This window comes from Cognatishimia sp. F0-27 (assembly GCF_020667845.1).
Classification (GTDB): domain Bacteria; phylum Pseudomonadota; class Alphaproteobacteria; order Rhodobacterales; family Rhodobacteraceae; genus JAFMPQ01.
The window spans coordinates 1-53,152 of sequence record NZ_JAFMPQ010000037.1 but is presented as its reverse complement, the minus strand read 5'-3'; the positions used below and the strand labels follow the sequence as shown (position 1 = coordinate 53,152).

Here is a 53,152-nt window from a genome sequence, read left to right as displayed (position 1 = left end):
GCCGAGCCTGCCGAGCCTGCCGAGCCTGCCGAGCCTGCCGAGCCTGCCGAGCCTGCCGAGCCTGCCGAGCCTGCCGAGCCTGCCGAGCCTGCCGAAAATGGCGCCTGACCCAGCCTCGTCAAGCCCGCATACTGGTTTCCGGTCGCGCTGTGCGTTTCAAGCCGTCCACCAAGGCCCGGAACCCCGGCTCCAAAGCCCCGCAAAGCCCCGGGACTGGTCGGATCCCCCTTCCACTCCCGGGGCTTTGCCGGGCCGGATCAGCGCCCCCCGCAAGCACGCCGTGGCGCAGTGCCGCCTCTCCGGGACCGGTCCCGGGCGGCCCACTCAGGCGGCGAGGCCCAGCCGTTCGGGCAAGCGGTCCCGTGTGGCCGCTGTCAGGTGAAACCCCTGCCAGCCGCGCGCCGTGCAGGCGGCGATGTTGCCCGCCGTGTCGTCGATCAGCAGGATCCGTTGCGGCGGCAATGCCGACCAGCGCTCGATCTGGGCAAAAAAGCCCGGGTCCGGCTTGGCCACCCCCATGCGTCCGGAGGCAAACACCGCCTCGAACCGCTCAGCGAGGCCCATCTCTTCCTCGATGAACCGCGCCCTGTGGGCCTCGTTGTTGGTGCCGATCACCCGGCGCCCCGCATGCCGCACCGCCCAGTCCAGCATCTGCGGATCAAGGTGGCGATCCTTCTCGAACCAGTAGCGCAGAACCTCCCCTGCATCCCTGTCATGGCCGTTGCGCACCAGCCACGCCTGCACATACTCGGCAAGGTCACGCTGACCGCGCATGATCTGGCGGGCGATCCCGGATCCGAAGAGATCGCGGGCAAACGCATCTGGATCAATGCCAAGATCCTCCTTCAGCCGGTCGGCCCAGACAAACCGTCCGTCGCGGGTATTGGCGTTCAGCACACCGTCGAAATCCCACACAACCAATGCAGGTTCCACGCTGTCGCGCGCGGGCGCAGGCACAGGGCCACTCATGCCGGCTCACCAATGCGGGTGATCTGATCCAGCAGGGCGCGCGCATCCTCCAGAGCGGCTCCCGTGGCCTCGGTCATGGCGGGCAGGATCATCCATTCTAGCGCCCATGCCGCGCCCGAACGTTCCTGTTCGTGGAGCAGCGCCTGCGCCAGCCCGCCTTGCTGGGCGGCCACAAACCGCGCCACCGTCACCAGCGCCTCTGCCCGCACCGGGTTTTGCTTGTGCGGCATCGCAGAGGAGCCGCCGCCACCCGAAAGCGTGACCGCATCAACGCCCTGTTGCGCCATCAGCGCGATGTCCTGGCCCAGCTTGCCAAGCGCGCCGCAGAGCAGCACGAGCCAATGTCCGAAGGCCAGCATCGGCGCCCGATCCGCATGCCATGACGTGTCCGGCGTCAACCCGAGCCTTTCGGCCATGAGCCTTGCGGCCTCCGGGCCCTGCCCCTGCGGCGCGTCCTGAAGCCCGACCGGCCCGGCGCATTGCAGCACACCGATCTGCGCCCGCAGCGCCGGCAGCGCGCCCTGCGCCGCCGCAAGCGGCCTGCGCCACGTGGCGATCCGCGCGGCAACCGGGATCGGCAGCGCCGCCTGCATCCGTGTCCACCCCATCATCCTGCGGTCCGCCGCCGCCGCCGCATGGCGGTCGAGCAGCGTCAGGACCTCCGCCAGCCTTGCGTCGAACGCGTCCAGGGCATCGCGCAGGATCAGCACCATGGCGGTGTCGATCACATCCTGGCTTGTGAGCCCGTGATGGATCGCCGCGGCCACCGGCTTGGCCAGCCCCTGCCGCAACGCGTGGACCAGCGCAGGGACCGGCAATCCGTCGCGCTCCGCCCCGGTCCGCAACACCGCGTGATCCGGCCGGAATGCCGCCATGGCCGCCAGCGCCGCCTCTGCGTCGGACAGGTCAACCGCGCCGATCCGCGCCAGAACCTCGGTCCAGGCGCCTTCCACGGCAACCATGCGCGCAACAACCGCGTCGGCGGAGAACAGCGCCGCGATCTCCGGGTCATGAAAATGGGTGCCAAAAAGGCCGGAAGATGTGAGCGCGTTGACCATGCGCCCAGTCATACAAGGCCCGCCGCGCGGCACAAGTCCCCGCACGCCGGGTTGCGCCCGCTGCCATGTCGCGCGCAACGGGCGCACCGGGCGTTTCGCCGCCGGGCCTTTGCCTGCATCACCCTACGCGTCTGGTCATGCCGCAGAATTCCCGCAATATCGGCCGGGGCGGACCCGTGATCCTCTCATGCGCCGGGTGCATGATGAGGATGCCTTCGATACGCGCCGCCATCGCCGCCCCATCTCCGGATCAACCCATGGTGCGACGGTGAGGTGGGATTTCGACCCGTGCGCAGAAGGATCAGGCAACGCGAAAAACCATCATGCCACGCGATCATAACGGGGTTCTGCGCCTGACTGACCTGCGATGTGCCGATGAGGCGTTCTGCGATGGCTGGATCCCGCAGGGCTGCCAAGGGTCCGCCCACTCTGTCGTTCAGGATACCAAAACACGCGGCTTTTGCGTGGCCTGATACGCGTCGAGCGCCCGCTTTGTGCCGCCGGCCGAGCTGTTGAGGTTTCCCGAGCCTATGTCGTGTGATCAGACCCGATGATGACCATATCTTCGCGCGCCCGGCCCCATACACGCGCGATGCCGCCGGTCCTGCCGAGAGCGAATGGCGCGGGTTTTCAAGTCACGCAGCCTGTCCTCCCATGACCGCTACCAATGCGGCGTTCGACTGGTCCCGCGCTGCGCCCGTCACTCAGACGCCTGCGGGCTGACGCACATGATCCATCACCAGCACCCGCGTGTCGGTGGGAAGGTCGGCCTTGCTCAATGTCACCGTATGTTCACAGGCGAAATCCACGGCATCATCACGAAAATGCTCAAGGAAACTGCTGATCCATTTCGTGTTGCGCGGTTTGTACGTGAGCGTCCGGAAATGCATCGGAATCACAAGCTTGGGGCGCACCCGGTGGATCATCCGCATCAGGTCCGGCAACTCGATGGTCAGGTATCCGCCCGCGAGCGCGAAAAGCACATCCACATCCTCGAAAAACGCGATTTGCCGGTCCGTGAGCGCATTGCCCACATCCCCCATATGAGCAATCTGCATCCCGTCGAGGCCGAAGCGATACATGCCATTGTCTCCCGGCACATCATGCTCCGGATGATGCTCCCACTCCCTGGCCTGCACCGCCTGAACCGCGAGCCCTGCCGCTTCGCCCTGTCCGCCGGCCCTGGCGACGGTCAACGCATTGAGCACCTGCGGCGACCCGGGGATCAGATCGGCGCGGCAATGGGCGCTGTCATCATCGGACGAGATGATGACAAGATCCGCGCTTTGCGTGATCGGGTCATAGCCGACCCCTTCGGGCGTGTAGGGATCGGTTATCACCGACGGGCCATGGTCTGGCGTCAGTTTGAACGCTGCGTGTCCGAACCACGTCACTTGCATGCGGTGTCCTCCCCAGACCACAGCGCATGCGTCCTTGTGCTGTCGTCCCGTAAAATATTGTTTTCCAACGATCTATGCTCCATCACTTATGTCCCAAGGCATGACGGTCGGCGATCCGCGCCATGGCGTCGCTTGGCGGTCGGGGATGCCGGTTGGTCGACATCATGTTGCGCGTCGAGACCGCGCGACATCCTGCGTAACGATCCAGCGCAATCCTGACGCGGGCGCGACGTCGGTGCTCCGCCGGCCGGGGCCGATCAGACAGCCGCCCGGCGCAGGCTGTCAAATCCCATCGCTCCCCCCGGTGCCGCGACCGCCGCGGCCCCACAGTGATTGCCGAGCCGCAACGCCGCTTCTAACGGAGCCCCCGCGAGCCAGGCCGACAGAAACCCGCCATTGAAGGCATCGCCCGCCCCGGTGGCATCAACCACGCAGGCCGGCTCCGCCGCCACGCTGACGGCGCGTCCATCCTCCATCGCGCGAGCACCGGCAGCGCCATCCTTAACGACCACCAGCGGCGCCGCGCTTTCCGGCAGGCCCGACGCGCAGAGGGCCACATATTCCTGCGCATTGGGCAAAAAGACGTCCACGGACCCGATCAGCCCCACCAAGGCCGCGCCATCGCACAGCAACGCGTCGTCATGGCCACAATCGAGCGACACGCTCATCGCCGCATCATGGGCGCGTCCGACAAGGCCGGGATGCTCCACCAGCGTGCGCAGCTCGCCGATATGAAGATGCCGCCACGGGCCCTCAAGGCCGCGCGGCGGGATTTGCAGCGCCGGGCCGCTTTTGTGGCTGAGAAACGCGCGGTCGCCCCCGTGGGCCATGGCAACGGTGATTTGCGGCGCGCCCGCGCAGGCCGCTGTCAGCCATTGGGTCGCCACGTTCATGGCTTCGATCTCGTTGCGCACCAGATCCCCGAACGGAGCCGCCGGCAGCGTCGCGAGCAATCCCGCCTGATGCCCCAACGCGGCCAAGCAGGCGGCGGTGATATAGGCGCCGCCGCCTGCATGCAGGGACAGCCCGCCGGCAAAGGTCTCGCGCCCCATGCGTGGCATCGAAGGAAGGTCGGTGAACACCAGATCGCAGTACAGCCGCCCCGCGCAGAGCACGGCCGCGCCGCCGGAATTGCCTCCGACCGGCGCCATCACCGCAGGGCGACGCCGGTGGCGGCGTCAAACACGTGAAGGTTCTGAGGCTCTGCATGCAACACCACATCAGCTCCCACCTCTGGCGGGTGTCGGCCATCGGCCTTGGCGATCACCTCGCGCAGGCCCGTGTCAACGTAGATCAGCGTTTCCGGACCAAGCGGCTCCCGCACGCTGACACGCCCGGACACGATCGGCACGCCCCCCGAAAGGGTAAGATCGTCCGGACGCACCCCGATGCGGACCGCTCCGCCCCCGGCGGCCCCGGCCAACCCCTCGAGCCGGGTCCCGGAGGGCAGCACAAGCGCGCCATTATCCGAGCGGGCATCGAGCAGGTTCATCGAGGGCGCGCCGATGAACTGTGCCACGAATTCGTTCGCGGGCTGGTGATAGACCTCCGCCGGCGTGCCAACCTGCTGGATGTGGCCATCCTTCATGATGACGATCCGGTCGGCCATGGTCATCGCCTCGACCTGATCATGGGTGACAAAGATGATCGTATTGCCCACGCGCTGATGCAGCTTCTTGATCTCAAGCCGCATCTGCGTGCGCAACTGCGCATCGAGGTTTGAAAGCGGCTCGTCGAACAGGAAGACCGCCGGGTCACGCACCATGGCCCGCCCGATGGCGACGCGCTGACGCTGGCCGCCGGAGAGCTGCGCGGGCTTGCGGTTGAGCAGTTCCGACATGCCGAGAATCGCCGCCACCTCGTCGATGCGGCGTTCCTTGTCGGATTTTGGCATCCTGGAGCTTCGCAGACCAAAGGCGATATTCTTGCGCACCGACATATGCGGGTAGATCGCGTAGTTCTGGAACACCATCGCGATGTCGCGTTCCTTGGGTTCGAGATTGTTCACCACCCGGTCGCCGATGATGACCTCGCCGCCGCTCACCTCCTCCAGCCCGGCGATCATCCGCAGCGTCGTGGATTTGCCGCAACCCGACGGGCCCACAAAGACCACGAATTCGCCATCCGCCACGTCGAGGTCGATGCCGTGCAGCACCTCGACATCGCCAAACCGTTTGGTCAGAGCCTTCAAGGCGAGATTGGCCATGGCCTCAGTCCTCTCTCAATGCCGCGAAAGCCGCGGACAGCGCGTCAGATGCGCGGGTGCGCCGCGCGACCCGGGCGATGGTCCGCGCAGATTGCGTGGCGTGGCTTTCCTTGTATTGCGTCAGGGCGGCGCGCAGCGGGTCCGGCGCAGGCCCGCCCAGACGGGTGCGGCGGCGCACAAATGTCTCTGCCGAAACGGCATCGCGAAAGGCGCGCTCGTCCATCGCCGGTGGCCTTTCGGTCGCCTGTGCAAACGCCGCCCGGAACGCCGCGTAACCCTCGCCAAGCGGGCGCCGGTCGGCGATGACCGCACGCGCGGTGGCCGCCGCGATCTCATGCGCGCGGCGAAAGCTCAGCTCTTCGTCGCGGACCAGTGTATCCGCCAGTTCGGTGATCGTGATACACGCCGAGTCCGTCGTGGCCCGCACCCGATCCGCATTGATCGTGCTGGCAGAGACGAAGGCGGCCAGCAGGTCGAGCATCGCGCCACCGCTTTCAAACGCGGCATAGCCCGCTGACTGCACCGCCCCCTCGCTGTCATTCATGTCGGTGAAGGGCGTGTTGCGCATCACGTCCACGATCGCGTCACAACGCCCCGCGGTGAGGCTCGCCATGTGGCGCATATGCTCGATCGGCACCGGGTTGCGCTTTTGCGGCATGATGGAGCTGATCTGCACAAGCGCATCGGGCACATGAAGTTGCCCGACTTCAAACGCGGCCCAATATTGATAGTCCTGACACAGACGGCCGAGATGGACAAAGATCAGCTTCATCGCGGAGTAGAGCCCGGTGACGTAATCGACCGACGCGATGCAGCCATAGCTGTTGGTGAGCGGCGCCCGGAAGCCCAGCAACGCGGCCATGCGCGCCCGGTCGATGGGAAAACCGCTGGTCGTGATGGCCGCGGCCCCCATGGGGCAAAGCTCCACCGTATCGAGCGCGGCGTTGAGCCGGTCGAGATCGCGCAGCACCACCTCGGTCATCGCGCTGAGATAGTGACCATAGGTCGTGGGTTGCGCCGGTTGGCCATGGGTATAGGCCACGATCAGCGTCTCCGCTTCGCGCTCGGCGGTGGCGATCAGGGTCTCCGCCAGCGCTTCGAGCCGGAGCGCAAGATCCGTTCCAAGCGCCATCAGCGACAGCTTGAAGATCGTGTGGTCCATGTCGTTGCGCGAACGCGCGGTGTGCAGCGCTCCTCCCAGATCACCGAGCCGGTCTTTCAGCGCAGCTTCAACGACAAAGAAATAATCCTCATGCTCGCCGGTATAGTCGAGCGCCGCGATATCGACCTCCGCCTCGATGGCGGCCAGCGCACGCGCGATGGCGCGCGCCTCGTCGCCGGAAAGGATGCCGGTCTCAGCCAGCATCACGAGATGCGCGCGGTTGATCCGCGCCATGTGCTGGGCGTGATGCTGTTTCACCCCTTCGAAAAGCGGCGCAAGAACGGTATCGCGATAGACCGGGTGGGGGAATTTGCTGAGGTCGATCATGGCGTTTGGTCCGTTTTGCGGCGAGAGACAGCCGATGTCGCACCGGCTTGTGTCAGAATAGCCGGAGACGGGGTCTGCACGGCCTGTCCCGCATGATCCCGAAACCGTCCCGCAGGTCCGGCTTGGACCCGCGACGCCCATCCTGTGACAGACTTGCTCATCGCCGCTCCGCCCGTGATTGGCTCAGACGCGCCCCCGGAGGGTTTGTCGGCTGCGCCGAACCGCTGCGCCGGGGCTCCGCCCGTGATCGGCTCAAACCGTCCCCCGAACGGTTTGTCGGCTGCGCCGAACCGCCATGCCGGGGCTCCACCCGTGATCGGCTCAAACCGTCCCCCGGACGGTTTGTCGGCTGCGCCGAACCGCTGTGCCGGGGCTCCGCCCGTGATTGGCTCAAACCCTCCCCCGGACGGTTTGTCGGCTGCGCCGAACCGCTGCGCCGGGGCTCCGCCCGTGATCGGCGCAAACGCGCCCCCGGAGGGTTTGTCGGCTGCGCCGAACCGCCATGCCGGGGCTCCGCCCGTGATTGGCTCAAACCGTCCCCCGGACGGTTTGTCGGCTGCGCCGAACCGCCAATCACCCCTTCAGCCCCGCCATGACGACGCCGCGGATGATGAAGCGCTGGAAGATCAGGAACACCACAAGCGTCGGGATCGTCGAAATCGCCGCCCCCGTCATGATCAGCTCCCAGGCCACATCCGCCTCGTCTCCGAAGCCCGACAAACCCACAGGGATCGTATACATGTCGACCGAATTGGTCACGATCAGCGGCCAGAGGAACGCGGTCCAGTTGCCGAGAAACACGAAGATCGCCAGCGCCGCCAGCGCCGGTTTCACCAGTGGCATCGCCACGGTCCACCAGATCTGCAACTCGTTCAGACCGTCGATGCGCGCGGCTTCGATGAAATCATCCGGCACGCTTTCAAAGAATTGCTTCATCAGGAAGGTGCCAAACGCCGTCATGAGACCGGGAAACATGATGCCCCAATAGCTGTCGAGCCAGCCAAAACTCTGGCTCATCAGGTACCATGGGATCACCAGCATCTCGGTCGGGATCATCAGCGTCGAGAGGATCGCGATGAAGACGATCATCCGCCCCGGAAACCGGAACTTGCAGAGCGTATAGCCCACCAGGCTGTCAAACAGCAGGTTCGAGATCGTCGTGATCGTGGCGATGATCATCGAATTGACGAACCACATGTAGAACCGGCCATCCTCCAGCACGAAGGTGTAGTTCTCGATGGTCGGCTCTTCGGGGATCAGGTTGACGTTGTAGACCTCATGCGGCCACTTGAGCGAGGTCGAGATCATGTAGGCGATGGGCATCACCATCGCCACACCGCCCAGAAACAACAGGAGCCAACGGATGATCTGACCCATGTTGCGGTTCCGGACAATCGCCCGACGGTCGAGCGCGGCGGCGGAGGGGCGGATATCGGTGGCCGTCATGCGCGCGCGCCCCCGCGGCCCAGCAGGCCTGCCCCGGCGCCCGTGATGCGCGACGCCTGCCACGGGTCTGTCCCACGCCGATCAACGCTGCACCAGCCCGCCTTCGCAGGGCGCAGCCCGGTCCGACCCATCGGTATCAGCCGCATGCGCATCAGTCGCTCCTCAGGATCCAGAGCTGCAACAGCGACACGATCAGCAGGATGGTGAACAACACCACCGTCTGCGCCGCGGCATAGCCCATGTTGAAGCCGTTGAAGGCCGTGTCATAAATCATCAGCACCAGCGGTTTGGTCGAATTCAGCGGCCCGCCCGGGTTGTTCGTCGTCATGTTGAACACATGATCGAAAATCCGCAGGAACCCGATGGAGGAAAACACGACGATAAACACCAGTGTCGGGCGCAACAGCGGCAGGGTGATCTGCGTGAGCTGTGTCCACCAGCCGACCCCGTCGATCCGCGCCGCCTCGTAATAGCTGACCGGAATGGCCCGCAGCCCGGCCATGAAGATGATCACCTGGAACCCGAGCCCCGCCCAGACAGCGGGCGCGAGAACCGATGGCAGCGCGTTGGTCGTCGAATTGAGGAAGGCCACCTGAGAGAGCCCGACGGAGGCCAGGAGATTGTTGAACAGCCCGATCGGCACCGGCTGGTAGAACCAGCGCCAGACCCAGGCCATCGCCACCGCCGAGGTCATGAATGGCAGGAAATACAACATGCGCAGAAACCCGTGCATGAACCGCGTCTTGTCGAGGTGATAGGCGATCACGAAGCTGATCACGAGGCTCACCGGCGTGCCGATCAGAAGATAGGCAAAGGTGTTCCGGAACACCTGCCAGAACACCGGATCGTTCCACAATTCACGATAGTTTTCGAGACCGGCCCATGTGCGATCACCCAGCAGATTCCAGTTCTGGAACGAGATCAAAAAGGCGTTGCCGGTGGGATAGAACCGGATCACGCCGTAAAACAGGACCGGGATTGCGAGAAAAGCCCACGCCCAGACGATCTGTTTTTGCTTGATGGTCAGGTTGCGATACATGCGGTGCTGCTTGCTGTGGAGGCGAATTCGGCGCGGACCAATGCCGCGGGTCTGGCGGCGTGCCGTGGCGGGGCCGATGCGCGGGGATCCAGGGCCGCGATGCCAGGCGTCCGGGAAAAGCTCGGGGCGCGGCCTGCACGTATCAGACCAGAACGCCCCGAGAGTCGGTCGGGAAACCCGGCGCCCCGGGAATAGGCGGGCGCCGGCAGGGAGGTTCGGTTATTCCTTGTAAGCCGCGTCGAGGATCTTCTGCTCCGCTTCGGCGGCAATGGCGAGGCTCTCCTCAAGCGGCATATCCTGAAGCGTCATCCGCTCGATCATTTCCACCATGAGCTGACGCTGAGCGCTTTCGTTCACGAATTTCGTGGTATGGGCGTATTCCAGACCACGGATGAACGGCCCGAAAACCTCGTTCTGTGCGTTCTCCTCGGTGAGGCCCACCGACGGCTTTGCCGGCAACTCGCCCACCACGTCGAGCCAGATCTGCATGGCTTCGTCAGAGGTGATATACTGCATGAACTTCACGGCCGCGTCGTATTTCTCGCCTTCGGCCTTGGTGGTGATCGCATTCACCCAGTAGGACGAATAATTTGACTGCGCCCCGTCGGCCGTGGCCGGAAGCTCCGTGACGCCCCATTTGAGCCCGCGCGTGTTGTTGAGCGATCCGATGCGGAAGGACCCGTCGATATGCATGCCCGCGCGGCCCGCCTTGAAGGCGGCCTGCGGCTCGTCCATGAACCCGACCGCCGAAACCGCGTCGTCCCCCATGAACAGATCGGTGTAGAAACCGAGCGCCGCCTTGCCCGCGTCGCTGTTGTAATTCACCGTCTGGTAATCATCCACATAGGGTTCGCCACCGAATTGGCGGATCAGGCCTTCGCGCCACCAGTGGTGATCCTGTGCGGTCATGCCTGCGGTGATGCCCACTTGCGTGATATTGCCCGCGCCGTCGCGCTTGGTCAGTGCCGCCGCGGTCTCAACCAGCTCGTCGAGCGTTTCCGGCGGCCCGTCGATGCCCGCCTCCTCGAACAGACGCTCGTTGTAAAACAGCGCCAATGAGCGCACGGCGGTCGGGAGCGCCCAATACCGGTCACCCTCCTTCATCGCCTGCACCATCGGGAAGAACGCCTCGTCAATTTCCGCCGCCGGGAACGTGTCCGCCGGGAGCGGCTGGATCAACTGAGCTTCCTTGTAGTCGTTCAACCATCCGTAAAACAGCTGCACCACGTCCGGCCCTTCGCCCGCAGGCACCGCGGCCGCCACCTTGGTGCGGTAATCCGCATAGGGGAAATGCGTCATCGTCACCGTGATATCGGGATTGGCCGCCTGGAAATTCTCGATCAGCTGCTCCATCGCCGTGACCCGGGCGTCAAAGAAATACTGCCAGTATTCGATCTCGACCGCGTCAGCGGCACTTGCGGCGAACAGCGCCGCGCTGGTGGCACTGGCGAGGGCGACGCCCCGGACGGACTTTCCCGTGATGGTCTTGAACATGCGCAATCTCCCGTTGGCGGTGGCGGGCGCGTCTCTCATGCTGCGCAACCCTGCCTTGCGCCGATATTAACTCAAACCACTTGAGCTATCAACCCGCTTGAGTTAATCCCAGAGGCATGATCTCCGCGCCGTTTCCGCAAGGCTCGAACGCCGAACGCTCGCGCATGACGAACCGTCAGGCGGTGCTTGGGCATATCAAATCGCAAGGGGCCATGGGCCGTGCGCAGCTCGCCCGGGCGCTTGGCCTCTCGACCCAGGCCATCAGCAACATCATCGCCGAACTGACCGCAGAGGGGCTGCTGGTCGAAACCGGCACGCAGGTCTCCGGGCGCGGGCTTCCGGCGGTGCAATATGGCGTCAACCCCAAGGGCGGCTACGCGCTTGGCGTAGAGGTGCGTCCGGCCGCCGTGTTCACGGCGCTGCTCGATCTGAGCGGCGAGCCGGTGATCACCCGGCGCCGCGCACTGGACGATCCGACCCCGTCGGCGGTTCTTGGCATCGTCGGCACCATGCGCGACGCGATGCTCGCCAAAACCGGCGTTGATCCCGGCCTGCTGATGGGGGCCGGTGTGGTGATGCCCGGCCCTTTCGGACAAACCGGGCTTGCCGGGCACAGCGCGGACCTGCCGGGATGGCAGACAGTCGCTCCGGAGGTGCTCTTCGAGACCGCGCTGGGGCTGCCCATCGAACTCAGCAACGACGCCAACGCCGCCGCCATGGCCGAGCGGATCGGCGGTGTTGCGCGCGCGGTGCACAGCTACGCCTATCTCTATTTCGGAACCGGCCTCGGGCTTGGCCTCGTCTCCGCCGGACAGCTTGTCACCGGGGCCTTCGGGAATGCCGGTGAGATCGGGCACATCCCGGTGACCACCAAGACCGGCCCTGCCCCGCTCGAAAGCTGTCTCAGCCGGGTGTCGGTGCAGGCCCATCTCGCCGCCTCGGGGCGGCACGCGCCGGACGTCGCCGCGCTGGATGCGCTGCACCGGGCCGGGGATGCCGCGCTGCGCGACTGGATCGCCGAAGCCGCAGCCGCCCTCGGGCAAGCCCTGCACATCATCGAGAACCTGTTTGATCCGCAAACCGTGATCCTTGGAGGGGCCATGCCCGCCGCACTGCTCGACGATCTGATCGCCGCCACCACGCCGCCGGCTGGCTCGGTCTCGGCGCGCGACGACAATCCCCTTCCGCGCCTGATGCGTGGCGCATCGGGCCGCATGACCGCAACGATCGGGGCGGCCTCGCTTATTCTCAACCGCGCCTACTCGCCGCGCGCGGCTGCGTTGTGAGGACCGGAAGGCCCCCCGGCGCGCCAAGAGCCACCGCAGACGGCCAGCCCCGTCAAGACCCGGAAAGGACACTCCGCCATGCCCCTCTCTGACCCGGACCGGATCCGCCGGGACGCAAGCCGACCGCGCATCGTGGCCCTATGGGAAGCGCTTGCCGGATTGCGCTCGACCCTGTCCTTCATGCAATCCGGCGCCCATCCGGATGACGAAACCTCTTCGATGCTGGCGGCGCTCTGGCTGCTCGACGGCATCGCGCTGAGCTATGCCTGTTCCACCCGTGGCGAGGGGGGCCAGAACGATATCGGCACGGAGGCCAGCGAAGCCCTGGGCGTGTTGCGCACCGCCGAAATGGAACGCGCCGCCGACCGGCTGAACATGCGGCTCTACTGGCATTCTCAAACCGCCGACGACACGCTCTTTGACTTCGGTTTCTCCAAGTCCGGCGTGGAGACCATATCCCGATGGGGCGAAGCGCGCACATTGGCGCGGTTCGTCGAGATCGTGCGCACCGAACGGCCCGACATCCTCTGCCCGACCTTCCTCGACATTCCCGGCCAGCACGGCCATCACCGGGCAATGACGCAGGCCGCGCATCAGGTGATGGGTCTGGCGGCCGATCCCGGTTTTGCCGGATGCACCCTGCCCGTCTGGCAGGTGTCAAAGCTCTATCTCCCCGCGTGGTCCGGCGCGGGTCAGGCCTATGATGACGACCTTCCCCCACCGCCCGAAACGCTGCGGATCGTGGCGGCTGGGGAGGACCCGGTCACCGGGTTCTCCTTTGCCCGGATCGGTCAGCAATCGCGGGTCTTTCACGCGACGCAAGGCATGGGTCGCTGGACGCCGCCGGGCACCGGACAGGACTGGCCGCTGCACCTTGCCGAAAGCCACGTGCCCGGACCCGATGACCGCCTCGCGGCGGGTCTGCCGGCCACGCTTGGCGCGCTTGGCCACGCGGCCTGCGACCGCGCGCAAACCCATATCGATGCGGCCCTTGCCGCCTTTCCGGACCGGGCGGAGGTCCTGACCGAGGCGGCCGCCGCGCTGTCCTGCCTTCAGGGGTTTGACCCTGCTCCAGAACACGCGCACCGGGTTGCCCGCAAGATCACACAACTGTCGCGCGTGATCCTCCATGCCTCCGGCGTCGAGGCCCGCGGCCGTCTGGACCGCGACTGGCTGCGCCAATCGGACAGCACCCGCGTCGCCATCGAAAGCGCACCGGGCATGGCGGACCGGCTGCACACCGGCCTCACGCTCCCGGCGGGCTGGCACCACACACCCGCCGGGGACAGTGTGACGCTGAGCGGCGCGCCTGTCAGCGATCCCTATCCCGCATTCCACGACCCCGAACGGCCCGCGGCCCCGGCGCTGCGGCTTGCCATCGAGGCGCGCGGCGTGATGGCCGCCATCGACCTGCCTCTCGAAGTGCCACCCGTGGTGCTGCCCGATCATGCGGTCACACCGGGCCGCCCCACCGATGTGGTGAACCGCGCTGCAACACGCCGCACGGTGGATGTGCCGATGACGGACATTGCCCCCGCAGATGCCGAGACGCAACTCGCCCTGCCCGATGGCTGGACCCAGGAGACGATCCAGGGCGGCCTGCGCATCAGCTTGCCCGGAGAGGTGGCCGATGGGCTCTATACCCTGCCGATCACCGTGGCCGGGCGCCCTGCCAGCACGGTGCGTCGGATCGTCCATGACCATGTCGACCATCGCGCCCTGACAACCCCGGCGCAGGTGCAGGTGCGCGTGCTCGACGCGGCCCTGCCCGATGCGCGCATCGGCTATATCGGCGCGGAGCGGGACCGCGTCGGCCACTGGCTCGACAGGATGGGCTGCACGGTGGACGCGGTCTCCGACACGGCGCTTGGCTCCGATATCGGGCTGGAGGCCTACGACACGCTGGTTGTCGGGATCTTCGCGCTGAAATTCCGCGCCGGGCTGGCCGACGCATGGCCGCGCATCCGCGACTGGGTGGCCCGCGGCGGCACCCTTGTCACGCTCTATCACCGCCCCTGGGACAATTGGGCGCCGGACGCCATGCCCGCGCGGCTCGAAATCGGCCAGCCCTCGCTGCGCTGGCGCGTCACCGACCAGAACGCCGTCGTGACGCCGCTCGGCGCGCATCCCTGTCTTGAACACCCCAACACGATCACGCCCGAGGACTGGACCGGATGGCACAAGGAACGCGGCCTCTATTTTGCCAAATCCTGGGACGATGCCTACACGCCGCTGCTGTCCATGGCCGACCCCGACGAAGACCCCCATCAAGGCGCGCTGCTCTGCGGAGATTTCGGCAAGGGGCGCCACATTCACTGCGCGCTGATCCTGCATCACCAAATGGAAAAACTCGTGCCCGGCGCCTTCCGCCTGATGGCCAATCTTTGCGCCCGGCGCGGCTGAGGCCCGCATGACGGCGGCGCGCGACCCGCGCAACCTCGCCGGGGGCGCGTGGATCCTCGCGGACATGGCGCTCAACATCTGGGCGCTGAGCATCGTGAAGGCGATGGGCCTCGACTATGGCCCGGCACAGCTCGTGTTTCTGCGCGCCTGCGTCGGGCTGGCGCTGATTGCCCCTTGGATCTGGCGCGACAGGCGCGCGTTCCGCGGCGTCGACAAGCCGGTGTTGCACCTAGCGCGGGTTGCGGCGTCGATGCTGGCGCTTTCGGCCAGCTTCTTTGCACTGGCGCGCATGCCGTTCGCGTTGTTCTCGGCGATCGGGTTCACGCGACCCTTCGTCATGATGGCGCTCGCGGCGCTGTTGCTGCACGAACGGATTCCGGCCCGGCGCTGGCTCGCGGCTCTCGTGGCCTTTGTGGGCGTGCTCGTCGCGGTGAACCCCGCGCAGATGGCCGCCCCGTCTGCGGCCCTTCTGGCCGCTCTGGCAACGGTGGTCTTCGGCTCTCTCGCGGTGATCCTGACGCGGGCTCTGGCGGGCACGCCGACCGTCGTGATGATGGCTTTCTACACCGGGGGGCTGACCCTGTTCAGCGCGCCCCTGGCCTTCTTGAGCTGGGTGCCTGTGACCGCGGCAGACTGGGTGCCACTTCTCGCAATCGGGTTTTTTGCCCAAAGCGCGCAGCTCTGTTTTCTCCGGGCCCATGCGCTGGCGGAAGCCGGGTTCCTCGCGCCGCTGGGTTATCTCAGCCTCGTGATGACAACCGCCGTGGGCTGGGCGGTGTTTGCCGAACGGCCCAATGCCGCGTTTGTGATCGGCGCGACGCTGATCCTTGCCGCCGCCCTGTGGACCACCCGCACCGCCGGCACCGCACGCCGCAGCTGACACCGGCACGCCACCGGCCGAAAGAACCGCGCGCACGGCTTGCGGATCGGCGCGGCGCGGTGCACCGTCGCCAAAACCCAACCGAGCGGACAGACCATGCGCCCAGATCACCTTCCCTTGCCTGCCGCCCTGACCGGACTGCGCCTGCCGATGATCGGCGCGCCGCTTTTCCTCATTTCCGGGCCGGAGCTTGTCATCGCCCAGTGCAAGGCCGGTATCATCGGCAGCTTTCCGGCCCTCAATGCCCGCGAGGCGGAGGGCGAGCCTGCGATGCTGGAAACCTGGCTGCGCCGCATCACCGAAGCGCTCGACGCGCATAATCAGGCCAACCCCGACACGCCCGCCGCGCCGTTTGCGGTCAACCAGATCGTGCATCGGTCCAATGCCCGGCTGATGCGCGATGTGGAGATCTGCGCCCGCTGGAAAGTGCCGGTCTGGATCACCTCGCTGGGCGCGCGCGAAGAGGTCAACGCGGCCGCGCATGACGCGGGCGGCGTTGTCCTGCACGATGTGATCAACAACACCTTTGCGCGCAAAGCCATTGCCAAGGGTGCCGACGGGCTGGTTGCGGTGGCCGCCGGGGCCGGTGGCCATGCGGGCCAGCAATCGCCCTTTGCCCTGATCGCCGAGATCCGCACGTGGTTTGACGGGCCGCTGGCCCTTTCGGGAGCGATTGCCACCGGGCGGGCGCTTCTTGCCGCGCGGGTGCTGGGCGCGGATTTCGGCTATGTTGGCTCGCCATTCATCGCCACCGAAGAGGCGCAAGCCGACGCCGCCTACAAGGCGATGATCTGTGAAAGCGGCGCAGAAGACATCGTGACCTCCGCGCTCTTTACCGGTGTATCGGGCAATTACCTCGCCCCTTCGATCGCCAAGGCCGGGCTCGACCCGCACAATCTCGACTCCGCGCAAACGCGCATGGATTTTTCAAAAGGCTCCTCGAAACCGCGCAATTGGAAGGATATCTGGGGCGCAGGTCAGGGGATCGGGGCAGTGCGTGACGTGGTGCCCGCCGCAACACTGGTGGCGCGGATCGCAGAAGACTATGCCCGGGCCAAGCAGGAAAGCGCGGCGCTGTGATCACGCTGATCCGCCACGGTCAGGCGCGCTTTGGAACCGAGGATTACGACCGGCTGTCCGATCTCGGTTTCGAACAGGCCCGCGCTCTGGGGCGCGCCCTCAAACGGCGCGGCATGGCGGCCCCGACAACGTTTGCCCGTGGCACCCTGCGGCGCCAGCGCGAAACGCTGGAGGCGCTCTGCGACGGGTTCGAGGTCGCCCCGGAGACGGTGCAGGTCCTGCCCGGTCTGGACGAATTCGATTTTGGCGCGCTGCTGGCGGCGCGCTTTGCGTCTGAACCCGCCCCCGAGGGGCTGAACTCCGACCGCAAGCTGCATTTCCGCGTTTTGCGCGACACCGTTCTCGGATGGCAGCGCGATGAAATCGCTCAGCCGCCAGAGCCCTTCTCGGGCTTTGCTGCCCGCGTGCGCGCCGCCGCCGAGACGCTGCGCGGCGCGCGCGACGCCATCGCGGTCAGCTCGGCCGGACCGATTGCGCTCATGGTGGCTCAGGCGCTCGACGCCCCCGACAGCCAGATGATCCGTCTCCAGCTTCAGATGCGCAACACCGCCGTCACGCGGTTGCGCGCTGGCCGCGCGGCGCTGTTTCTGGACGGGTTCAACGAAACGCCGCATATTGCCGGCGAAACCGATCCGCTTCTGACCTACAGCTAGAACAGGACCTCATGGACTTGCACCCTCTCGACACCGATGCGGTGAGCCGCTGGGCCACGGCCCATATCCCGGGTTTCTCCGGGCCGGTGACGGCCACCAAATTCGAGACCGGCCAATCGAACCCGACCTATCGGCTCTCGACGCCGGGGCGGGACTACGTTCTGCGCCGCAAGCCGCCCGGCGTCCTGTTGAAATCCGCGCATGCGGTCGACCGCGAATTCCGCGTTCAATCGGCCTTGTCCGGCACCGATGTGCCAGTGGCGAAGATGCACGCGCTTTGCGAGGACGAAGACGTGATCGGCTCGGCGTTCTACATCATGGATTTCGTGCGTGGCCGCAATTTCGACGACCCGCGTCTGCCGGAATTGATGCGGGCGGAGCGCCCGGTCGCGCTCGGCGAGATGAACCGGGTGCTGGCCGCGATCCACGATGTCGATCTCGACGCCACGGGGCTGGCCGATTTTGGACCACGCGGCAATTACTACCGCCGCCAGATCGACCGCTGGACCAAGCAATACCGCGCCTCCGAGACGGAGACCATCGCGGATATGGATGCGCTGATCACGTGGCTCGATGCCAATCTGCCGGAAGATGACGGCCAGGTCTGTCTCGTTCATGGCGATTATCGGATCGACAACATGCTGTTTTCGCATGACGGCAGCGCCTGCCTTGCGGTTCTGGATTGGGAATTGTCCACGCTTGGGCATCCCTATGCGGATCTCGCCGCCGTTCTGATGCAATGGTCGCGCGCGCCCGGCCCCACCGGACGTGGCCTCGCCGGAGTCGACCGGGGCGCACAGGGCCTGCCGTCCGATCAGGCCTTCATCGATGCCTATTGCGTGCGGCGCGGGCTCACCGGGATCGACCGGTTTGGCTTCTATCTCGCCTTCGCGTTTTTTCGGATGGCAGCCATCCTGCAGGGTGTGAAACGCCGCGCGCTGGATGGCAACGCCTCGAATCCGCAGCGGGGCCTCGAACTCGGTGCCTTGGTGCCGGAATTTGCCCGCGACGGGTTGCAGGCCGCCCGCGACGGCTGAGCGGCTGCACCTGCGCCTTTGCGGGTGCGCCATGCGCCGAAGACAGGCCCCGGCACCCCACCATCGGTTTGGCGCTCTCGCTGCGCGCACCGCCCAAGGCAAAACGACCCGCGCGCGTGCCGGATGCGTCAGGAAGAAGCCTGCGCCGCCGCACGCATCTCGCTGAGCGTCATACGCGGGGTCAGCGCCTCGGCAGAGATCACAAGATCAAGCACGGCGCCGGTCTTTGACGCCAGCGCGCGGTCAAACGCCTCCGCGAAATCCTCGGTTCGCTCGACCCGTTCACCGTGAAAGCCGTAAGCTCTTGCCAAAGCGGCGAAATCCGGGCTGACCATATCCGTTCCGGACACCCGCGCGGGGTAATGACGCTCTTGGTGGGCGCGGATGGTGCCGTAGATTCCGTTGTTGAGAATCAGCACGATGGGCTGCGCGCCGGCTTGCGCAGCGGTGGCAAGCTCCTGACAGTTCATCTGAAAATCGCCGTCCCCGGCAAAACACACCACGCAGCGCGCAGGGTCTGCAACTTTCGCGGCAATGGCCGCGGGCAGGCCATACCCCATGGCCCCCGATTGCGGCGCCAGAAGCCGCGCCTTCGGACCGAAGGGAAAGAACTTGTTGGGCCAGACGGTGAAATTTCCCGCACCGTTGGTCAGGATCACGTCGTCGGGCAACACCGCGCGCAAGTGCCGCGTCACTGCCGTCATGTCCACCGGCGAGGGCTGCTCGGGCGCGTCGAGGCTGGCCTCGAAGGCCGTCCGCCCGGCGGCACGCCACGCCGCCCAGTCGCCCCGGACCGGCGCAAGCGCCTGCGCACAGGCGTTTGGCCCGGCTTGTATCGCCAGATCCGGCGCGTAGATCTTGCCGATCTCGTCGGTGTCGTTGTGCACGTGGATCAAGGTTTGCGCCGGTTCCGGCACCGCCAGAAGGCTGTAGCCATCGGTGGTCATCTCGCCGAACCGCACATTCAGCGCGAGGATGGTATCCGCGTCGCGGATGAGCGCCTTGACATGCGGCGGCATGCCGACACCCGCCTCGCCGCAATAGACCGGTGCCGTGTTGTTGAAGCGGTCCTGATAGCGGAAGGCCGCAACCACCGGGATATCCGATGCCTCGGCAAAGCCTTCCAGCGCGGTCTTGCCCGCATCGGTCCAGTTGCACCCGCCCAAAAGGATCAACGGCCGCCGCGCCGCCGCAAGCATTGCCATCGCGCGATCCAGCGCCCCGGCCTCCGGCGCAGCCTCGGCGATGGTGACCGGGCGGCTGATGGGCGCGGCATCGGTCATGGCGCTGAGCACGTCCTCCGGCAGAGCGATCACCACCGGCCCCGGCCGCCCGGAAGAGGCCGTGATCCACGCGCGTGAGACGATTTCCGGCAGGCGCTCGACCCGTTCGACCTCCGTCGCCCATTTGGCGAGCGGGCCAAACGTGGCGCGGTAGTCCACCTCCTGAAACGCCTCGCGACCCTTCATGTCGCCGCCCACCTGGCCCACAAAAAGCAGCATGGGCGCGCTGTCCTGTCGCGCGGTATGCACACCGATAGAGGCGTTCGTGGCCCCGGGGCCGCGCGTGACGAACGCGATGCCCGGTTGCCCGGTCAGCTTGCCCCAGGCCGCCGCCATGAAGCCCGCCCCGCCTTCGTTGCGGCAGAGCACGAAGTCGAACGCGCCTTGCGTGTCATGCAGCGCATCCAGCACCGGAAGATAGCTTTCGCCCGGGACCCCGAAACACTTCGTCGCCCCAAGGGCTTGCAAGGACGCCACCAAAAGTTCGCCACCGCTGCGCATCACATGATCCCTTCCGTCAAACCTGTCGCACCCAAGCCCTGCCAGAGGGCCGCGCGGCGCGCAAGACGCCGTTTTATCTGTCTGCCCGGGACAGGCATGCGCCCTGGCCGGATGGGCACCGCACCCGCCATAAACCTGCCAAAGGCGCCAAAGGCGGGAAGCGCCGCCAAGAAGCACGGCGCCGGGACGCGACACAGGCACCACAAAAAAAACCCTGCCCCGGGCAAATCCGGGACAGGGCAAATGACGCAAATGCCGTTCTCCGCGACGTCAGCCAGCCACGGTCACAACAACACGGCCCTTGACCTGGCCCTTGAGAATATCCTTGCCCAGCTTCGGCAAATCGCCCAGCGTCGCAGGCTCGATCATCGCCTCCAGCTTGTCCATCGGAAGATCCGACGCGATCCGCTGCCACGCGCGCACCCGGTTTTCATAGGGCTGCATCACGCTGTCGATCCCCAGAAGGTTGACCCCCCGTAGGATGAAGGGCGTGATCAGCGCGCCTTCGATGGCGGCACCGCCCGCAAGGCCAATCGCCGCGACCGACCCGCCGTATTTCATCTGCTTGAGCACGCGGCCCAGCATTGCACCGGCCACCGCGTCCACGCAGCCCGCCCAGCGCTCGCTTTCCAGCGGCTTGCGGGTCACTTCGCTCAACTCCTCCCGGGCCACGATCTCCGTCGCACCGAGGCTGCGCAGGTAATCGGCCTGCTCCGCCCGGCCCGTGACGGCGGCAACCTCATAACCGAGATTGGCCAGAATGGCCGTGGCCACGGAGCCGACGCCCCCTGCGGCGCCGGTCACAAGCACGGGACCGTCACCGGGCTTGACGCCCTGATCCTCAAGCGCCATCACCGCCAGCATCGCGGTCAGACCCGCGGTCCCAACCGCCATGGCCGCGCGCGCATCTAGCCCGTCGGGCAGCGGCACAAGCCAATCGGCTTTCACGCGGGCTTTCTCCGCGTAACCGCCCCAATGCGCCTCCCCCACGCGCCAGCCGGTCAACACGACCTTGTCGCCCGGCTTGTAACGGTCATCATCGGACGCCTCGACCGTGCCGGCAAAATCGATACCCGGCACATGGGGATACGTGCGCACAAGCCCCGCGCCCGGCCCGATGCAGAGCCCGTCCTTGTAGTTCACCGTCGAATATTCGACCGCAACCGTCACATCCCCGTCCGGCAGATCGCTCTCGGCAATCTCCTCCACCGCGGCCGATGTCTTGCCTTCATCATCCTTGCGAACCAACAGCGCTTTCATGGCGTGCTCCTTCTCTCAATGTCTGCGATGTGGCGGCACGGCCCCGCCGGGCCTTGCCACATCCCGATCCTTCTTTGCCCGGCCCGCCTGTCTTGGGCCGGGGTCGTCACCGGCGCGGGATACCGCGTCGCGGCACCGGTTGCACCCCCTCGACACCCGGCGTCCCCGGCGGCCCCGTTCCGGGCAGGACCGCGCCGCGCAGCTCTGTTCTGGCGCCCGCGATCAGGCCCAGAACGCCGCTTTCACGATCGCCTCACGCGCGCCTTCCGGCGTCTCCACCGTCAGCCGAGTGCCCGGTTTCCAATGTGTCATCCGCACCATGCCAATCCCGACATTCGTTTTGAAATCAGGCGAATAGGCCGCAGAGCTCACCCGGCCGACCTTTTCGCCATCCGCCATCAGGGGCCAGTGATGCGCACAGCGTCCAACCGGATCTCCGGGTATTTCAATCGGGCGGATCTGGCGCGTTGGCCCGTCCCGCTCGACCCGAAGCAAGGCATCCCGTCCGATACAGGTGATGGCCGCGTTCATGTGGCAGAACTTGCCGAGGCCACATTCGAACGGGGTGTTCTCCGCGGTCATGTCGCTGCCGAAGGACAAAAGCCCTCCTTCCGTCCGCTCGATGTAATTCGGACAGCCCGCGCGCACCTGAAGATCCGTTCCCGCCTCCATCAACGCGTTCCAAAGCGGCATGCCAAGCGCCGTGTCCGGCACGTAGATCTCGAAGCCACCCTGCTTGGAATAGCCCGAGCGGGCGATGATCATCCACGTGTCCTGAAACTCGAACCAGCCAAACCGGAAGAAGCGCACGGCGCTGATGCCATCGCCAAAGACCCGCGCCATCAAGGCATCGGCCTTTGGCCCCTGCACCGCCAGCGGCGAGACATCCGGCTCGCTTACCAGCACATCGAGTCGCATGGCCCAGGCGATCCCCTTGACCCACAGCAACAGGTCGCTGTCGGCGATGGAGATCCACCAATGGTCTTCCGCGATCTTCAAGGCGACCGGATCGTTGAGCATCCCGCCCGTTTCGTCCACCACCGGGACATAGTAGCACTGCCCCGGCAGCATCCCGCGCAGATCGCGCGGCGTCAGAAGCTGCATCAGCCGCCCCGCGTCGGGACCCCGCAGTTCCACCTGCCGTTCGCAGGACACGTCCCAGACCTGAACATGGGTCTTGAGGTGGCGATAATCCGCTTCCGGGCTTTCGAACGCCGCAGGCAGCAGCATACGGTTGTAAACCGTGTAGGCCGACACACCCGCCCCTTCGACCCCGTCTGTAAAGGGCGTCCGGCGCGTCCGGTGCGTCGGTGACATGGCTGCAAGGTTCATTCCACCGCCCTCCCCGTTCCGGTGTCGAAGCGACGGCAAAACGGCCCCTTCGTCCGGGTTTTCATGATCATACGCATCGCCATCCCTCCCAAAACGACGATGGCGGGGCTTAGCGCCCCGGCCCTTTCCAGTCGATCTGACAGATTTCGGCGGACCGCCCGTCGAAATCCCAGACACGACCAAAGGCGCGCACGCGCCCTTGCGTGGCGGTGGCCACCGTGATGTCCGCACCCATCCAGTATTTGGTGTTGGTGGCGACGATATCCTTGTCCGGATCATGCCCCTCGACCGGCACAACCGATCCCTTGATCTTCTTGCCCACGGTCAGACGGCGCTCCTTGCCCTCGGTCTCGAAGGTGATCGGGGCGCGCTCGGCACCGAGATAGGTCGACACCAGCATCCCGAAGAGCCCCGTGGTGCCCTTGGCCTGACCGGAAAAGATCATCTCCAGCGCCTCGAAGGCTTCGTCGGAGGCGCGCTCGTCGATAAACGCCGCCGCGGTCCAGTTGCCCCGTGCCATCCGCTCCGGAATCTCGAGGAACAACCCCACATTCAGGCCGGACAGGTCCACGTCGCCATACTGGCCCTCATCGATGCGAATGCCCGACCACGCCTGACAGTGCCCTTCCGTCGGCGGGTGCGCCCCCAGCGAGACGACGCAAGGGCAGAACACCGTGCAATTGCAATTGAGGATCAGCTCCCCCTTGATCGTCCACGGCACGGTGCCCGGCGCCATATCCTTTGGCATGGTTTTGTCCCTCCTTCGTTTGGATCGCCTCCACGATCCGTGGTTTTCCATCCGTGACCGCGCGGTCGCGACACGCGGCTCAGAGCAGGCCCAGCGCCGCGAGCCCCGCGGCTCCAAGCAGTCCATATCCCAATGGCTGGGTCAGCGGCGCGCCCAGCCGGGGCAGCTTTTCAACAACCATCAGCACGGTCGCGGCCCCCATCCACGCCAGGTTCATCGTGCCGCCCACAAATCCAAGCGCCATCAAGGTCCAGCAGCAGCCAAGGCACACCGCGCCCATCCGCACCCCCATGCGCCAGGCGCCCGCGTCCCAGTGCTGCATGAAGAAAGTGAGCGGCGCGCGGCATTTGCTCAGGCAGGCCGCCTTCAGCGTGCTGAACTGGTAGAGCCCCGCCCCCGCGAGCAACCCCGCCGTCAGCCAGCGCGAGGTAGACACCCCGATTGCATCGACCCAGCCGGTCTGCCACAGCGCCATCTGCGCAATTGCCGCAATCGCGGCAAACCCGGCCCAAACCGCGAGGAACCCGCCAACAAAGCGCAACGCATCATGCGAGCTGGTGCCCGGCAGGTCATCGAAGCTGGCAAGCGCGGGCAATGCCGTGGGCAGCATCATCGCCGCCGCCATCGCGCTCCACATCGCCCAGAGCTTGACCCCACCGGCCATGTCCGGCGTCACCGTGCAGAGCGCCTCCCAGAAATCCGGACCATAGAGCGCCGAAAGCGCGCGCAAGTCCGCAGGCACAGACATGACCCAGAGCACCGCCCACCCCGCAAGGATCGCGCCAAAGGCAACCCCCCAGTGCAGCGCGGCCATCGACCGAATGCGCTCTGCCCACATCGCTTGCGTCCTCTCCACATCTGCGGCCGCAAGAGACGCGCCTTGTGCGGCCCCAACGGTGCGCGCCGGTCGCGGTGCCGATTGTGCAGGCGCAGCGACTCGGACAAATGTCTTACAATTGACGGACTCCTTGCCAGAGTTTTAAATGTCTGACAAATGAAATCTCCAACCCGGCGCAGGAGTCCCGCGTGAAAACGACCCTCGATTCAGACCGCGATCTGTCTGCGCAGATCGCCTCCGCGATCCGGGACGCAATCGTATCGGGCCAGTTGATCGTCGATGAACGCCTGCCCTCCGAAGCCGAGCTGGCAGACACGTTTGCCGTTTCCCGGCCGACGGTGCGCGAGGCGTTGAAGCGGCTCGCCGCGCAGAGCCTGATCCGCACGCAGCGCGGCGCGTCGGGCGGGGCTTTCGTGAACCGGTTGAGCTATGATGAGACCGTCGGTCAGCAGATTACGACCGCCACCCTGCTCCTGTCGATGAACGAGGTCGATTTCGAGACGGCCTGCGAGGCGCGTTTCGCGCTTGAAAAGGCCTGCGCCCCGGCCTCGGCCCGCCGCCGCAGTGCCGATCATCTGGCCGCCATGCGCGCCGAAATCCATCGCCAGAGCCAGCCGGGGCTGTCGGACGAAGGGTTTTGCGCCTCCGATGTCGCCTTTCACCGCGCGCTTGTCGAAGGGGCTGGAAACCCGGTGCTGGGCTGGCATCTGGCCGGGGCCATCGAGGGCATGCAACCCTTGATGAACATGATCACCTTCTCGGCCCGAGACCGGGCGCGCATCGTTGGGCTGCACGATGCCATTGCAAATGCGTTGGAGGCCCGCGACGCGCAAGGCGTGCAAACCGGGCTCGACGCGCTGGAGCACGAAACCCTGCGACTGGCCGGACAGGTCCGCGCCGCGCGAGCCGCGCGCCGCCGCTGAACACGCCGCGCGCTGCCGCCTTCATGAACCGCGCACCGATGTGCGCCCCGTCATCAGCGCTGAAACCGGATGGCGCGAGCCGATCCCCCTGCCGGACCGCGCCACGGCCCCTGCGGGCAGCCCGCCCCTATTACGCGATGGGAGAAGCGTGGCCCCGCGCGGCGATGGCGCGCAGGCTGCGTTTGCGTGCGTCCGGAATGCGATTCGTCTCAACCCCGGTAAAGACATGCAGCGTGCCAAATCTGCGGTCGATCACGGCGTGATCGCTGACCCAGCCTCCCAGCGACAGATATCCGCGCAACAGCGCCGGGATGGCGCTGCGCCCGTCTCTGCCATGCGCCGCCCCCAGCTCTGCGAGCCGCACGGTTTCAGGCGCGCGCATGCCCGGTGACAGCGCCGTCGGCGCGGCATGGTGCCGGGCAAGCCAGCTCAATCCTTCCGCGTGCACAGCGGGATCACAGCCCGCAAAACTGGAACATCCAAAAAGCAACCCGACGTCATATGCATCACAAATTCGGGTCAGCATCCCCCAGATCAGGCGAATGGTCTCCGGCTCGGCGGGATGCGGCGCGACACAGAAGCGCCCGATCTCCAACATGGGCCGCGGATAAGCGGCCAGCCCGGATAGATCATAGAACTCGGCAGCCGGCCCGTTCAGAGCATCGGCCCCCGCGCGATGCAAATGCACCCGACAGCCGCCGACAAGATCCCCGCTTGACCGGCATTCGATCAGGATATGGCCGCAATGCGCGTCATGCGTTTCCGCACAAGCCCCGTGCGGACCAAAAAGCCGTCCGCGCAGGGCCAGCGCCGCCTCGAAATCCTGAGCGTTTTCCGCGAAACGCGCCACTTGCGCCCCACGCTCAAGCGGCGGCGCGCCAAAACCCGGCGTGTGAAACGCTGTCTCCGGACGCTCGGCCGGTCCGGCACTCACGGCCCGCTCCGGGCGCGTCACGCCCCTGCTCAGCCGCCACCCAGCAGCTGGCCGGCGTTGATCCCGCCGATATTGCCAAAGAGCTTGCGGATGAAACCGATATCGCCATCCGAGGTTTCGGTCACGCGCCGCGTCAACGGCACAACGCGCCCGTCCTCCAACCCGTAGGTCGCGATATTCTGCACCACGCCCGCTTCGTCGAAGGTGATGGCAAGAATACGCCGATCGACCACCTCAGTGCGCTGCCAGGCAAACTGGCGCGTGTCACTCTGGATGTAATAATACCCGCTGTCGTTCAACACACCCGAGGTGGTGGGCACCCCGACAAGGTCTTCGACCGATTCTCTGGTGTCGATGCCCGGCACGATCTGTTGCAGGTCTTCCTCTGACGGCATCCAGCCATGGCTGCGATACTGCGCGGTGCAGGCGCCTGTGGCGAGCGTGACACCCAGCGCCACGACCAAAGCCATGGCGCGTCTTGTCGTTCTCGGTCTGCCGCGCATCGTGCACCTCTTGCCTAAAGCCGATATGGCTCATACTTCGATTATACTTAGATTGCAGCCCGTTCAAGACAGGGAAACCTCATCATGCCCGCATCCCCCGCCCCGTCGACGGTCCTTCCCGTGGCCCGGCTGTCGCAATCCGGCCCCACGCGCTTCTCGCTCGAACCCGATGCGCAGACCCGTGCCGCACTGGCCAGCACACTGGGGATCAGCGCCCTGCGCAAGCTGCGATTTGCCGGGACGATCACCGCCAAAGGTCGGCGCGCTTTCGAATTGCAGGCCGATCTCGGGGTGACCGTGGTGCAGCCTTGCGTGGTGACCCTTGCTTCGGTCACCACCCGAATCGATATGCCGGTGCTGCGCCGGTTCGTTCCCGAAGAGGATCTCGTGCCCGAAACCACCGAAGCCGGCGCCGAGGTGGAAATGCCCGAAGACGACACGCTCGAACCGCTCGGCGCGCAGATCGACCTCGAAGCCGTGATGACCGAAGCGATATCGCTCGCGCTGCCAAGCTATCCGCGCGCCGAAGGCGCAACGCTTGAGCCGGTTCAGGTGGCCGAGGACGGCGTTGTGCCGCTGACCGACGACGATGTGAAACCTTTTGCCGGGTTGGCCGCGCTGCGTGACAAACTTGGCGGCGGCAGTTCCGGGGATTGATCGCGCACCCGCTCGCGCCGGCCGTCGCGCGTTGCGCGGCATGGGCGACTCACCCGGGCTCCGCCCGATGGGCGCCAAACGCCGCCCCGTCTGGCGTGTCCGCCCGCCCGTCACACGGCCCGAAGCGCCGCATAACAGGGCAGCCGATGCGCGTTCAGCCCCGAAATGACAGGGAAAACGGGGCTTGGGCCAAATCCGCTCTTGCGTCGACGCGCGTTCTGCGTATTTTCGCGCGCTCGCACCACTCCGAACAAAATGCGCTGCGGTGGAGAGATTAACGGGTTGTGTCGGGGGGCCTTCTGCCCTTATGACGCAGCCTAACCCTGACGGAAGAACGGCCGACCTGGCCTGCTTTCCCGACGGTCCGGTGACAGGCCGGGATTGAACACGACGGGCCCCGCGCCCCGGTCACACGAGATATCATACGAGGTTGAGACATGGCCGTCCAACAGAACAAGGTTTCCAAATCCCGTCGCAACAACCGCCGGGCTCACGACGCACTTTCGGGCGCAAACCCGAATGAGTGCGACAACTGCGGCGAGCTCAAGCGCCCGCACCACGTCTGCCCGTCCTGCGGTCACTACGCAGAGCGCGAAGTCGTCGCGATGACCGACGAAATCGATCTGGACGAAGACGCCGCCTGATTGCCCTGATCCGGACCCGCTCGCATGACCTCAGCGCAGGATCACGAAACCGCGGGTCCCTCCCTTGGGCAGGACGCTTCTGGCACCACCGTGTCGGCTGATCCCCGCGGACAGGGCTCCCCTGCCGCGGGTCGTGTCGTTTTGTCGGTCGACGCGATGGGTGGCGACCTCGGCCCTGCCGTGGTTGTCGAAGGCATCGCGCGCTCCGCCAAGATCAATCCCGAGATCGAGTTCCTGCTGCATGGCCCTGAACCAGAGCTGCGCAGGCTGGTCGACAAGCGCCGCGGTCTCGCGGAGCGCTGCACCATCCGCCATGCGGATGACGTCGTGTCCATGGAAGACAAGCCGAGCCAGGTGATGCGCCACGGCAAGGGCACCTCCATGTGGTCGGCGCTCGAATCGGTCCGTGCGGGCGAGGCAAAGGTGGCCGTGTCCTGTGGCAATACCGGTGCGCTCATGGCGCTGTCCATGATCCGCCTGCGCAAGTTGCCGGGTGTCAACCGCCCGGCCATCGCCATCCTCTGGCCGTCGCGCAATCCGCAAGGCTTCAACGTGATGCTGGACGTCGGCGCCGACATCAAGGCCGATGCCCAGGACCTGTTGCAATACGCGCTCATGGGGGCGTCTTATGCACGCAACGGTCTCGAGCTGACGCGGCCGCGTATCGGGCTGCTCAATGTCGGCACCGAAGAGCACAAGGGCCGCGCCGAGCTCAAGGAAGCCCACGAGCTGATCGCCGCGCAGGCACAGACCGCCAGCTTTGAGTTCGTCGGCTTTGTCGAGGGCGGCGATATTCCCGGCAATCGCTGCGACGTGATCGTGACCGATGGGTTTACCGGAAATGTCGCCCTCAAGACCGGCGAAGGCACGGCATCGCTCATCGGCGACCTTCTGCGCGAGGCCTTCGCCTACACGCCGCTGTCGCGGCTCGCCTCGCTTCTCGCGCTGACCTCGCTACGCCGCCTCAAGGCCCGGATCGACCCGCGCCGCGTCAACGGCGGCGTGTTTCTCGGCCTGAACGGCACGGTGGTCAAATCCCATGGCTCTGCCGATGCAACGGGGGTGTCTTCCGCCGTCAAGCTGGCCTTCGAGTTGGCCCGCTCCGGATTTGCCGAACGGCTCGCCGCGCGCATTGCGCTCTCCGCCGAAGCCGTGACCCGCGCCGGATCGGACGCCACGGGCGCGGCAGCGCAGGACGGCCCGGCACAAGACGGCGCCCCCGACACGCAGGGCGCTCCGGGCAACGCGACACATTCTGATACTGGGAACCGAGACGCATGACCGACTCCTCAAGCAGCGCACGGGTCACACGGGCCGTGATCATCGGGACGGGCCATTACCTGCCAGAGCGTGTTGTGGAGAATGCCGAGTTCGAAAAGACCATCGACACCAGCGACGAATGGATTCGCTCGCGTTCCGGGATCGAGCGGCGCCACTTCGCCGCCGAGGATGAGACAACCTCCGATCTGGCGACCCATGCCGCGCAGGCTGCGCTGCGCGATGCCGGGATCGAGGCCAATGACATCGACGCCATCGTGCTGGCAACCTCCACCGCCGATCTGACCTTTCCGTCCGCGGCGACCATGGTGCAGGCCCGGCTCGGCATGGAGCGTGGTTTTGCCTTCGACGTACAGGCGGTCTGCGCCGGTTTCATCTTTGCGCTCAGCAATGCCAACGCGCTGATCGTCTCCGGCCAGGCCAGGCGCGTCATGGTGATCGGCGCCGAAACCTTCAGCCGCATCATGGACTGGTCCGACCGCGGCACCTGCGTGCTTTTCGGCGACGGGGCGGGCGCGGTGATCCTCGAAGCCCAGCCCGGCACGGGCGAGACCAGCGACCGGGGGATTCTGGCGACCGATCTGCATTCGGACGGGCGGTTTCGCGACATTCTCTACGTCGATGGTGGGGTCTCCACGCAATCGACGGGGTTTTTGCGCATGCAAGGGCGCGAGGTTTTCCGCCACGCGGTCGAAAAGCTCGCATCCACGGCACAGGCCTCGCTCGAAAAAGCGGGCATGACCGCCGATCAGGTCGATTGGGTCGTGCCGCACCAGGCCAATATCCGCATCATCTCCGGCACCGCCAAAAAGCTTGGCCTGCCCATGGAGCGCGTCGTTGTCACAGTGCAGGACCACGGCAACACATCCGCGGCCTCGATCCCGCTGGCGCTCTCCGTGGGGCGCGCGAGGGGGCAGATCAAGACAGGCGACGTGGTTGTGACCGAGGCCATCGGCGGCGGCCTGGCCTGGGGCTCAGTCCTGCTGCGCTGGTAGGCCCGCACCCCGCGCGCACCGGCAGAGCGGTTCGCGAATCCCCTGCCCCCGGATACGCGCGCAATTCGCCCTGTCCGGCCGCGTAAGGCCCCGAAGCGGGAGGTTTTCTCTGGTTCGGCATTTTTATGCGCAAAGCATCCCAACGGGCATGACCGGACATGCCGCTGGACCGCTAAATCGCCCCATCGCCCAAGTCCTTGTTATTGACTTATGATTTGGCCTCATCCATCCTCTCGCAAAGGATGGGGAGACAGCCATGGGCGAGAAGACTCTGACACGAATGGATCTCAGCGAAGCGGTATTTCGAGAGGTCGGGCTGTCTCGGAACGAAAGCGCGGAGCTTGTGGAGACCGTGCTTCAGCACATGTCCGATGCGCTTGTGAGCGGTGAACAGGTCAAGATTTCCTCCTTCGGCACCTTTTCCGTGCGCGACAAGGCCGCCCGGGTCGGGCGCAATCCCAAGACCGGCGAAGAGGTCCCGATCCAGCCGCGCCGCGTGCTGACCTTCCGACCGTCGCATCTCATGAAGGAGCGTGTCGCGGACGGCAACCGCCGGTCCTGACGCGCAGTTTTCAAACCCATCCCGGACAAGGCAGAGCCATGTCAAAATCCCGCGACGCCTTTCGCACCATTTCAGAAGTGGCCGAAGGGCTGGACACGCCCACCCATGTCCTGCGCTTCTGGGAAAGCAAGTTCAGCCAGCTCAAGCCCGTCAAACGGGCCGGCGGCCGCCGGTATTACCGGCCGGGCGATGTCGATCTGATCGCCGGGATCAAGAAGCTGCTGCACGAGGACGGCATGACCATCAAAGGCGTGCAGAAAATCCTGCGCGAACAGGGCGTCAAACATGTAAGCGCCATTGGACGCGGCGCCGAAGCCGAGGCGGCGGACGCCGCCATCCCCGAAGCCCCCTTCATCGAGGCCGAGGCAGAAACGACGCTGGTCCCCTTCCCGCCTCAAAAGCCACCAGAGGCGGAAACCGGCGCGCCGTCCGCGCCAGCGGCGGCAAGCGACCCGGCTGCGGTCAGCGGTCCGTTGCCCGATCCGGAACCGGAGTTCGACGAGCCCTTTGTCGCGACGCAGCCCGGAGCCGGACAGGCAGCAGAAACAGCCGCAGAGCACGCGCAGCCGGGGGCAGAGGAGCCGGTGCAAGCCGGTGACACCGACGCGGCCCCTCAACACCTGGAAGATGACACCGATCTGGTGTCGCCCGCAGCGCCCGAGGACACCGCCCTCGAAACGCCCGACGGTGCCCATGCGGATGCCGGGTCCGAGCACGTGGGCGACGCCGAGCCGGAGCCTCCGCTGGTGACGCCGCCTGCCCCAATGGAACCCGATCAGGCGCAGGACCATGCGGCGCTTGCCGACGCCGAGGAGGTCGCTCCCGAAGGTCCCACAGGCATGCCGGCACCGCAGGACATCGACCCAACGACCGAGCCCGCCCAGACGGCCGCGCCGGAAACGGCTCTGGAGGCCTTGGAAACGGTTTCGACCGGCCAGCCCGACCTGTCCGGCCCGTCTTTGCAGGAGGCCGCCGACCCGGATCCGGTCCCCGCCGAAGAGCAGCGGGAGTTTGCGTGGGAGGATCCTGCCGCGCCGGTCTCCAAGAGCGACGCGACGGCCCCCGGCGACGCCCGGTCCGAGACGTCCTCCGGCTCGGAAGCGGTCCTGCCGGAAAGCGAGGATGCCGCTGCTACGCCTTTCGATCCGTCGGAAGCCGGTCCGCAGGACGCGGTCAGCGACGCCCTGGCAGAGGCCGCGCCAACGGATGACGGCGCAGCGCCCTCTGCCGCAGCCGCAGCAATGGACGGCGCCCAGACGCCTGTCAGCACAGAGCCTCCGGTGGCAACGGATCACGACGACTCGGAGCTGTCCGCCACAGACGCACCCTTCGCTCATGACTCTGACGTGGACGCGCATGTGTCGACCGAGGACGACATCGCCACCCCCGCAGACGGGCCCGACGCCCAAGACGCCGCCCCCGAGCCGAGCGACGCACCGGCCGAACTCGCCGAGCCGATGCCGACCGAGCCCGACCCGGTCACGCAAGCGTCCCCCGCTCACGAGACCGAGCCTGCATCGGAGCCAGACCGTGAGCCGACAGCGGAGCCGGAAATGGCGACCGGGGCAGAGCCCGAGCCGGAGCTGGAACAAGAGGCAGACCCGGAGCCGACGCCAGAGCGAGAGCCAACACCGGAGCCAGTAAAGGCGACCGATGCAGAGATGGCGCCGGAGATCGTGCCGGAGGTGGTGCAAGACGCAGAGCCCGAGCGGACGCAAGAGCCAGACCCGGAGCCGGAGGCAATCGCCGAGGATGCACCGCAGCCGGAAGAGCCGGAGGCAGTCGCCGAGAACACACCGCAGGCGGAAGACCCGGACACGTCCGCCGCGCCCCCGCAAGACGATCCGCAGACAGGGTCGGAAGCCCCGGCGCCGGATCAAGCCCCCGCGCCGCCTGACATTCCGCGCCCCCCCGTGGCGGCGCAGCTTGCGCGTCTCGACCGGCTGACCGAAGAGCAGGCCCGCGGCATTGCCCCGCTGCATGCGGCGCTTGGCGCGCTTGCCGAAAGGATGCGGACGCAGCAGACCGGCGGCCTGTGAGGCACCGCAACCATCCAATCGGCGCGCCCGCCCTTGCCAGCGGAGCCTCCGTGCTGCCGCTCCATTGATTGTTGGCCTAAGTGCGATTTCCCGCGCGTTAGGGGTTGCCCCTCCCGGCGATTTCGGTAAGACAGCGAGCATCAAGTCGGGCTATGGCGCAGCCTGGTAGCGCGTCCGTCTGGGGGACGGAAGGTCGCAGGTTCGAGTCCTGCTAGCCCGACCATTGATACGCATTCCCAACCTCTGGCCATATCGGCGTCACGGACGTCCGGGGAGTGCGCAACGGCGCTTTCCGCGAGCGCGGCCATTGCCGCCGACGCGTCTCGAACATGGCGTGCAGGCGCCTGCCCTCTCACTTCTCCCCTGCCATTCCCCGCATTCCCTGCTAATCCTGTGCCAACCGACTCCAGAATAAGGTCTCCCGATGGTGCAGAACTTTGGTCCCGGCGTGCTTGCCGCACAACAGATCACCGCCCTTGCGGAGGCCGGCTGCATCCAGAGCGCGCAGCCCTTTGTCGACGGGCAGGTTCAACCGGCCAGCCTTGATTTGCGTCTGGGGACCAAGGCCTACCGCGTGCGCGCGTCATTTCTGGCCGGCGGGGGCGCGACCGTGCGCAACCGCATCGACCAGTTCGCCATGCATGCCATCGATCTCGACGCCCGGGGCGCGGTGCTCGAAAAGGGCTGCGTCTATCTGGTCCCGCTGATGGAATCGCTGCGGCTGCCGGACACGCTGGCCGCCATTGCCAATGCCAAAAGCTCCACCGGGCGGCTCGATCTGCTGACGCGGGTCATCACCGATGGCGGCACCGAATTCGACCGCGTGCCCGCCGGGTATGACGGACCGCTCTACGCGGAGATCTGCCCACGCAGTTTTTCGGTTCTGGTGCGGCCGGGCATGCGGCTCAACCAGATCCGCTTTCGCTCCGGCCGGGCTGTGCTCAGCGACGCGGAACTGTCCGCGCTCCATCTGCAAGAGGGGCTCGTGTCCGGCGGTGCACCGGTTATTGACGACGGGCTGGGCTTTTCCGTCGATCTCAGCCCCGGTCCCGGCGATCTTGTGGGATGGCGGGCGCGGCCTCATAGCGGGGTGATCGATCTTGACCGCTTGGGGGCGTATGCGCCCGCGGATTTCTGGGATGCGCTGCGCACCACCGACCGCAGGCTGGTGCTGGATCCCGGCGCGTTCTATATCCTCGTGAGCCGGGAAGCGGTGCATATCCCGCCGGGTTACGCCGCCGAGATGGCGCCCTATCTGGCGATGGTCGGCGAATTCCGGGTGCATTACGCGGGCTTTTTCGATCCCGGTTTCGGCCATGCCGAAGCGGGCGGGGCCGGGGCGCGCGGCGTGCTTGAGGTGCGCTGTCATGAGGCGCCGTTTGTGTTGGAGCACGGCCAGACGGTCGGGCGGCTGGTCTATGAGCGCATGTCCGAAGCGCCCCGGACGCTGTATGGCGCGGGGATCGCCTCAAACTACCAAGGGCAGGGCCTGAAGCTGTCGAAGCATTTCGCGACCCCGTAAACGCTCGTCGGGCTCTCACGACCCCGTAAACGCTCGTCGGGCTCTCGCGTGCCCGCCTCGCCCTATCCCCGCATGCCCGGCACGACGCCGGGGGAGCCGCCCGCCAGGGACGCGCCCCGGTTGGCGCTTGCACACCCCGGCCCAACCGCGCCGCTCCCTGCCCCAGGGGCCGCGCGGCGCGCAAGACGCCGGTCCCTGCCGCCGCCGGGTGCTACGTCGCGTTGCGGTGCACGAAGCGCAACAGCTGCTGCGTCGAGCCGTCCTTGCCATCGGCGGGCTGGTCCTGGGTCACCATGGGGCCAAGCGCCGTGGCCAATTCCTTGCCCAGTTCCACGCCCCATTGATCATAGGAGTTGATGTCGAGGATGACCCCCTCGACAAAGACCCGGTGTTCATAAAGCGCGATGATCTTGCCCAGCGTTTCCGGATCGAGCCGGGGATAGACCAGCGTCGTGGACGGCCGGTTGCCCGGGAAGACCCGATGGCGCGCCTGCCGTTCCAGTTCGGCACCTTCGAACTGGCCCGCGACCTTGGCCCGCGCCTCGTCCAATGTCCGCCCCCGCATCAAGGCTTCCGCTTGCGCGAGGCAATTGGCCACCAGAAGGTGATGATGATGCGCAAGCTCCGGTTCGTGCCCTTGGGCCGCGACCATGAATTCGCACGGAACCACCCGGGTGCCCTGGTGGATCAGCTGGTAAAAGGCATGCTGGCCGTTGGTTCCCGGCTCGCCCCAGACCACCGGCCCGGAGGCGACGGTCAGGTCCTGACCGTCCATCGACACGCCCTTGCCGTTGCTCTCCATTTCGAGCTGCTGCAGATAGGCCGGCAGCCGCGCGAGCCGGTTGTCATAGGGCAACACGGCACGGGTTGCATGGCCAAGCCCCTGGTTGTGCCAGATGCCCACCAGCGCCAGCATCACCGGCATGTTCTCCCGCCACGGCGCGGTGCGAAAATGGGTGTCCATCGCCTGCGCCCCGCGCAGGAAGGCGCGGAAGCCCTCCGGCCCGATGGCCAGCATCAGCGACAGACCGATCGGACCCCAGACGGAGTAGCGCCCGCCGACCCAATCCTCGAAGCCAAAGACGCGCTCCGCGGGAATGCCGAAGGCCGCGGCCTTCTCGAGATTCGAGGACAGGGCAATGAACTTGCCCTCGTCAGCGATCCCCTCGCTTGCCAGCCACGCCTTTGCGGTGCGCGCATTGGTCATGGTCTCGATTGTCGTGAAGGTCTTGGAGGCCACGATGAAGACCGTGTGCGCGGGATCGCATAGGCGCAGCGTATCCGCGATATCGGCCCCATCCACGTTCGAGACGAAATGGCACCGGGGCCCGTCATGGAAGGGCGCCAGCGCCCGCACCGCCATGGCCGGCCCGAGATCGGAGCCGCCGATCCCGATATTGACCACATCGCGCACATGTGACGCGCGCAGCGTCTCGGCCAGCGCCGTCATCCTGTCGAGCGTGGCGAGCACCTCGGGCATGACATCCGCCCCATCGACGACAACCGGCGTGCCATCGAGATTGCGCAGCGCCGTATGCAGGACCGCCCGGCCCTCCGTTTCGTTGATCTTTTCCCCCGCGAACATGGCATCGCGCCGCGCCGCCACATCGGCGGTTTCAGCCAGAGCCACCAGCGCATCCCGAATCGGCTCGTCGATCTGGGTCTTGGAATAGTCGAACAGCATTCCAAGCGCCGAGACGCTGAAATCCTCTGCGCGCGATGGCGCGTCGAACAATCCCGCAAGGGAGCGTCCTTCGATCCGTGCGGCGTGGTGTTTGAGATCGTCCCACATCTGTTTAGTCTCCTGGCTTATTCCTGACGCCCTGAGCGCGATGGCACGGCGTCTGCGTCTTGCACCGAGTGCCGGTGCCGGCTGTGGCATTTTTGGGAGCGGATGCCCGTTACGGCGCCCAGTGCACCTTCGCCTCGGTCAGCACCGCGTTGATCGGCGCCTCGCTCGACGGCATCCCGCGGGCGCTTTCGAGCGAGGCGCGCTTGGCGTCTCCGAAGATCAGCACATGCTTGCGCAGCGCCCCGTCCAGAACCGGCGCGGAAAGGGTGACGCGCGGCTCCGGCGCGCCGGGCGCCCGCATGGGGACCAGCGTCGGCGCCTGCGCCGACAAGGCCTCGCCAAGCCGATCCGCTCCCGGAAAGAGCGACGCGGTGTGCCGGTCTTCGCCCATCCCGAGAAGCAGCACCGCCAGCGGCAACACCGGGGCAATCTGGTTGGCCAGCGCGGCGGTGGCCTCTTCCAGCGACCTGTCCGGATCGTGAAGCGGCAGCATCCGCGCCGCCGCGGCCCGGTCCGTCAAGAGCCGCTCGCGCAACAGCCGCGTGTTGGACCGCTCCGAGCTTTCCGGCACCCAGCGCTCATCGGTGAGCATCACATCGACCCGCGCCCAGTCAAGATCCGCGGCGCACAGATCGTCGAAGACCGGCCCCGGCGATGTGCCACCCGGCACGGCGAAGGCAACCCTGTCCTCGTGCCGCAGCGCGGACCGCAGGTCGCCGGCCAATTGATTGGCGAGATCCATCACGAGCATGTCGCGATCGGCATAGGCAATGAATTCGTAACTCATGATCCGGTCCCCCGTCATCTGTCGCCGCCCCGCAAGGCCGCCGCATTGTCCGGCGTCCGCGGCCATACCGCCCGGTCGCCTGTTGGTCTGTTGGTCTGGGTGGCGCTGACCGCCCCGCATCCGCGCCGCCCATGTCCTGCCAAGACCAGTTTACCGCCAGTGCCGCGCCGAAGCCACCGCGCGGGGCGCGGCGTCTCCCCGGCCCCACCGCGCCGACGCGATCAGGCCCGGATCTCGCGCCACTTCCGCCCATCGCGATGCATCAGCATAAGCGCATCTTCCGGGCCGCTCGAACCGACATCGTAAAGTTTCGGCACATCGCCGCGCGATTGCCAGCCCTCGATGATCGGATCGGTCCAGGCCCAGGCCGCCTCGACCTCGTCGCCGCGCATGAAGAGCGTCTGGTTGCCCCGGATCACATCCATGATCAGGCGCTCATAGGCATCGGGAACCGCTTCCGCATCCGGCCCGAGCGCATCGGCAAAGGTCATGTCGAGCGGCACTTCGACAAGGCGCATCCCGCCCGGTCCCGGCTCCTTGATCGTCACATCCAGCGTCATGCCCTCATTCGGTTGCAGCCGGATCGACAGCACATTGGCATGGCGTCCCTTGTCCACGCCAAAGATCGAATGCGGCGCATCCTTGAACACCACCGCGATCTCCGAGGCGCGCCCGCGCAGCTTCTTGCCGGTCCGCAAGTAGAACGGCGTGCCTGCCCAGCGCCAGTTGGACACATGCACACGCATGGCAACAAAGCTTTCCGTGGTGGAACGCGGCGCTTCGACATCCGTGCGGTAGGAGGGTTCACTGCCCACAGCGTCATATTGACCGCGCACGATATGGTGCGGATCCACCGGATCCAGCGCCCGGATCACCTTGAGCTTCTCATCCCGCACGGCGTTTGGCTCGAACCGCGCAGGCGGCTCCATGGCGATCAGGCACAACAGCTGCATCAGGTGGTTTTGCACCATGTCCCGCATGGCACCGGACTTGTCGTAATAGCCACCGCGCCCGCCAACACCCACCGTCTCCGCAACGGTGATCTGGATGTGGTCGACATATTGCGCATTCCAGAGCGGCTCGAAGAGTGTGTTGCCAAAGCGCACGGCCATCAGGTTCTGGACCGTTTCCTTGCCGAGATAATGGTCGATCCGGTAGATCTGCTCTTCGTCGAAATGCTGCGCCAGCGTCGCGTTGAGCGCCCTTGCGCTCCCGAGGTCGTGGCCAAAGGGCTTCTCGACCACGATCCGCGCCTTGGCCGACGCCATCCCGTAGCTGTGCAGCCGTTCGGCCAGCGCCCCGAAAAGCGATGGCCCGACGGAAAAGTAGAACGCCCGCACACGGTCTTCGGTCATCCGCGCCGCAAGCGCCTCCCAGCCTGCCTCGCCGGTGGCGTCCACCTGCTCATAGCCGATGCGGCCAAGGAAATCGTCAATCGACGCCTCCTGCTCTTCGCTGACGCCGCCGAATTCGCGGATCGATTCGCGCACCATGGCGCGATACCCGTCATCGTCGATCTCCGAACGGGCCGCGCCGATGATCCGCGACTCGTCGGGCATCTGCCCGGCGCAGAAACGTCGGAACAGCCCCGGCAAGATCTTGCGGCGGGCAAGATCGCCCGTGCCGCCGAAAATAACCAGATCGAAAGGATCCACGGGAATAACGCGTGAGACCATGAGGCACCTGTATCTGAGCACCGGGCCATCGCGGCCCGACCGAAGCAAGAAACGTCCATCGCGCCAAGGACCGACCCCTGCTCCGCTGCCCATGCGGCTGGCATGGGAAGCCTTGCCGGGGCCTCGATCCGTTAGCGCTAACGAGCGCGGTTCGACGCCCTCCTAAACGATCTTCGCGGGAATGTCTAACATCGCGTGCGCCTTCACAATGGTGTCAGACAAAAATTACACACTGGTCCTCGCAGGTCCCGCGCCCTATCCCTTCCGGTGTCAAAGACAAGGGACTGCCTGATGAAGGATGCCGTGACCGGAAATGTCGGCAAATTCGAAGATCTGTTGGTAACCGCAAAGGGCGAGCCGCGCGCGACTGTTTCGTTGAACGAGATCGACACACTCTGGTTCAACACCGGCACGCTGTGCAACATCGAATGCGTCAACTGCTATATCGAAAGCTCGCCCACCAACGACCGGTTGGTCTATATCACCCGCGCCGAGGTGGAGCACTATCTCGACGCGCTTGACGCCCGCGGCGGGCAGACCCGCGAAATCGCCTTCACCGGCGGCGAACCCTTCATGAACCCAGAGATGATCGGCATGGCCGAGGCGGCACTTGCGCGGGGCTACGAGGTGCTGATCCTGACCAACGCGATGCGGCCCATGATGCGCAAGACGATGCGCGCCGGGTTGGCGGATCTGGCCGCGCGCTTCGGCGACAAGCTCACGCTGCGCGTCTCGGTCGATCACTGGTCCGCCGACCAGCACGACGCGGAGCGCGGGTCGGGCACGTTCGAAAAGACGCTCGAAGGCATGCGCTGGCTGCGCGACACCGGCATTCGCATGGCCGTGGCCGGGCGCACCGTCTGGGGCGAGAGCGAAGCCGAATCGCGTGCCGGCTACGCGGCGCTTTTCGAACGCGAGAATTTTGACATTGATGCCCAGAATCCGGGCATGACGGTGCTGTTCCCGGAAATGGACGAAACCGTCGACGTGCCGGAGATCACCACCGCCTGCTGGGGCATTCTCGGCAAACATCCGTCTTCCGTGATGTGCGCCTCCTCGCGCATGGTGGTCAAACGACGCGGGGCCGCGCGCCCCACCGTGCTGGCCTGCACGCTTTTGCCTTACGATCCGCGCTTCGATCTTGGCGAAACCCTTGAAGAGGCGTCGCGCGACGTGGCGCTGGCCCATCCCCATTGCGCGAAGTTTTGCGTGCTGGGCGGGGCGAGCTGTTCGGCCTGATGGCCGGCGGCGCACCGCCTGTTTTTGACCAGATGATCAAATCCGCTCGACGTCACGCTTGAATGCATCCGCGCCCCGTGTCACCACATTGGCCGGGACAAGGATCAGCACATGCCAGCACGCGACATCATCATCGACACCGACCCCGGTCAGGACGACGCGGTTGCCATCATGCTTGCGCTCGGCTCACCCGACGCGCTGTCCGTGCTGGGGATCACCTGCGTGGCCGGCAATGTGCCGCTGCCCCTCACCAGCCGCAATGCGCGTATGGTGTGCGAACTGGCCGGACACCCCGAGGTGCCGGTCTATGCCGGGTGCGCCGCGCCGCTGGCTCGCCCCCTTGTCACCGCGGAACACGTGCATGGCCGCACGGGGCTCGACGGGCCCGACCTTCCCGAACCAACGATGCCCCTGCAGGACAAGGACGCGGTGTCCTTCCTCATCGACACGCTGCGCGACCGCCCGGCAGGCACGGTGACGCTCTGCCCGCTCGGTCCGCTCACCAATATCGCAACCGCCCTCACCCGCGCGCCGGACATCGCCGACCGCATCGCGGAGATCGTGCTCATGGGTGGCGCGTATTTCGAGGTCGGCAACATCACCCCGGCAGCGGAATTCAACATCTATGTCGACCCCGAAGCCGCCGCGATCGTGTTCCGCTCCGGTGTGCCGCTGACCGTCATGCCGCTCGATGTGACCCACAAGGCGCTGGTCACAGCGCCGCGCAACAACGCGTTCCGCGCCCTCGGCACTCCGGTGGGCCTTGCGACGGCACAGATGACCGATTTCTTCGAACGGTTTGACAAGGCGAAATACGGATCGGAGGGCGCGCCGCTCCACGACCCCTGCGTGATTGCCTACCTTCTGGAACCGTCGCTCTTTTCCGGCCGCCACATCAATGTGGAGATCGAAACCACGTCCGAGCTGACGCTTGGCATGACGGTCGCCGATTGGTGGGGTGTGACCGACCGCGCGCCCAACGCAACCTTTATGGGCGATGTGGATGCGGACGGGTTCTTTGCGCTGCTGACCGAGCGTCTGGGGCGGTTGTGAGCCGCGCCGGTCGCGTGTCACGGGTGATGGCGTCATCCCATGGTCACGCGCGGCCCGCGCCGCGCAGAAACGAAAGGCCGCACCGATGAAAAGCCTGCACCTTGCCACGGAGGACGATGCCGATCGTCTGTTGGCCATGGTGGCCGCCTTTCACGGGGAAACCGGGTTCGAGAGCGACGAGATCCGCCGCGCGGAGGCGATTGGCCCCCTGCTGGATGGCTCGCCGCATGGGGCGATCTGGCTGATCGGCCCGCGCCGGGCGCCGGTCGGGTATATCGCGGTCAGCTTCGGGTGGTCGCTGGAATATGGCGGGCTCGACGCCATCGTCGACGAACTCTACATCCGCGCCGCCGTGCGCGGCCGGGGCATGGGCGGCGAAGCGCTCAATGCGCTGGCCCGATCCCTGCGCGAGGCCGGCGTCAAGGCGATGCATCTCGAAGCGCAGCGCGAGGACACGCGTCTGCACGGGTTCTACCGGCGCGCCCGGTTTGTCCCCCGCGATGGCTACGTGCTGATGAGCCGCGTGCTCTGAGGCATCGGTTCCGCCCCCGTTTCAGCGCCCCCGGCAGGCCGCTCTGCCCGCAGCGGCCCGCGCCGAACCGCCCCTTTCCGGGAGCCGCTCCGCCCCCTTTTGACGCCGCGCCCGATGTTGCCCGCAACCGCCCTTCCTGCTCCGCCTTGACACGCCATGTTGGCAAAAACCTGCCGATGGCGCCACTCTCAAAACCGGATCAGCCCTGCGCCCCGCGCCCCTTCGCGTGATCCGGGCCACTTCGGGGCGCGCTCGGGCCGCGCCCCCGCAAAGGACGCGCCGATCGGGCCGATCCCGCCCAAACCCCACCATTCCCCGGAACCTTCCGTGGTTGCGCGCGTCCCGGCCCGGTTCCGCCGGAGCCGCGGCAAGACCCGCGAAATGCGGCTCGGCGCATGCCCCCGGGCCTCATGATGGAATTGCCCCCCGGCGCGGCGCTTGGTGCTGGCGCGTGGCGCTTGCCCTCCCTATATCATCCGGCATGACCCTTCATGTGCCCTTCGACAATTCCTACTCCCGCTTGCCTGACGGCTTTTTTGTCCGGCAAGCGCCGACACCGGTGAGCGCGCCGTCGCTCGTGGCGTTCAACGACGCCCTCGCCGAAGATCTCGGGATCTCCGGCGCGGAAGACGCCGACCTCGCGGCGCTTTTTGCGGGCAACGCCGTCCCGGACGGGGCCGAGCCGCTGGCGCAGCTCTATGCGGGCCATCAATTCGGCAGCTTCAATCCACAGCTCGGCGACGGGCGCGCTTTGCTCCTCGGGGAGGTGATCGACCGCTCTGGCACCCGTCGCGACATCCAGCTCAAGGGCTCGGGTCCGACACCGTTTTCGCGGCGTGGCGATGGCCGCGCGTGGCTCGGGCCCGTGCTGCGGGAATACGTTGTCTCGGAGGCGATGCACGCGTTGGGTGTGCCCACCACCCGTGCGCTGGCCGCCGTGCGCAGCGGAGACGCCGTGCTGCGCGAAACCGCTCTGCCCGGAGCCGTGCTGACGCGCGTGGCGGCGAGCCATATCCGCGTCGGCACCTTTCAGGTGTTCTCCTCCCGCGGGCAGTGGGACGCCTTGCGCAAGCTCTACGAATACACCGTCGAGCGGCATGATCCGGCGGCGACCGACCCGCATGACCTCTTCGAGCGCGTGGTTGCCCGGCAGGCCGCCCTGGTGGCGCAATGGATGAGCCTCGGCTTCATTCATGGCGTGATGAACACCGACAATTGCACGCTTTCCGGGGAGACCATCGATTACGGGCCCTGCGCTTTCATGGATGCCTATGCACCCGACACGGTGTTTTCCTCCATCGACCGCTACGGGCGATATGGCTATGCGGCGCAAGCCGACATCATTGTGTGGAACATGGCACAGCTCGCCACCGCGCTTGTCGGGCTGATGCCGGATCAGGACGCTGCGATCGCGCGCTTCACGACGCAGGTGCACGCCATGCCGGACCTGATCCGGGCCGAATGGCTCACGCGGTTCGCCGCCAAGCTGGGCATTGCCACGCCGCAGCCAGAAGACGCCGCACTGATCGCGGATCTCCTCGATCTGATGCACAAGGGCGGATCCGATTTCACCAATACATTCCGTGCCCTGAGCGACGGACCCGAGGTGGCGCGCGACCAGATCGCCGACCGCGACGGCTTCGCGGCATGGGCCGCGCGCTGGCAAGCGCGGCTCGAGACACAGCCGGATCCGGTGGCGCTCATGCGGCGCACAAACCCGGTCTATATCCCGCGCAATCACCGGATCGAAGAGATGATCACCGCCGCTGTCGCGGGGGATGATGCGCCGTTCCACAGGCTCAACGCGGTGCTGGCACGACCTTACGACGTGCAGGCGGATGCTGAAGACCTGACCCGGCCCCCACAGCCTTCGGAGCGCGTGACGGCCACATTCTGCGGCACGTGAGGCATCCGCGCGCCGACTACCCGACGCCGCGTGGCCTCAGCGTGCCGGTCAAGCGATCGAAGACCAGGGAGTAACGGCACCTCGTCGCCGCATCCGCGCCGTCTCCGGCCCGCACCGGCAGAACCTCGTCGCCGCATCCGCGCCGTCTCCGGCCCGCACCGACATCACCTCACCGCCGCATCCGCGCCGTCTCCGGCCCGCACCGGAAGCAGCTCGCCGCCGCATCCGCGCCGTCTCCCGCCTGCTGGGCGCGGGGACCGCTGCCAAGCAAGCCCGCCCTCGCGCGCCGCCAAACGCCCCTCCCGCGGACCGCTCATTGACCTGCGCTCTGCGACTGTCCGGCACGGCGGCGCACGGGGGGCTGTGCAGTCTCGCCCAAACCTGTCAGTCTGAGCGTTCAACAGCCAAGACGGATCGGGAGGAAACGATGGGCCTAATGGGAACACTGGCGAAAGTCGCCATAGGATATGCAGCCGCACGCGGCGTCGACCACTTTGCCGGAAGCGGCGGGCTTGGCACCCTGCTTGGCGGCGACGCGCAGGTGCCCGCGCAGGATCCCAATGCCCGCGCCCAAGCCCAGATGGTGCAGGGCCTCTCGGGCGCGCAACCGCCGGCCGGCGCAGCGGGCAACCCGCTTGCGGACATGATGGCGCAGATGTCCAAGGGCGGTCTTGGCGGGCTAATGGGCGACGGATCGCCGCTCGCGGACATGATGCAGAAAATGCAGGCCGGCGCAGGGCCGCAGATGGAAGAGATGATGGCCAAGTTGCAAGCCGGCGCCGGCGGCTTCGACCTCTCACAGATGTTCGGAGCGGCGCCTGGCGGCGGCTCGGGCGGCGGCAAGCCGGGTCTGCTGTCGCAGCTTGGCGAGGGCGGCACCGGTCTGGCCGGCCTTCTTGCCATGGCCAGCGGCGCCGCCGCCACCGCACAGGGCCAGGGCGCGGGGCAGATGATCGACGCGATGCAATCGGCCACCCCCGCACCGGAAGCCGAAGAAGCCGCCGGGCTGATGCTGCGCGCCATGATCCAGGCGGCAAAATCGGATGGCGATATCGACGCCTCCGAACGCGCCAAGATCCTCGAAACGCTCGGCCCCGATGCCGACCCGGGCGATGTGGACTTCATCAAGACCCAACTCGCCGCCCCGGTCGATCCCGACGCGCTGGCGGCGGAGACGCCCGAAGCGCAACGGATGCAGGTCTACTCCGCCTCGCTGATGACCATCCGCGTCGACACGCAGGCCGAGGCGCAATACCTGCACCGGCTGGCCAGCGCGATGGGCTTGCAGGAACCCGTGGTCAACGCGCTGCACATGCAGATGGGCATGAAGCCGCTCTACGCCTGACCCCACGCCCCCGATCCGGGGCTGCGCCCACTTGCCCTTGCCCTCGGGCGCGCAGCCCCGTATCAGGAGCGCCACACAGCGCAGGGCTCGACCCGAAGCGCGCCGATCCGACCAGACCCGAGACACCCTCGTGCCCGACCGTTCCCGCATATCCGAAACCATCGCCGAACGCTGCGCCGCGCAGGGTCTGCGCATGACCGGTCAGCGTAAAACGATCGCCGATGTGCTCCAGGACAGCACCGATCACCCCGATGTCGAGGAACTCTATGCCCGCGCCTCGCAACGGGACCCGCGCATTTCGCTCGCCACGGTTTACCGAACGGTCAAGCTGTTCGAGGAGGAAGGCATCCTTGAAAAGGTGGATTTCGGCGACGGGCGGGCGCGCTACGAGGATGCGGAACGCGCCCATCACGACCACCTGATCGATCTCAAGACCGGTGCGGTGATCGAATTCGTCGACCCTGAAATCGAGGCGTTGCAGGAAAAGATCGCCGCCAAGCTCGGCTACCGTCTGACGGGTCACCGCATGGAACTCTACGGCGTCCCGCTCAAGAAAGGCTGATCCACGACGGGTGGCACGTCCACGATGCGCCCAAGCCGCGATCCAACCCCCGCCCGTCCCGCGCGATCTGTGATCCGCCGCGCAAGCCGCTCGAAAGAGCCACCAAACCGGCGCTCACGCCGCCTGCTCTGACACCCCGGCGACCTCCTGCCGGATGATCCGCGCAATGGTCGCGCAATCCTCCTCCGAGAAGGTCAGCGGCAAGCGCATGTCTACCACCGCGCGCAGGATCCGGTCTGACGCGGGCATCCGCTCCGACGGGGCGTAGCGCCAGCTGTCATAGCGCGAGGTAAACCCCGCGGGTTCCGGCGCGCCGAACCATTTCAGCTCCACCCCCCGCGCGGCACAGCGTGCAAGCACCGCGCGAATGGCCTCGTCGGACCAGTCCAGCAGCAGGAACTGGATCGAAGAGCCGACAAAGACCTCCTCCGCCGGGCGGGCGATCCGCGTCAGGCCCGGCGTGTCGCGCAGCCCCGCATCCACCACCGCGTAGCGCGCATTCCAACGCGCCACCTGCCTGTCGAGATCGGCCAGTTGCGGGCGCAGGATGGCGGCGCGCAGGTTGTCCATCCGCCCCGACATGTTCGGCGTCAGATACTTGACCCGCTCGAACACCTCCGGTGCCGGTGCAGCCCGGTGCCGGTCATACAGCATGTAGCTGCCCGACAACAGGATCGCCCGCGCCGCCAGCATCTCGTCATCGGTGATCAGGAACCCGCCCTCTCCGGAATTGGCGTGTTTGTAGGTCTGCGTCGAAAAGCATCCCGCCACCCCAAACCGCCCCGACGGAGTCCCGCGCCAGGACCCGCCCATCGTATGCGCACAATCCTCGATCACGGTGACGCCATGCCGGGCGCAGATCGCCATCAGCCGATCCATGTCACACAGATGGCCGCGCATGTGGCTCAGCATCAGCCAGTCGGCGCTTGCCGCCTTCCGTTCGAGGTCGTCAAGGTCGATCACCAACGCCTCGGTCACACCCACGAACACCGGCACCGCCCCCACGGCGGCGATCGCCCCCGGCACCGGGGCCAGCGTGAAGGCGTTGGTCAGAACCCGCGCGCCCGCCGTCACCCCCGCCGCGCGCATCGCACAAGCCAGCGCATAGCCACCGGAGGACAGCGCAACGCAGAACCGCGCCCCGGTGATCGCGGCGAAGTCTTCCTCGAGCAAGGCCGTCTCGGCGGTCTCGCCCTCGGCCACGTTGTAGCGGTGCAGCCGCCCGGACTGCAAAACCCGCAGCGCCGCCGCAATGCCCGCCTCGGGAATCGGCTCCTGCTGTGTGAAACTGCCTGTGAAGATCTCTGTCATGGCGCAAATGGTGCGGTCTGTCGGCGGACCCGTCAATCCCGGATCGCACCCCCGATCAAAGATGTTTTCCCGATGTAGCAAAGCGCCCGCCCAGCCCAGGCGTTCCGGCCGACCACGCCTGCCCGCCACAGCGCGGCGTTGCAAAGGCGGCACGCCTGACGCAGGCCCGTCACACGCCGCGGGGGCCTAGCCGATCAGCGCTGCCACCGCGTCATCCAGCCTGTCATATCCCGAAAGCAACCCTTCGGGATCAAGCGCGGCCATGTCGCCGCCCCCCGGGCCAAACGTCACCAGAAGGCAGGGCCGACCCGCCGCGCGCGCGGTGTTGCGGTCGGTCTCCGTGTCGCCCACCAGCATCGCCGCATCGCGGTGCCCGCCCGCGCCCTCGACCGCGGCCCAGAACGGCGCCGGGTCGGGTTTGCGCACCGGCAGGGTATCGGCCCCGATCAGGCTGTGGAACAGGCTGCGCGCACCAAGCGTGTGCATGAGTTGTTCGGCCAGCCCTTCGGGCTTGTTGGTGCAGATCCCCACCGCGTAGCCATTGCTGCGCAGCCGCTCCACCGCGTCGAGCGCGCCGGGGTAAAACACGGTGTGCTCGGCGATATTGTCCTCATAGGCGCGCAGCAGCGGCTGATACCATTGGTCGATCACCGCCTCGTCGGCTTCGCCGGTCTCGCGCGACAAGCCAAGGCGCAGCATCGCGCGCCCGCCGCGCAGGGCCGTGCCCGCATCCCGCGCCGGATCGAGCCGCGTCGCGGCCCCCATCTCGGCCAGGCAGTGATTGGCTGCGGCGATGAGATCGCCGCTGGTGTCCGCCAGCGTTCCATCCAGATCGAAGATCACACAGCGCATCACACCTCCTGACGCAGACCGACATGGCCCACAGCGCCTTTGACATAACCCGCAACCAAGCGTGAGCAAGTTGCGTCTTGTGTGGATGGGGTGCTTACGCCAAAAGCGTGGCAAAAGGGCAAGAGGCACAGTCTGGCATGAGCACCGCATTGATCGTTCTGGCGGCCGGGAAAGGCACGCGGATGGACTCCGATCTCCCCAAGGTCCTGCACAGGATCGGCCATGCGCCGATGCTCTGGCACGCCATGCGGGCCGGACAGGCGCTCGCGCCGGAACGCTGCGTGGTCGTCGCAGGTCACCACGCCGAGATGGTCGAGGCCGCCGCGGCGGAGCACGACCCCGAAGCACTCACCGTGCGCCAGACCGAACAGCTCGGCACCGCCCATGCGGTGGCTCAGGCCCGCGCCGCGCTCGACGGGTTCGACGGCGATGCCATCGTGCTGTACGGCGACACGCCCTTCATCCGCGAAGAAACGCTGGAAGCCATGTGCGCCGCGCGCGCCACGCAAGACGTGGTGGTGCTGGGCTTCGAGGCAGCCGACCCGGGGCGCTATGGCCGTCTCGTGACGGAAGGCGACAGCCTCGAACGGATTGTCGAGTTCAAGGACGCAACCGAGGCGGAGCGCGCCATCACCCTGTGCAATTCGGGCGTGGTGGCGGCGAAAGCCGATCTTCTGTTCGACCTGATCGACGCCGTGGGCAATGACAACGCCGCGGGCGAATATTACCTCACCGATATCGTTGGCATTGCCCGGTCACGCGGGCTGAGCGCGGGGGTCGTGCGTTGCGACGAGGCCGAAACGCTCGGGGTCAATTCCCGCGCCGAACTCGCCGCCGCCGAAGCCGCGTTCCAGGCGCGCGCGCGGGCCGAGCTGATGGAGAACGGGGTGACGCTGCTGGCGCCGGAGACGCTGTTTGTCGCCTGGGATACCGCGATTGGCCGCGACACGGTGGTTGAGCCGAACGTGGTGATCGGGCCGCGCGTCACGGTGGAAAGCGGCGCGCTGATCAAGTCCTTCTGCTATCTGGAGGACGCCCATGTGAGCCGGGGCGTTCAGATGGGGCCCTTCGCGCGCCTGCGCCCCGGCGCCGAACTGGCCGAGAACGTGCGCGTCGGCAATTTCGTCGAGATCAAGAACGCCCAGATCCACGAGGGCGCCAAGGTCAACCACCTGACCTATGTGGGCGATGCCGATGTGGGCAAGGGCACAAATATCGGCGCCGGGGTCATCACCTGCAACTACGACGGGGTGTCGAAGCATCGCACGGTGATTGGTGAGCGGGTCTTTGTCGGGGCGGGCTCGCTGCTCGTGGCGCCGGTCTCCGTGGGGGACGAGGCGATGACCGCCACCGGCTCCGTCGTCACCAAGGACGTTCCGGAAGGCGCGCTTGCCATCGCCCGCGCCGCGCAGGACAACAAACCCGGTTTCGCCCGCAAGCTCATGTCCATGCTGCGCGCCCGCAAAGCTGCGGCACAGGCCAAAAAGACCAAGAACGTCTGACCCGACCGGCCGGGCAAAGACCAACACGGCCGGGGGCGCGGGAACCCGCCCGGCACAGACCAACACGACAGGCACCGCTTCGAGGGATTTCATCATGTGTGGCATTATCGGCATTCTGGGCAATCACGAAGTGGCCCCCGCCCTGGTCGAGGCGCTGCGGCGGCTCGAATACCGCGGCTATGACAGCGCCGGGATCGCAACGGTGCACAAGTCCCGGCTGGCCCGCCGCCGCGCGGTCGGCAAACTGTCGGCGCTGTCGGACCTGCTGGTGCACGACCCCCTGCCCGGCAAGGTCGGGATCGGGCATACCCGCTGGGCCACCCATGGCGCGCCCACCGAGAACAACGCGCATCCGCATCGCGCGGGCAACGTGGCCGTGGTGCATAACGGCATCATCGAGAACTTCAAGGACCTGCGCGCCGAGCTGGCCCAACACGGGATCGCCCCCCAGACCGACACCGACACCGAAACCGTTGCGTTGATGACCCAGCACCTGATGGCGCGTGGCGCCAGCCCGGTCGAGGCCGCGATGCAAACGCTCGGCCGCCTCGAAGGCGCCTTCGCGCTGGTCTTCCTCTTCGACGGCGAAGAGGATCTGCTCGTTGCCGCGCGCAAGGGCAGTCCGATGGCAATCGGTCACGGCCATGATGAGACCGCCCGCGAGATGTATGTCGGCTCCGACGCCATCGCCTTGTCCCAGCTGACCGACCGGGTCACCTATCTCGAAGAGGGCGACCGCGCCGTGATCACCCGCGCCGGCGCCGAAATCTTCGACGAGAACGGCACCCCCGTCTCCCGGCCAGAGACCCGGATCCGCATGGATGCGGCCCGCGTCGACAAGGACGGCTACAAGCATTTCATGGCCAAGGAAATCGCCGAGCAGCCCTCGGTGCTGGCCAACGCGCTGGACGCCGCGCTCGATGGCGACCGCATCGCTCTGCCTGCACCGGGCGTCGATTTCACCAAGGTCGACCGGCTCGTCATGGTCGCCTGTGGCACCGCCTTCTATGCCTGCCTGACGGCGAAATACTGGTTCGAGCGCCTCGCCCGCATCCCCGTGGAAGTCGATATCGCTTCCGAGTTCCGCTACCGCGAGCCGCCGATCACCCCCGGCACCGTCGCGCTCTTCGTCAGCCAGTCCGGCGAGACCGCCGACACGCTGGCCGCGCTGCGCTACTGCCAGGGCAAGGCCGACAGCATCCTGTCCGTGATCAATGTCGAAACCTCCTCCATCGCGCGCGAGAGCACGCTCGCTCTGCCGATCCATGCGGGCACCGAAATCGGCGTCGCCTCCACAAAGGCCTTCACCTGCCAGCTCAACATGTTGCTGCTCCTCGCGCTCGAAGCCGCCCGCCAGCGTGGCACCATGGGCTCGGCCGCCGTCGCAGAGGTGCTGGCCGATCTGCGCGCGCTGCCGGGTGTGTTCAACGTGGCGCTCGGCTCTGACAGCCGCATGCAGGACGCGGCCCACAAGATCGCCGAAGCCAGCGACGTGCTCTTCCTCGGGCGCGGCCTGATGTATCCGCTTGCGCTCGAAGGAGCCCTGAAACTCAAGGAAATCAGCTATATCCACGCCGAAGCCTACGCCTCGGGCGAGCTCAAGCACGGGCCGATCGCTCTGATCGACAAAACCGTTCCGGTGATCGTCTTTGCGCCTCGCGACCGCTTGTTCGACAAGACCATCTCGAACATGCACGAAGTGATGGCGCGCGGCGGCAGGGTGGTGCTTGTGACCGATGCCGCCGGCGAAGCCGAGGCCGGTGCCGATGCCTGGCAGGTGATCCGCCTGCCGGACGTCTCCGAAATCATCGCGCCGCTGCTCTACGCGCTACCGGCACAGCTGCTCGCCTATCACGCCGCAATCGCCAAGGGCACGGATGTGGACCAGCCACGCAACCTGGCCAAATCGGTGACCGTCGAATAGGGCGACGCCCACGCTCCGGGGTTGGCCCTGTCCGAATCGCCCTGTCCCGGTCGCCCTTCCCGGAATGCCCGGCCCGACCGGCGCGCCCGGCTTGGCAGCCTTGCCACCGGCTGCTCGCCCCCGCTCGTGCCGCGGGGTCTCGCGAACACCGGCACCACCGCAAGCGCGCACCTCAGCCGCGGCGCGCACCGCAGCCCAAAGCGGCCTCAGCTGTCGTCACTGCCGCCGGTATACACTTCCACGGTGGGAAGATCGGTCAGCGGCGCTTCGATCAACCGCATCGCCGCCAGGGACAGACGGCTGCCGCCCGTTGCTGGTCCATCGGCCGGGATCAGATCAACCTGCGCCGACTTACCCGTCACGGCATAGAACACCCGGCCCCTACCCGGCGCGCTCACCAGCGGCGTCTCGATCCAGAACCCCGGGCGCGCGGGATCGCCAAGCGAGGCCACCGTATCGCCAAGCTTGCGCTCGCCTTCCGGCTCCGCCGGAGCGGCCGCCGCCTCGGCGCGCTCCTCTGCCGTGGTGGTGTCGAACTGCTCCTCGGTACGCGCATCTTTCGGTGGCGGCGGCGCGTCCACCACCGGGTTGGCCACGGGCTCCGGCTCCGGAACGATCGCCTCTGCCGCCGGATCCTCGGCCGGCTCCTGTGCCGGGGTCTGCGGCAAAAGCGCCAGATCACCGCATCCCGCCATGGTCAGCAAGACCGCTCCTACCCAGATTGACCGCATCGCGCCTACTCCTGTCAAAAGCGGCGGACAGTCTGACCCGATCTGCCGCCAAAGGCCGCACAAGGCTTGTCCGCCATGAAAGCGATGGATACTCTGCCTGCCATGACAGTCAAGCTCATCGACCCGTTCGCCCGCCCGATCTCCTACCTGCGCGTTTCCGTGACGGACAGGTGCGATTTCCGTTGTGTCTACTGCATGTCCGAAAACATGCAGTTCCTGCCGAAGAAAGAGCTTCTGACGCTGGAAGAGCTCGACCGCATGTGCTCGACCTTCGTGCATCTCGGCGTCGAGAAGCTGCGCATCACCGGCGGGGAACCGCTGGTCCGGCGCGACATCATGCGTTTCTTCCAGTCCATGACCCGTCACCTCGACAGCGGCGCGCTCAAGGAACTGACGCTGACAACCAACGGCTCCCAGCTCGAACGTTTCGCAGACGATCTCTACGCCGCCGGGGTGCGGCGCGTGAATGTCTCGCTCGACACGATGGACGAACAGAAATTTGCCGACATCACCCGTTGGGGCCGCCTGCCTCAGGTGATCAAGGGCATCGACGCCGCCCAGAAAGCCGGGCTCCGCGTCAAGATCAACGCCGTGGCGCTCAAGGGCTTCAACGAGGACGAGCTTTTCCCGATCACCGAATGGTGTGCCTCCCGCGACATGGATCTCACCTGGATCGAAGTCATGCCCATGGGCGATATCGGCAACGAGGACCGCCTGACGCAGTACTGGAAACTCGACGACCTGCGCGCCCGCTACGCCGAACAGTACACGCTCACCGACCTGCCCGAGCGCACCGGCGGTCCCGCCCGCTATGTGCGGCTCGAGGAAACCGGCCAGAAGATCGGTTTCATCACACCGCTCACGCATAACTTCTGCGAAAGCTGCAACCGCGTCCGGCTGACCTGCACGGGCGAACTCTTCATGTGCCTCGGACAGGAAGACAATGCCGATCTGCGGGCTGCCCTGCGCAACCACCCGCACGACAACGCCCCGCTCGAAGACGCAATCCGCGCGGCAATCGGGCGCAAGCCGAAAGGGCATGATTTCGATTATTCGCGCCAAACCGTGGACGGTCGCGTGTCGCGCCACATGAGCCACACCGGCGGCTGATCGCGGGCGCGGCGTCTCGGATCGCCGCGCGTGCGCTTCCGCGCGCCGGCGTGCAGCCTTGCCGATGTTGCGCCCGATCCGCCTAGCTTGCGGCGCTTGGCACCCGCCCCTGCAACCACCTCTGCCACGAGGTCTTGAGGGCATGATCCCCCCGTGCACGGCAGCACCACGGCACGCCGTCCCGCGTTCAGCCAAAATGCCTTGACGGCCCCACCATCCGCCCGCTGCGCCAGGCAAGCCCCACATCCAGTCACCGCCCGCCGCGCCAGACAGCCCCACGTCCAAGGCCCCGCTCTCCCCGGATTGTCGATCGACCGGAGCCCGGCTTCTTTGGGCCAGAAATATCCCGGGGGTCCGGGGGCAGCGCCCCC

General features: G+C 66.6%; 45 protein-coding genes and 1 tRNA gene. 24 read left to right on the top strand and 22 right to left on the bottom strand.

Annotated features, from left to right (window positions below; all coding sequences use genetic code 11):
* Positions 1-324 precede the first annotated feature (324 nt).
* The 9 genes from J1C49_RS17570 to J1C49_RS17530 form a co-directional block, all read right to left on the bottom strand.
* Complete coding sequence (locus J1C49_RS17570) at positions 325-969, bottom strand: HAD family hydrolase (RefSeq protein ID WP_227447143.1); 645 nt, start codon at positions 967-969, stop codon at positions 325-327.
* Positions 966-2,027, bottom strand: coding sequence for a 3-carboxy-cis,cis-muconate cycloisomerase (locus J1C49_RS17565; protein WP_227447142.1), 1,062 nt, complete (start codon positions 2,025-2,027; stop codon positions 966-968). The genes J1C49_RS17570 and J1C49_RS17565 overlap by 4 nt, the downstream gene beginning before the upstream one ends.
* Before the next feature lie 704 nt (positions 2,028-2,731).
* Entirely contained in the window at positions 2,732-3,427 is a 696-nt protein-coding gene (locus J1C49_RS17560) for an MBL fold metallo-hydrolase (RefSeq protein WP_227447141.1), read from the bottom strand.
* A 257-nt stretch (positions 3,428-3,684) separates the two neighbouring features.
* Positions 3,685-4,578 (bottom strand): carbohydrate kinase family protein, encoded by an 894-nt coding sequence (locus J1C49_RS17555; RefSeq protein ID WP_227447140.1) that lies wholly within the window; start codon positions 4,576-4,578, stop codon positions 3,685-3,687.
* Complete coding sequence (locus tag J1C49_RS17550) at positions 4,578-5,633, bottom strand: ABC transporter ATP-binding protein (RefSeq protein ID WP_227447139.1); 1,056 nt, start codon at positions 5,631-5,633, stop codon at positions 4,578-4,580. Before J1C49_RS17550 ends, J1C49_RS17555 begins: the two co-directional genes overlap by 1 nt.
* A gap of 4 nt (positions 5,634-5,637) precedes the next feature.
* Positions 5,638-7,122 (bottom strand): argininosuccinate lyase, encoded by a 1,485-nt coding sequence (locus J1C49_RS17545; protein WP_227447138.1) that lies wholly within the window; start codon positions 7,120-7,122, stop codon positions 5,638-5,640.
* A gap of 573 nt (positions 7,123-7,695) precedes the next feature.
* Entirely contained in the window at positions 7,696-8,568 is an 873-nt protein-coding gene (locus tag J1C49_RS17540; protein ID WP_370639432.1) for a carbohydrate ABC transporter permease, read from the bottom strand.
* A 151-nt stretch (positions 8,569-8,719) separates the two neighbouring features.
* Positions 8,720-9,607 carry a carbohydrate ABC transporter permease gene (locus tag J1C49_RS17535; protein WP_227447137.1) on the bottom strand — a complete coding sequence of 296 codons (888 nt, stop codon included), beginning with the start codon at positions 9,605-9,607 and terminating at the stop codon, positions 8,720-8,722.
* A gap of 219 nt (positions 9,608-9,826) precedes the next feature.
* Positions 9,827-11,101, bottom strand: a complete 1,275-nt coding sequence (locus J1C49_RS17530; protein WP_227447136.1) for an extracellular solute-binding protein — start codon at positions 11,099-11,101, stop codon at positions 9,827-9,829.
* Positions 11,102-11,265: 164 nt separating this feature from the next.
* Here J1C49_RS17530 and J1C49_RS17525 point away from each other — a divergent pair, with 164 nt between their 5' ends.
* From J1C49_RS17525 to J1C49_RS17500, 6 genes are all read left to right on the top strand, one after another.
* Entirely contained in the window at positions 11,266-12,387 is a 1,122-nt protein-coding gene (locus J1C49_RS17525; RefSeq protein ID WP_227447135.1) for an ROK family transcriptional regulator, read from the top strand.
* Positions 12,388-12,465: 78 nt separating this feature from the next.
* Positions 12,466-14,790, top strand: a complete 2,325-nt coding sequence (locus tag J1C49_RS17520) for a PIG-L family deacetylase (protein ID WP_227447134.1) — start codon at positions 12,466-12,468, stop codon at positions 14,788-14,790.
* A 7-nt stretch (positions 14,791-14,797) separates the two neighbouring features.
* Complete coding sequence (locus tag J1C49_RS17515) at positions 14,798-15,670, top strand: DMT family transporter (protein WP_227447133.1); 873 nt, start codon at positions 14,798-14,800, stop codon at positions 15,668-15,670.
* Between the two features lie 96 nt (positions 15,671-15,766).
* Positions 15,767-16,750, top strand: a complete 984-nt coding sequence (locus J1C49_RS17510) for a nitronate monooxygenase family protein (RefSeq protein WP_227447132.1) — start codon at positions 15,767-15,769, stop codon at positions 16,748-16,750.
* Complete coding sequence (locus J1C49_RS17505; RefSeq protein WP_227447131.1) at positions 16,747-17,403, top strand: histidine phosphatase family protein; 657 nt, start codon at positions 16,747-16,749, stop codon at positions 17,401-17,403. Before J1C49_RS17510 ends, J1C49_RS17505 begins: the two co-directional genes overlap by 4 nt.
* Positions 17,404-17,414: 11 nt before the next feature.
* A complete protein-coding gene (locus J1C49_RS17500; RefSeq protein ID WP_227447130.1) occupies positions 17,415-18,440 on the top strand; it encodes a phosphotransferase family protein in 1,026 nt (341 codons plus the stop codon).
* Positions 18,441-18,568: 128 nt separating this feature from the next.
* Here the strand turns inward: J1C49_RS17500 and J1C49_RS17495 are convergent, their stop codons facing one another.
* The 5 genes from J1C49_RS17495 to J1C49_RS17475 all read right to left on the bottom strand — a co-directional run bounded on the left by J1C49_RS17495 (position 18,569) and on the right by J1C49_RS17475 (position 24,402).
* Complete coding sequence (locus J1C49_RS17495; protein ID WP_227447129.1) at positions 18,569-20,224, bottom strand: thiamine pyrophosphate-dependent enzyme; 1,656 nt, start codon at positions 20,222-20,224, stop codon at positions 18,569-18,571.
* Positions 20,225-20,494: 270 nt separating this feature from the next.
* Positions 20,495-21,484: an oxidoreductase gene (locus J1C49_RS17490; protein WP_227447128.1), complete on the bottom strand. Its 990-nt coding sequence runs from the start codon at positions 21,482-21,484 to the stop codon at positions 20,495-20,497.
* Positions 21,485-21,706: 222 nt separating this feature from the next.
* Positions 21,707-22,816, bottom strand: a complete 1,110-nt coding sequence (locus J1C49_RS17485) for a dimethylsulfoniopropionate demethylase (protein WP_227447127.1) — start codon at positions 22,814-22,816, stop codon at positions 21,707-21,709.
* A gap of 109 nt (positions 22,817-22,925) precedes the next feature.
* Entirely contained in the window at positions 22,926-23,564 is a 639-nt protein-coding gene (locus J1C49_RS17480; RefSeq protein ID WP_227447126.1) for a DUF1326 domain-containing protein, read from the bottom strand.
* Between the two features lie 79 nt (positions 23,565-23,643).
* Positions 23,644-24,402: a DUF2182 domain-containing protein gene (locus J1C49_RS17475; RefSeq protein ID WP_227447125.1), complete on the bottom strand. Its 759-nt coding sequence runs from the start codon at positions 24,400-24,402 to the stop codon at positions 23,644-23,646.
* Between the two features lie 188 nt (positions 24,403-24,590).
* Between J1C49_RS17475 and J1C49_RS17470 the strand changes: the two genes are divergently transcribed.
* Positions 24,591-25,325, top strand: coding sequence for an FCD domain-containing protein (locus tag J1C49_RS17470; protein ID WP_227447124.1), 735 nt, complete (start codon positions 24,591-24,593; stop codon positions 25,323-25,325).
* Between the two features lie 130 nt (positions 25,326-25,455).
* Here the strand turns inward: J1C49_RS17470 and J1C49_RS17465 are convergent, their stop codons facing one another.
* Both J1C49_RS17465 and J1C49_RS17460 read right to left on the bottom strand, forming a co-directional pair.
* Positions 25,456-26,259 carry a GNAT family N-acyltransferase gene (locus J1C49_RS17465; RefSeq protein ID WP_227447123.1) on the bottom strand — a complete coding sequence of 268 codons (804 nt, stop codon included), beginning with the start codon at positions 26,257-26,259 and terminating at the stop codon, positions 25,456-25,458.
* A 29-nt stretch (positions 26,260-26,288) separates the two neighbouring features.
* On the bottom strand, positions 26,289-26,729 hold the full coding sequence (locus tag J1C49_RS17460; RefSeq protein ID WP_227447122.1) for an outer membrane protein assembly factor BamE: 441 nt from the start codon (positions 26,727-26,729) through the stop codon (positions 26,289-26,291).
* 117 nt (positions 26,730-26,846) lie between these two features.
* Between J1C49_RS17460 and J1C49_RS17455 the strand changes: the two genes are divergently transcribed.
* The 8 genes from J1C49_RS17455 to J1C49_RS17420 all read left to right on the top strand — a co-directional run bounded on the left by J1C49_RS17455 (position 26,847) and on the right by J1C49_RS17420 (position 34,459).
* Positions 26,847-27,419 carry a DUF177 domain-containing protein gene (locus J1C49_RS17455; RefSeq protein WP_227447121.1) on the top strand — a complete coding sequence of 191 codons (573 nt, stop codon included), beginning with the start codon at positions 26,847-26,849 and terminating at the stop codon, positions 27,417-27,419.
* Between the two features lie 437 nt (positions 27,420-27,856).
* Positions 27,857-28,063, top strand: coding sequence for a 50S ribosomal protein L32 (rpmF, locus tag J1C49_RS17450; protein WP_227447120.1), 207 nt, complete (start codon positions 27,857-27,859; stop codon positions 28,061-28,063).
* 24 nt (positions 28,064-28,087) lie between these two features.
* Positions 28,088-29,344 (top strand): phosphate acyltransferase PlsX, encoded by a 1,257-nt coding sequence (gene plsX / locus J1C49_RS17445; protein WP_370639431.1) that lies wholly within the window; start codon positions 28,088-28,090, stop codon positions 29,342-29,344.
* The gene (locus J1C49_RS17440; protein ID WP_227447119.1) at positions 29,341-30,336 is read left to right on the top strand and encodes a beta-ketoacyl-ACP synthase III; all 996 of its coding nucleotides are present in this window, start codon (positions 29,341-29,343) and stop codon (positions 30,334-30,336) included. The genes plsX and J1C49_RS17440 overlap by 4 nt, the downstream gene beginning before the upstream one ends.
* Positions 30,337-30,592: 256 nt before the next feature.
* Entirely contained in the window at positions 30,593-30,898 is a 306-nt protein-coding gene (gene ihfA, locus J1C49_RS17435; RefSeq protein WP_227447118.1) for an integration host factor subunit alpha, read from the top strand.
* A 38-nt stretch (positions 30,899-30,936) separates the two neighbouring features.
* Complete coding sequence (locus tag J1C49_RS17430) at positions 30,937-32,937, top strand: MerR family transcriptional regulator (protein WP_227447117.1); 2,001 nt, start codon at positions 30,937-30,939, stop codon at positions 32,935-32,937.
* 146 nt (positions 32,938-33,083) lie between these two features.
* A tRNA-Pro gene (locus J1C49_RS17425) sits at positions 33,084-33,160 on the top strand.
* Positions 33,161-33,361: 201 nt separating this feature from the next.
* On the top strand, positions 33,362-34,459 hold the full coding sequence (locus tag J1C49_RS17420) for a 2'-deoxycytidine 5'-triphosphate deaminase (RefSeq protein ID WP_227447116.1): 1,098 nt from the start codon (positions 33,362-33,364) through the stop codon (positions 34,457-34,459).
* A gap of 211 nt (positions 34,460-34,670) precedes the next feature.
* Here the strand turns inward: J1C49_RS17420 and pgi are convergent, their stop codons facing one another.
* The 3 genes from pgi to zwf all read right to left on the bottom strand — a co-directional run bounded on the left by pgi (position 34,671) and on the right by zwf (position 38,714).
* Entirely contained in the window at positions 34,671-36,341 is a 1,671-nt protein-coding gene (gene pgi / locus J1C49_RS17415; RefSeq protein ID WP_255670769.1) for a glucose-6-phosphate isomerase, read from the bottom strand.
* 19 nt (positions 36,342-36,360) lie between these two features.
* Positions 36,361-37,038 carry a 6-phosphogluconolactonase gene (gene pgl / locus J1C49_RS17410; protein ID WP_227447114.1) on the bottom strand — a complete coding sequence of 226 codons (678 nt, stop codon included), beginning with the start codon at positions 37,036-37,038 and terminating at the stop codon, positions 36,361-36,363.
* A gap of 221 nt (positions 37,039-37,259) precedes the next feature.
* Entirely contained in the window at positions 37,260-38,714 is a 1,455-nt protein-coding gene (gene zwf / locus J1C49_RS17405; RefSeq protein ID WP_227447113.1) for a glucose-6-phosphate dehydrogenase, read from the bottom strand.
* A gap of 291 nt (positions 38,715-39,005) precedes the next feature.
* Here zwf and J1C49_RS17400 point away from each other — a divergent pair, with 291 nt between their 5' ends.
* From J1C49_RS17400 to J1C49_RS17375, 6 genes are all read left to right on the top strand, one after another.
* Positions 39,006-39,953 carry a radical SAM protein gene (locus J1C49_RS17400; RefSeq protein WP_227447112.1) on the top strand — a complete coding sequence of 316 codons (948 nt, stop codon included), beginning with the start codon at positions 39,006-39,008 and terminating at the stop codon, positions 39,951-39,953.
* A gap of 111 nt (positions 39,954-40,064) precedes the next feature.
* Entirely contained in the window at positions 40,065-41,006 is a 942-nt protein-coding gene (locus J1C49_RS17395; RefSeq protein ID WP_227447111.1) for a nucleoside hydrolase, read from the top strand.
* Positions 41,007-41,091: 85 nt separating this feature from the next.
* On the top strand, positions 41,092-41,538 hold the full coding sequence (locus tag J1C49_RS17390) for a GNAT family N-acetyltransferase (RefSeq protein WP_227447110.1): 447 nt from the start codon (positions 41,092-41,094) through the stop codon (positions 41,536-41,538).
* A 481-nt stretch (positions 41,539-42,019) separates the two neighbouring features.
* The gene (locus tag J1C49_RS17385; protein ID WP_227447109.1) at positions 42,020-43,444 is read left to right on the top strand and encodes a YdiU family protein; all 1,425 of its coding nucleotides are present in this window, start codon (positions 42,020-42,022) and stop codon (positions 43,442-43,444) included.
* Between the two features lie 427 nt (positions 43,445-43,871).
* Positions 43,872-44,789 carry a DUF533 domain-containing protein gene (locus J1C49_RS17380; protein ID WP_227447108.1) on the top strand — a complete coding sequence of 306 codons (918 nt, stop codon included), beginning with the start codon at positions 43,872-43,874 and terminating at the stop codon, positions 44,787-44,789.
* A gap of 148 nt (positions 44,790-44,937) precedes the next feature.
* Positions 44,938-45,351, top strand: coding sequence for a Fur family transcriptional regulator (locus J1C49_RS17375; protein WP_227447145.1), 414 nt, complete (start codon positions 44,938-44,940; stop codon positions 45,349-45,351).
* Between the two features lie 114 nt (positions 45,352-45,465).
* Here the strand turns inward: J1C49_RS17375 and J1C49_RS17370 are convergent, their stop codons facing one another.
* Together J1C49_RS17370 and J1C49_RS17365 are read right to left on the bottom strand one after the other, a co-directional pair.
* A complete protein-coding gene (locus tag J1C49_RS17370; RefSeq protein ID WP_227447107.1) occupies positions 45,466-46,662 on the bottom strand; it encodes a DegT/DnrJ/EryC1/StrS aminotransferase family protein in 1,197 nt (398 codons plus the stop codon).
* A 186-nt stretch (positions 46,663-46,848) separates the two neighbouring features.
* Positions 46,849-47,514, bottom strand: a complete 666-nt coding sequence (locus J1C49_RS17365) for an HAD-IA family hydrolase (RefSeq protein WP_227447106.1) — start codon at positions 47,512-47,514, stop codon at positions 46,849-46,851.
* Positions 47,515-47,651: 137 nt separating this feature from the next.
* On the opposite strand from J1C49_RS17365, the gene glmU reads away from it, so the two are divergent.
* Together glmU and glmS are read left to right on the top strand one after the other, a co-directional pair.
* Positions 47,652-49,016: a bifunctional UDP-N-acetylglucosamine diphosphorylase/glucosamine-1-phosphate N-acetyltransferase GlmU gene (glmU, locus tag J1C49_RS17360; protein WP_227447105.1), complete on the top strand. Its 1,365-nt coding sequence runs from the start codon at positions 47,652-47,654 to the stop codon at positions 49,014-49,016.
* Between the two features lie 94 nt (positions 49,017-49,110).
* Complete coding sequence (gene glmS, locus J1C49_RS17355; protein WP_227447104.1) at positions 49,111-50,940, top strand: glutamine--fructose-6-phosphate transaminase (isomerizing); 1,830 nt, start codon at positions 49,111-49,113, stop codon at positions 50,938-50,940.
* Between the two features lie 206 nt (positions 50,941-51,146).
* Here glmS and J1C49_RS17350 read toward each other — a convergent pair whose 3' ends face one another.
* Positions 51,147-51,671: a hypothetical protein gene (locus J1C49_RS17350; protein ID WP_227447103.1), complete on the bottom strand. Its 525-nt coding sequence runs from the start codon at positions 51,669-51,671 to the stop codon at positions 51,147-51,149.
* Between the two features lie 102 nt (positions 51,672-51,773).
* Between J1C49_RS17350 and moaA the strand changes: the two genes are divergently transcribed.
* Positions 51,774-52,781, top strand: a complete 1,008-nt coding sequence (gene moaA / locus J1C49_RS17345) for a GTP 3',8-cyclase MoaA (protein WP_227447144.1) — start codon at positions 51,774-51,776, stop codon at positions 52,779-52,781.
* Positions 52,782-53,152 lie beyond the last annotated feature (371 nt).

Coding starts and splice junctions, on each gene's coding strand:
- J1C49_RS17570 (WP_227447143.1), bottom strand. CDS start 969: ATGAGTGGCCCTGTGCCTGCGCCCGCGCGCGACAGCGTGGAACCTGCA.
- J1C49_RS17565 (WP_227447142.1), bottom strand. CDS start 2,027: ATGGTCAACGCGCTCACATCTTCCGGCCTTTTTGGCACCCATTTTCAT.
- J1C49_RS17560 (WP_227447141.1), bottom strand. CDS start 3,427: ATGCAAGTGACGTGGTTCGGACACGCAGCGTTCAAACTGACGCCAGAC.
- J1C49_RS17555 (WP_227447140.1), bottom strand. CDS start 4,578: ATGGCGCCGGTCGGAGGCAATTCCGGCGGCGCGGCCGTGCTCTGCGCG.
- J1C49_RS17550 (WP_227447139.1), bottom strand. CDS start 5,633: ATGGCCAATCTCGCCTTGAAGGCTCTGACCAAACGGTTTGGCGATGTC.
- J1C49_RS17545 (WP_227447138.1), bottom strand. CDS start 7,122: ATGATCGACCTCAGCAAATTCCCCCACCCGGTCTATCGCGATACCGTT.
- J1C49_RS17540 (WP_370639432.1), bottom strand. CDS start 8,568: ATGACGGCCACCGATATCCGCCCCTCCGCCGCCGCGCTCGACCGTCGG.
- J1C49_RS17535 (WP_227447137.1), bottom strand. CDS start 9,607: ATGTATCGCAACCTGACCATCAAGCAAAAACAGATCGTCTGGGCGTGG.
- J1C49_RS17530 (WP_227447136.1), bottom strand. CDS start 11,101: ATGTTCAAGACCATCACGGGAAAGTCCGTCCGGGGCGTCGCCCTCGCC.
- J1C49_RS17525 (WP_227447135.1), top strand. CDS start 11,266: ATGACGAACCGTCAGGCGGTGCTTGGGCATATCAAATCGCAAGGGGCC.
- J1C49_RS17520 (WP_227447134.1), top strand. CDS start 12,466: ATGCCCCTCTCTGACCCGGACCGGATCCGCCGGGACGCAAGCCGACCG.
- J1C49_RS17515 (WP_227447133.1), top strand. CDS start 14,798: ATGACGGCGGCGCGCGACCCGCGCAACCTCGCCGGGGGCGCGTGGATC.
- J1C49_RS17510 (WP_227447132.1), top strand. CDS start 15,767: ATGCGCCCAGATCACCTTCCCTTGCCTGCCGCCCTGACCGGACTGCGC.
- J1C49_RS17500 (WP_227447130.1), top strand. CDS start 17,415: ATGGACTTGCACCCTCTCGACACCGATGCGGTGAGCCGCTGGGCCACG.
- J1C49_RS17495 (WP_227447129.1), bottom strand. CDS start 20,224: ATGCGCAGCGGTGGCGAACTTTTGGTGGCGTCCTTGCAAGCCCTTGGG.
- J1C49_RS17490 (WP_227447128.1), bottom strand. CDS start 21,484: ATGAAAGCGCTGTTGGTTCGCAAGGATGATGAAGGCAAGACATCGGCC.
- J1C49_RS17485 (WP_227447127.1), bottom strand. CDS start 22,816: ATGAACCTTGCAGCCATGTCACCGACGCACCGGACGCGCCGGACGCCC.
- J1C49_RS17480 (WP_227447126.1), bottom strand. CDS start 23,564: ATGCCAAAGGATATGGCGCCGGGCACCGTGCCGTGGACGATCAAGGGG.
- J1C49_RS17475 (WP_227447125.1), bottom strand. CDS start 24,402: ATGTGGGCAGAGCGCATTCGGTCGATGGCCGCGCTGCACTGGGGGGTT.
- J1C49_RS17460 (WP_227447122.1), bottom strand. CDS start 26,729: ATGGCTTTGGTCGTGGCGCTGGGTGTCACGCTCGCCACAGGCGCCTGC.
- J1C49_RS17455 (WP_227447121.1), top strand. CDS start 26,847: ATGCCCGCATCCCCCGCCCCGTCGACGGTCCTTCCCGTGGCCCGGCTG.
- rpmF (WP_227447120.1), top strand. CDS start 27,857: ATGGCCGTCCAACAGAACAAGGTTTCCAAATCCCGTCGCAACAACCGC.
- plsX (WP_370639431.1), top strand. CDS start 28,088: ATGACCTCAGCGCAGGATCACGAAACCGCGGGTCCCTCCCTTGGGCAG.
- J1C49_RS17440 (WP_227447119.1), top strand. CDS start 29,341: ATGACCGACTCCTCAAGCAGCGCACGGGTCACACGGGCCGTGATCATC.
- ihfA (WP_227447118.1), top strand. CDS start 30,593: ATGGGCGAGAAGACTCTGACACGAATGGATCTCAGCGAAGCGGTATTT.
- J1C49_RS17430 (WP_227447117.1), top strand. CDS start 30,937: ATGTCAAAATCCCGCGACGCCTTTCGCACCATTTCAGAAGTGGCCGAA.
- J1C49_RS17420 (WP_227447116.1), top strand. CDS start 33,362: ATGGTGCAGAACTTTGGTCCCGGCGTGCTTGCCGCACAACAGATCACC.
- pgi (WP_255670769.1), bottom strand. CDS start 36,341: ATGCCACAGCCGGCACCGGCACTCGGTGCAAGACGCAGACGCCGTGCC.
- pgl (WP_227447114.1), bottom strand. CDS start 37,038: ATGAGTTACGAATTCATTGCCTATGCCGATCGCGACATGCTCGTGATG.
- zwf (WP_227447113.1), bottom strand. CDS start 38,714: ATGGTCTCACGCGTTATTCCCGTGGATCCTTTCGATCTGGTTATTTTC.
- J1C49_RS17400 (WP_227447112.1), top strand. CDS start 39,006: ATGAAGGATGCCGTGACCGGAAATGTCGGCAAATTCGAAGATCTGTTG.
- J1C49_RS17395 (WP_227447111.1), top strand. CDS start 40,065: ATGCCAGCACGCGACATCATCATCGACACCGACCCCGGTCAGGACGAC.
- J1C49_RS17390 (WP_227447110.1), top strand. CDS start 41,092: ATGAAAAGCCTGCACCTTGCCACGGAGGACGATGCCGATCGTCTGTTG.
- J1C49_RS17385 (WP_227447109.1), top strand. CDS start 42,020: ATGACCCTTCATGTGCCCTTCGACAATTCCTACTCCCGCTTGCCTGAC.
- J1C49_RS17380 (WP_227447108.1), top strand. CDS start 43,872: ATGGGCCTAATGGGAACACTGGCGAAAGTCGCCATAGGATATGCAGCC.
- J1C49_RS17370 (WP_227447107.1), bottom strand. CDS start 46,662: ATGACAGAGATCTTCACAGGCAGTTTCACACAGCAGGAGCCGATTCCC.
- J1C49_RS17365 (WP_227447106.1), bottom strand. CDS start 47,514: ATGCGCTGTGTGATCTTCGATCTGGATGGAACGCTGGCGGACACCAGC.
- glmU (WP_227447105.1), top strand. CDS start 47,652: ATGAGCACCGCATTGATCGTTCTGGCGGCCGGGAAAGGCACGCGGATG.
- glmS (WP_227447104.1), top strand. CDS start 49,111: ATGTGTGGCATTATCGGCATTCTGGGCAATCACGAAGTGGCCCCCGCC.
- J1C49_RS17350 (WP_227447103.1), bottom strand. CDS start 51,671: ATGCGGTCAATCTGGGTAGGAGCGGTCTTGCTGACCATGGCGGGATGC.
- moaA (WP_227447144.1), top strand. CDS start 51,774: ATGACAGTCAAGCTCATCGACCCGTTCGCCCGCCCGATCTCCTACCTG.